69 protein-coding genes and 4 pseudogenes (1 of these 73 running past the window's edge) are annotated in these 57,671 nt (G+C 32.9%); 61 read left to right on the plus strand and 12 right to left on the minus strand.

Annotated elements, in window-relative coordinates; translation table 11 throughout:
• From RA0C_RS00005 to RA0C_RS00305, 60 genes and pseudogenes are all read left to right on the plus strand, one after another.
• A pseudogene (locus RA0C_RS00005) lies at positions 1–1,881 on the plus strand (multicopper oxidase domain-containing protein); the annotation flags it as partial.
• 347 nt (positions 1,882–2,228) lie between these two features.
• Complete coding sequence (locus RA0C_RS00010) at positions 2,229–2,570, plus strand: type II toxin-antitoxin system RelE/ParE family toxin (protein ID WP_013447208.1); 342 nt, start codon at positions 2,229–2,231, stop codon at positions 2,568–2,570.
• The gene (locus RA0C_RS00015; RefSeq protein WP_004917541.1) at positions 2,551–2,856 is read left to right on the plus strand and encodes a helix-turn-helix domain-containing protein; all 306 of its coding nucleotides are present in this window, start codon (positions 2,551–2,553) and stop codon (positions 2,854–2,856) included. Before RA0C_RS00010 ends, RA0C_RS00015 begins: the two co-directional genes overlap by 20 nt.
• A 183-nt stretch (positions 2,857–3,039) precedes the next feature.
• Complete coding sequence (locus RA0C_RS00025; RefSeq protein ID WP_004918542.1) at positions 3,040–3,837, plus strand: cation diffusion facilitator family transporter; 798 nt, start codon at positions 3,040–3,042, stop codon at positions 3,835–3,837.
• A gap of 180 nt (positions 3,838–4,017) precedes the next feature.
• Positions 4,018–5,052 carry a RelA/SpoT domain-containing protein gene (locus RA0C_RS00030; protein ID WP_013447209.1) on the plus strand — a complete coding sequence of 345 codons (1,035 nt, stop codon included), beginning with the start codon at positions 4,018–4,020 and terminating at the stop codon, positions 5,050–5,052.
• A 306-nt stretch (positions 5,053–5,358) separates the two neighbouring features.
• Positions 5,359–5,703, plus strand: a complete 345-nt coding sequence (locus RA0C_RS00035) for a type II toxin-antitoxin system RelE/ParE family toxin (RefSeq protein ID WP_004917621.1) — start codon at positions 5,359–5,361, stop codon at positions 5,701–5,703.
• A 1-nt stretch (position 5,704) separates the two neighbouring features.
• Positions 5,705–6,031, plus strand: a complete 327-nt coding sequence (locus RA0C_RS00040) for a helix-turn-helix domain-containing protein (RefSeq protein WP_004917623.1) — start codon at positions 5,705–5,707, stop codon at positions 6,029–6,031.
• A gap of 222 nt (positions 6,032–6,253) precedes the next feature.
• Entirely contained in the window at positions 6,254–6,886 is a 633-nt protein-coding gene (locus RA0C_RS00045) for a DUF4240 domain-containing protein (protein WP_013447210.1), read from the plus strand.
• A gap of 167 nt (positions 6,887–7,053) precedes the next feature.
• Positions 7,054–7,608 carry a DUF6985 domain-containing protein gene (locus RA0C_RS00050; RefSeq protein ID WP_004917629.1) on the plus strand — a complete coding sequence of 185 codons (555 nt, stop codon included), beginning with the start codon at positions 7,054–7,056 and terminating at the stop codon, positions 7,606–7,608.
• Between the two features lie 214 nt (positions 7,609–7,822).
• Positions 7,823–8,368 carry a hypothetical protein gene (locus RA0C_RS00055; protein ID WP_004917632.1) on the plus strand — a complete coding sequence of 182 codons (546 nt, stop codon included), beginning with the start codon at positions 7,823–7,825 and terminating at the stop codon, positions 8,366–8,368.
• A gap of 224 nt (positions 8,369–8,592) precedes the next feature.
• Positions 8,593–8,970, plus strand: coding sequence for a hypothetical protein (locus RA0C_RS00060; protein ID WP_013447211.1), 378 nt, complete (start codon positions 8,593–8,595; stop codon positions 8,968–8,970).
• A gap of 441 nt (positions 8,971–9,411) precedes the next feature.
• Entirely contained in the window at positions 9,412–9,861 is a 450-nt protein-coding gene (locus RA0C_RS00070) for a GyrI-like domain-containing protein (protein ID WP_013447212.1), read from the plus strand.
• A 360-nt stretch (positions 9,862–10,221) separates the two neighbouring features.
• Positions 10,222–10,398 (plus strand): hypothetical protein, encoded by a 177-nt coding sequence (locus RA0C_RS10400; protein ID WP_004920732.1) that lies wholly within the window; start codon positions 10,222–10,224, stop codon positions 10,396–10,398.
• A gap of 284 nt (positions 10,399–10,682) precedes the next feature.
• Complete coding sequence (locus RA0C_RS00075; RefSeq protein ID WP_013447213.1) at positions 10,683–11,060, plus strand: hypothetical protein; 378 nt, start codon at positions 10,683–10,685, stop codon at positions 11,058–11,060.
• Positions 11,061–11,489: 429 nt separating this feature from the next.
• Positions 11,490–12,416, plus strand: a complete 927-nt coding sequence (locus RA0C_RS00080) for a DNA adenine methylase (RefSeq protein ID WP_004920740.1) — start codon at positions 11,490–11,492, stop codon at positions 12,414–12,416.
• Positions 12,400–13,239, plus strand: coding sequence for a type II restriction endonuclease (locus RA0C_RS00085; protein ID WP_004920743.1), 840 nt, complete (start codon positions 12,400–12,402; stop codon positions 13,237–13,239). The genes RA0C_RS00080 and RA0C_RS00085 overlap by 17 nt, the downstream gene beginning before the upstream one ends.
• Entirely contained in the window at positions 13,240–14,139 is a 900-nt protein-coding gene (locus RA0C_RS00090) for a DNA-methyltransferase (RefSeq protein WP_004920747.1), read from the plus strand.
• A 156-nt stretch (positions 14,140–14,295) separates the two neighbouring features.
• Positions 14,296–15,126, plus strand: coding sequence for a GLPGLI family protein (locus RA0C_RS00095; protein WP_004920750.1), 831 nt, complete (start codon positions 14,296–14,298; stop codon positions 15,124–15,126).
• A 250-nt stretch (positions 15,127–15,376) separates the two neighbouring features.
• Positions 15,377–16,195 carry an alpha/beta hydrolase gene (locus tag RA0C_RS00100; protein WP_004918499.1) on the plus strand — a complete coding sequence of 273 codons (819 nt, stop codon included), beginning with the start codon at positions 15,377–15,379 and terminating at the stop codon, positions 16,193–16,195.
• 833 nt (positions 16,196–17,028) lie between these two features.
• A pseudogene (locus RA0C_RS10640) lies at positions 17,029–17,094 on the plus strand (hypothetical protein); the annotation flags it as partial.
• A 69-nt stretch (positions 17,095–17,163) separates the two neighbouring features.
• Entirely contained in the window at positions 17,164–17,646 is a 483-nt protein-coding gene (locus tag RA0C_RS00115) for a tetratricopeptide repeat protein (protein ID WP_004918516.1), read from the plus strand.
• 246 nt (positions 17,647–17,892) lie between these two features.
• Positions 17,893–18,576: a hypothetical protein gene (locus RA0C_RS00120; protein WP_004918518.1), complete on the plus strand. Its 684-nt coding sequence runs from the start codon at positions 17,893–17,895 to the stop codon at positions 18,574–18,576.
• A gap of 63 nt (positions 18,577–18,639) precedes the next feature.
• The gene (locus tag RA0C_RS00125; RefSeq protein WP_004918519.1) at positions 18,640–19,053 is read left to right on the plus strand and encodes a hypothetical protein; all 414 of its coding nucleotides are present in this window, start codon (positions 18,640–18,642) and stop codon (positions 19,051–19,053) included.
• A gap of 229 nt (positions 19,054–19,282) precedes the next feature.
• The gene (locus RA0C_RS00130) at positions 19,283–19,702 is read left to right on the plus strand and encodes a hypothetical protein (RefSeq protein WP_004918522.1); all 420 of its coding nucleotides are present in this window, start codon (positions 19,283–19,285) and stop codon (positions 19,700–19,702) included.
• An 833-nt stretch (positions 19,703–20,535) separates the two neighbouring features.
• Positions 20,536–21,411: a hypothetical protein gene (locus RA0C_RS00135; RefSeq protein WP_004920711.1), complete on the plus strand. Its 876-nt coding sequence runs from the start codon at positions 20,536–20,538 to the stop codon at positions 21,409–21,411.
• A 257-nt stretch (positions 21,412–21,668) separates the two neighbouring features.
• Positions 21,669–22,175, plus strand: a complete 507-nt coding sequence (locus RA0C_RS00145; protein WP_004920716.1) for an HXXEE domain-containing protein — start codon at positions 21,669–21,671, stop codon at positions 22,173–22,175.
• Between the two features lie 238 nt (positions 22,176–22,413).
• On the plus strand, positions 22,414–22,659 hold the full coding sequence (locus RA0C_RS00150) for a DUF6364 family protein (RefSeq protein WP_014615004.1): 246 nt from the start codon (positions 22,414–22,416) through the stop codon (positions 22,657–22,659).
• The gene (locus tag RA0C_RS00155) at positions 22,659–23,063 is read left to right on the plus strand and encodes a type II toxin-antitoxin system VapC family toxin (RefSeq protein ID WP_004920723.1); all 405 of its coding nucleotides are present in this window, start codon (positions 22,659–22,661) and stop codon (positions 23,061–23,063) included. The genes RA0C_RS00150 and RA0C_RS00155 overlap by 1 nt, the downstream gene beginning before the upstream one ends.
• 179 nt (positions 23,064–23,242) lie before the next feature.
• The gene (locus RA0C_RS00160) at positions 23,243–23,665 is read left to right on the plus strand and encodes a hypothetical protein (RefSeq protein ID WP_004920726.1); all 423 of its coding nucleotides are present in this window, start codon (positions 23,243–23,245) and stop codon (positions 23,663–23,665) included.
• A 199-nt stretch (positions 23,666–23,864) separates the two neighbouring features.
• Entirely contained in the window at positions 23,865–24,554 is a 690-nt protein-coding gene (locus RA0C_RS00165) for a hypothetical protein (RefSeq protein ID WP_015345544.1), read from the plus strand.
• A 295-nt stretch (positions 24,555–24,849) separates the two neighbouring features.
• Complete coding sequence (locus RA0C_RS10405) at positions 24,850–25,026, plus strand: hypothetical protein (protein ID WP_004920732.1); 177 nt, start codon at positions 24,850–24,852, stop codon at positions 25,024–25,026.
• 284 nt (positions 25,027–25,310) lie between these two features.
• The gene (locus RA0C_RS00170) at positions 25,311–25,688 is read left to right on the plus strand and encodes a hypothetical protein (protein WP_013447211.1); all 378 of its coding nucleotides are present in this window, start codon (positions 25,311–25,313) and stop codon (positions 25,686–25,688) included.
• Positions 25,689–26,073: 385 nt separating this feature from the next.
• The gene (locus RA0C_RS00175) at positions 26,074–26,328 is read left to right on the plus strand and encodes a type II toxin-antitoxin system Phd/YefM family antitoxin (protein WP_004917649.1); all 255 of its coding nucleotides are present in this window, start codon (positions 26,074–26,076) and stop codon (positions 26,326–26,328) included.
• On the plus strand, positions 26,328–26,585 hold the full coding sequence (locus RA0C_RS00180) for a Txe/YoeB family addiction module toxin (RefSeq protein WP_004917651.1): 258 nt from the start codon (positions 26,328–26,330) through the stop codon (positions 26,583–26,585). The genes RA0C_RS00175 and RA0C_RS00180 overlap by 1 nt, the downstream gene beginning before the upstream one ends.
• Before the next feature lie 271 nt (positions 26,586–26,856).
• On the plus strand, positions 26,857–27,111 hold the full coding sequence (locus tag RA0C_RS00185; RefSeq protein ID WP_004917653.1) for a DUF6364 family protein: 255 nt from the start codon (positions 26,857–26,859) through the stop codon (positions 27,109–27,111).
• Positions 27,101–27,532 (plus strand): type II toxin-antitoxin system VapC family toxin, encoded by a 432-nt coding sequence (locus RA0C_RS00190; protein WP_004917656.1) that lies wholly within the window; start codon positions 27,101–27,103, stop codon positions 27,530–27,532. The genes RA0C_RS00185 and RA0C_RS00190 overlap by 11 nt, the downstream gene beginning before the upstream one ends.
• Before the next feature lie 167 nt (positions 27,533–27,699).
• On the plus strand, positions 27,700–28,158 hold the full coding sequence (locus RA0C_RS00195) for a hypothetical protein (protein ID WP_004917658.1): 459 nt from the start codon (positions 27,700–27,702) through the stop codon (positions 28,156–28,158).
• A gap of 247 nt (positions 28,159–28,405) precedes the next feature.
• A complete protein-coding gene (locus RA0C_RS00200) occupies positions 28,406–29,173 on the plus strand; it encodes a hypothetical protein (protein ID WP_004917660.1) in 768 nt (255 codons plus the stop codon).
• A gap of 20 nt (positions 29,174–29,193) precedes the next feature.
• Positions 29,194–30,012: a restriction endonuclease gene (locus RA0C_RS00205; protein ID WP_004917662.1), complete on the plus strand. Its 819-nt coding sequence runs from the start codon at positions 29,194–29,196 to the stop codon at positions 30,010–30,012.
• A gap of 154 nt (positions 30,013–30,166) precedes the next feature.
• Positions 30,167–30,727, plus strand: a complete 561-nt coding sequence (locus RA0C_RS00210; RefSeq protein ID WP_004917665.1) for a hypothetical protein — start codon at positions 30,167–30,169, stop codon at positions 30,725–30,727.
• Positions 30,728–31,077: 350 nt separating this feature from the next.
• Entirely contained in the window at positions 31,078–32,043 is a 966-nt protein-coding gene (locus tag RA0C_RS00215) for a nucleotidyltransferase domain-containing protein (RefSeq protein ID WP_228481910.1), read from the plus strand.
• Positions 32,043–32,993, plus strand: a complete 951-nt coding sequence (cap12, locus tag RA0C_RS00220; protein WP_004917669.1) for a CBASS system CD-NTase-associated NAD(+) hydrolase Cap12 — start codon at positions 32,043–32,045, stop codon at positions 32,991–32,993. Before RA0C_RS00215 ends, cap12 begins: the two co-directional genes overlap by 1 nt.
• Positions 32,994–33,312: 319 nt before the next feature.
• The gene (locus tag RA0C_RS00225; protein ID WP_004917672.1) at positions 33,313–33,861 is read left to right on the plus strand and encodes a hypothetical protein; all 549 of its coding nucleotides are present in this window, start codon (positions 33,313–33,315) and stop codon (positions 33,859–33,861) included.
• A 238-nt stretch (positions 33,862–34,099) separates the two neighbouring features.
• Positions 34,100–34,453 carry a DUF4377 domain-containing protein gene (locus RA0C_RS00230; RefSeq protein ID WP_004917674.1) on the plus strand — a complete coding sequence of 118 codons (354 nt, stop codon included), beginning with the start codon at positions 34,100–34,102 and terminating at the stop codon, positions 34,451–34,453.
• Positions 34,454–34,488: 35 nt separating this feature from the next.
• Positions 34,489–34,728 (plus strand): hypothetical protein, encoded by a 240-nt coding sequence (locus RA0C_RS00235; RefSeq protein ID WP_004917677.1) that lies wholly within the window; start codon positions 34,489–34,491, stop codon positions 34,726–34,728.
• Positions 34,729–35,167: 439 nt separating this feature from the next.
• Positions 35,168–35,440, plus strand: coding sequence for a hypothetical protein (locus RA0C_RS00240; protein ID WP_004917678.1), 273 nt, complete (start codon positions 35,168–35,170; stop codon positions 35,438–35,440).
• Between the two features lie 173 nt (positions 35,441–35,613).
• The gene (locus RA0C_RS00245; RefSeq protein ID WP_004917680.1) at positions 35,614–36,240 is read left to right on the plus strand and encodes a hypothetical protein; all 627 of its coding nucleotides are present in this window, start codon (positions 35,614–35,616) and stop codon (positions 36,238–36,240) included.
• A gap of 298 nt (positions 36,241–36,538) precedes the next feature.
• On the plus strand, positions 36,539–36,946 hold the full coding sequence (locus tag RA0C_RS00250) for a hypothetical protein (RefSeq protein ID WP_004917684.1): 408 nt from the start codon (positions 36,539–36,541) through the stop codon (positions 36,944–36,946).
• Between the two features lie 3 nt (positions 36,947–36,949).
• The gene (locus tag RA0C_RS00255; RefSeq protein WP_004917687.1) at positions 36,950–37,543 is read left to right on the plus strand and encodes a DUF6037 family protein; all 594 of its coding nucleotides are present in this window, start codon (positions 36,950–36,952) and stop codon (positions 37,541–37,543) included.
• Positions 37,544–37,702: 159 nt separating this feature from the next.
• The gene (locus tag RA0C_RS00260) at positions 37,703–39,091 is read left to right on the plus strand and encodes an McrB family protein (protein ID WP_004917689.1); all 1,389 of its coding nucleotides are present in this window, start codon (positions 37,703–37,705) and stop codon (positions 39,089–39,091) included.
• On the plus strand, positions 39,088–40,461 hold the full coding sequence (locus tag RA0C_RS00265) for an McrC family protein (RefSeq protein WP_004917690.1): 1,374 nt from the start codon (positions 39,088–39,090) through the stop codon (positions 40,459–40,461). The genes RA0C_RS00260 and RA0C_RS00265 overlap by 4 nt, the downstream gene beginning before the upstream one ends.
• A 121-nt stretch (positions 40,462–40,582) precedes the next feature.
• Positions 40,583–40,924 (plus strand): annotated as a pseudogene (locus RA0C_RS00270) (GLPGLI family protein); the annotation flags it as partial.
• A 47-nt stretch (positions 40,925–40,971) separates the two neighbouring features.
• Positions 40,972–41,079 (plus strand): annotated as a pseudogene (locus tag RA0C_RS10495) (VOC family protein); the annotation flags it as partial.
• Between the two features lie 181 nt (positions 41,080–41,260).
• The gene (locus RA0C_RS00275; protein WP_004917694.1) at positions 41,261–41,719 is read left to right on the plus strand and encodes a hypothetical protein; all 459 of its coding nucleotides are present in this window, start codon (positions 41,261–41,263) and stop codon (positions 41,717–41,719) included.
• Positions 41,720–41,778: 59 nt separating this feature from the next.
• On the plus strand, positions 41,779–42,327 hold the full coding sequence (locus RA0C_RS00280; RefSeq protein WP_004917696.1) for a hypothetical protein: 549 nt from the start codon (positions 41,779–41,781) through the stop codon (positions 42,325–42,327).
• Between the two features lie 24 nt (positions 42,328–42,351).
• Positions 42,352–43,050 (plus strand): hypothetical protein, encoded by a 699-nt coding sequence (locus RA0C_RS00285; RefSeq protein ID WP_004917698.1) that lies wholly within the window; start codon positions 42,352–42,354, stop codon positions 43,048–43,050.
• 49 nt (positions 43,051–43,099) lie between these two features.
• Complete coding sequence (locus RA0C_RS00290) at positions 43,100–43,906, plus strand: hypothetical protein (RefSeq protein WP_004917700.1); 807 nt, start codon at positions 43,100–43,102, stop codon at positions 43,904–43,906.
• A gap of 16 nt (positions 43,907–43,922) precedes the next feature.
• On the plus strand, positions 43,923–44,309 hold the full coding sequence (locus tag RA0C_RS00295; RefSeq protein WP_004917702.1) for a hypothetical protein: 387 nt from the start codon (positions 43,923–43,925) through the stop codon (positions 44,307–44,309).
• Positions 44,310–44,405: 96 nt separating this feature from the next.
• Positions 44,406–45,044 (plus strand): hypothetical protein, encoded by a 639-nt coding sequence (locus tag RA0C_RS00300; protein WP_004917704.1) that lies wholly within the window; start codon positions 44,406–44,408, stop codon positions 45,042–45,044.
• Between the two features lie 26 nt (positions 45,045–45,070).
• Entirely contained in the window at positions 45,071–45,775 is a 705-nt protein-coding gene (locus tag RA0C_RS00305; RefSeq protein ID WP_004917706.1) for a M949_RS01915 family surface polysaccharide biosynthesis protein, read from the plus strand.
• A 69-nt stretch (positions 45,776–45,844) separates the two neighbouring features.
• On the opposite strand, the gene clpP is transcribed toward RA0C_RS00305, so the two are convergent.
• The 10 genes from clpP to yidD all read right to left on the minus strand — a co-directional run bounded on the left by clpP (position 45,845) and on the right by yidD (position 55,424).
• Positions 45,845–46,519, minus strand: coding sequence for an ATP-dependent Clp endopeptidase proteolytic subunit ClpP (gene clpP / locus RA0C_RS00310; RefSeq protein ID WP_004917707.1), 675 nt, complete (start codon positions 46,517–46,519; stop codon positions 45,845–45,847).
• A gap of 79 nt (positions 46,520–46,598) precedes the next feature.
• Positions 46,599–48,521 carry a DNA primase gene (gene dnaG, locus RA0C_RS00315; protein ID WP_013447217.1) on the minus strand — a complete coding sequence of 641 codons (1,923 nt, stop codon included), beginning with the start codon at positions 48,519–48,521 and terminating at the stop codon, positions 46,599–46,601.
• Positions 48,522–48,536: 15 nt separating this feature from the next.
• Positions 48,537–49,214, minus strand: coding sequence for a DedA family protein (locus tag RA0C_RS00320; protein WP_004917711.1), 678 nt, complete (start codon positions 49,212–49,214; stop codon positions 48,537–48,539).
• A gap of 77 nt (positions 49,215–49,291) precedes the next feature.
• Positions 49,292–50,404, minus strand: a complete 1,113-nt coding sequence (prfB, locus tag RA0C_RS00325) for a peptide chain release factor 2 (protein WP_037249374.1) — start codon at positions 50,402–50,404, stop codon at positions 49,292–49,294.
• A 72-nt stretch (positions 50,405–50,476) separates the two neighbouring features.
• A complete protein-coding gene (locus RA0C_RS00330; RefSeq protein WP_013447218.1) occupies positions 50,477–51,814 on the minus strand; it encodes an MATE family efflux transporter in 1,338 nt (445 codons plus the stop codon).
• Positions 51,815–51,844: 30 nt separating this feature from the next.
• Positions 51,845–53,029, minus strand: a complete 1,185-nt coding sequence (locus tag RA0C_RS00335) for a sigma-54-dependent transcriptional regulator (RefSeq protein WP_013447219.1) — start codon at positions 53,027–53,029, stop codon at positions 51,845–51,847.
• Between the two features lie 36 nt (positions 53,030–53,065).
• Entirely contained in the window at positions 53,066–53,722 is a 657-nt protein-coding gene (locus tag RA0C_RS00340) for a YggS family pyridoxal phosphate-dependent enzyme (RefSeq protein WP_004917720.1), read from the minus strand.
• Between the two features lie 76 nt (positions 53,723–53,798).
• Positions 53,799–54,170 carry a large conductance mechanosensitive channel protein MscL gene (mscL, locus tag RA0C_RS00345; protein WP_004917723.1) on the minus strand — a complete coding sequence of 124 codons (372 nt, stop codon included), beginning with the start codon at positions 54,168–54,170 and terminating at the stop codon, positions 53,799–53,801.
• Positions 54,171–54,310: 140 nt separating this feature from the next.
• Entirely contained in the window at positions 54,311–55,162 is an 852-nt protein-coding gene (gene lgt / locus RA0C_RS00350; RefSeq protein WP_004917725.1) for a prolipoprotein diacylglyceryl transferase, read from the minus strand.
• Positions 55,163–55,169: 7 nt separating this feature from the next.
• The gene (yidD, locus tag RA0C_RS00355; RefSeq protein WP_013447220.1) at positions 55,170–55,424 is read right to left on the minus strand and encodes a membrane protein insertion efficiency factor YidD; all 255 of its coding nucleotides are present in this window, start codon (positions 55,422–55,424) and stop codon (positions 55,170–55,172) included.
• Positions 55,425–55,503: 79 nt separating this feature from the next.
• Here yidD and RA0C_RS00360 point away from each other — a divergent pair, with 79 nt between their 5' ends.
• Complete coding sequence (locus tag RA0C_RS00360; protein WP_004917728.1) at positions 55,504–56,781, plus strand: replication-associated recombination protein A; 1,278 nt, start codon at positions 55,504–55,506, stop codon at positions 56,779–56,781.
• Here the strand turns inward: RA0C_RS00360 and RA0C_RS00365 are convergent.
• Together RA0C_RS00365 and RA0C_RS00370 are read right to left on the minus strand one after the other, a co-directional pair.
• Entirely contained in the window at positions 56,778–57,389 is a 612-nt protein-coding gene (locus RA0C_RS00365; protein ID WP_004917730.1) for an L-threonylcarbamoyladenylate synthase, read from the minus strand. The genes RA0C_RS00360 and RA0C_RS00365 overlap by 4 nt on opposite strands.
• Positions 57,373–57,671, minus strand: partial view of a lysophospholipid acyltransferase family protein gene (locus RA0C_RS00370; protein ID WP_004917734.1) — the final stretch only. It continues 508 nt past the right edge of the window; only the last 299 of its 807 coding nucleotides appear in the window; its start codon lies beyond the right edge, outside the window; the stop codon is at positions 57,373–57,375. Before RA0C_RS00370 ends, RA0C_RS00365 begins: the two co-directional genes overlap by 17 nt.

Raw genomic sequence — 57,671 nt, forward strand, 5'->3', positions numbered from 1 at the left:
CCAATTATTCAAAACGGTACACATTGGTATCACAGCCACAGCGGACTGCAAGAACAAATCGGAATGTATGGCTCAATGGTTTTGCTCAAAAGAGCAGACGACCCAACTTTCAGAAAAGGCATTGATGATTTGCCTTCTGTGCCTATTATTTTGAGCGAATGGACAGACTATAATCCTGATAATGTACACCGAATGTTGCACAATGCTAATGATTGGTTCGCCATTAAAAAAAACACTGTGCAGAGTTATGCAGAAGCCAAAAAAGCAGGACATTTCAAAACCAAATTGACCAACGAATGGAAACGAATGTTGGCAATGGACGTGAGTGATGTATATTATGACAAATTCTTGATTAACGGAACATCTGAAAGCCAACTCGCTCAATTCAAAGCAGGCGACAAAGTAAGGTTGCGAATATCAAACGGTGGTGCATCTTCCTATTTTTGGCTCACGTATGCAGGTGGAAAAATGACTGTCGTTGCCAATGATGGCAATGATGTTGAGCCTGTTGTGGTGGATAGACTAATTATAGGAGTTTCAGAAACCTATGATGTCATCGTTACCATTCCGGCAGAAAATACTTCCTATGAATTTTTGGCAACACCCGAAGACCGAACTAAATCAGCATCTATTTACATAGGTTCAGGTATTAAGCAGTTGGCAAGTCCATTGCCTAAACTGAAATACTTTGAAGGTATGAAGATGATGAACGATATGATGAAAATGGATGGCACAATGAACGATATGGGTATGGATATGTCATTGCAACAAATGGATATGAATACGGTAATGTACCCTGAGATTACAGGAGAAAATAAACCCAAAAAATCCGAACATTCAGACCATAGCAATCATACAATGCCCAGTAATGACATTGTTACCTTAAACTACGCAATGCTGAAATCACCTACCAAAACCACTTTGCCAAAAGATGCACCTATCAGAGAATTAAGGTTTGAATTAACAGGCAATATGAACCGCTATGTGTGGAGTATGGACAACCGAGTGCTTGCTGAAACTGATAAAATTCTAATCAAAAAAGGAGAAATTGTAAGAATAACACTCTACAACAACTCGATGATGCGACACCCGATGCACTTGCACGGACACGATTTTAGGGTTATAAACGGGCAAGGCGATTATGCACCGCTTAAAAATGTTTTGGACATAATGCCTATGGAAACCAATGTGATTGAGTTTGAAGCCAATTTAGAAGGCGATTGGTTTTTTCATTGTCATATTCTCTACCATATGATGGCAGGGATGAACCGAGTTTTTAGTACAGAAAACCAAGCACCCAATCCATTGTTGCCTGACAAAAAATGGGCTTACAAAAAACTACAAAGAGAAAGCAACGAACTACATTTTATGTTTCAAAACGACTTTGCAACAAATGGAAATGATGGTATGACAATGTTACAAAATACCCGATGGAGTTTTGGCACTGAATGGCGTTTGGGATATAGCGACAAACACGGATACGAAACAGAAACACACATAGGGCGATACATAGGCAGAAACCAATGGCTAATGCCCTTTATTGGCTTTGATTGGCGATACAGAAAGCACGAAACACCAGAAAAAAATCTTTTTGGGCAGACTAATACCAAAGACAATCGGACACAGTTTAGTTTAGGGGTTGCATATACTCTGCCAATGCTTATAATTTTACAAACAGAAGTCTATCACGATGGAAACGTAAGAGTACAATTAAGACGTGAAGACATTCCACTTTCAAAAAGGTTTAGAGCTGCATTTATGGTAAATACAGACAGAGAATATATGCTTGGACTGAATTATATCGCAAGTAAAAACTTAGGTTTCAGAACGCATTACGACAGTGATATGGGTTTTGGAGTAGGACTGACATTTAATTATTAAAACCAACCCACAAGCCATACACATTGCCAAGTCGCACGAGCCGATACGCAAACCAAAACTTGGCAAAGAGTATGGCTTCCCAACAGTAACAGAATTGACCGACTATATAACGGACAAAAAAGAACAACGAAGGCACAACATCGGTTTTGCGTAATGGCGGGTTCAGTGCAAAATTGTAATTTTGTGCATCTAATTAGCATTTTGGTAGGCTGACAGTGAAGTGCATCTAAGTCTGCCACTACGCAAAGCCGCAAACCGTTGGCGGTCATTCTAAAAAACGTCACTGCCTAACAGAAAATTTCAATAAAAAATTTGCATATTGTTATCTGAATAGTTAACTTTGTGGTGTGGAAACTATAAGACAAGTTATTGCATATAAAAAATACTTTTTGGACTTCTACCAAGCCCAAACAGATGAAGTACAAAGAAAGATTGAATGGACTTTGAACTTGTTGCGGACAATTGACCGAGTTCCTAAAAAGTATTTTGACCATATAACTGGAACTGACGGACTTTTTGAAGTTCGGGTTGAACTTGGTGGAAACATTTTTAGAATTTTCGCTTTTTTCGATAAAGGAAATTTAGTTGTTTTAGGGAATGGTTTTCAAAAAAAATCTCAAAAAACACCAAAAAATGAAATAGAAAAGGCAATAAAAATAAAAGCAGAATATGAAAACGAAAGAAAATAACATTACAACGCTTGACGAAATCCTTGACAATAAATACGGAAAACGAGGTGCAAAAGAAAGAGAACAGTGGGAACAAGAATTTGAAAGTTTCCAACTTGGTGTTTTGCTGGAGGAAGCAAGACGCAAACTTGGTATGACACAAGAAGAACTTGCTGAAAAGTGCGGAACAAATAAGTCTTACATTTCACGTATAGAAAATAATGCAAGTGACATTCGACTTTCAACTTTGATGAAAATTATTCAAACGGGATTAGGCGGACATTTAAAACTTACTTTACAGCTCTAACAAAAAGAACGAACCGCCAACAAGGTATTGCCGCAAGCGGGGGATATTTGCATTTTAGAAAAATTTGTTTACCTTTGAGGTGTGGTATTTCAGTTGAAGTTGGGTGCTGAGAAGTCCCCGCCTTCGGCAATACCCGGACCGTTAGCAGTAATGGTAGGACGACCCAACCGATAACAATAGACAATGCAGAAAACGACATTTAAAATATCAAAAATGGACTGCCCATCCGAAGAACAAATGATACGGATGAAACTTGCCGACTTGACAAACATCAACTCGTTGGACTTTGATATACCGAACAGACAACTGACCGTTTTTCACACTGACAATCACGACCAAATTTTTCAACGACTTGACAACTTAAAGTTTGACACTTCTCTTATTGACAGCGTTTCGGCAGACAATTACATTTCAACAACCGACAACACAGACCGAGAAAAAAAATTACTTTGGCAAGTTTTAGCCATCAACTTTTTCTTTTTTGCACTTGAACTTGCGACAGGTTTTATTTCTAACTCAATGGGACTTGTAGCCGACAGTTTGGATATGCTTGCCGACAGTATTGTTTACGGACTTGCACTTTTTGCAGTTGGTGGGACAATGACACGAAAAAAGAACATTGCAAAATCGGCAGGTTATTTTCAGTTGACACTTGCGGTTTTTGGTTTTATAGAAGTTATCAGACGATTTGTTGGAACGGAAACAATTCCAGTATTTCAGACAATGATAATTATTTCAATTCTTGCTCTTATTGGAAACGGACTGTGTTTGTATTTACTGCAAAAAAGTAAAAGCAAAGAAGCACATATGCAAGCAAGTATGATTTTCACATCTAATGACGTAATTGTAAACCTTGGAGTAATTGTAGCAGGCGGACTTGTTTACTTGACAAACTCAAAATATCCTGACCTTATCGTTGGGACAATTGTATTTTTCATCGTTGGACAAGGAGCATTTAAAATCTTGAAACTATCAAAATGACGACTGAAAGACTGAAAGAAGAACCACTACTGCTAACAGCGGTTTGGCAAAAGGCGGGGTTTCGTGCTTCGTAGAGCCATTTGTGCAAGGTTCAACATTTGTGCTTCGTATGAAATTTAGTGCTAAAAGTCCCGCCCTTCGCCAAGCCGCAAACCGTTATGCGACATTTTATAGAAAAATATGCGATATAGTAGAAAACAAATAACTAAAGCAGGAGAAAAACTTATATCTTCAAAGTCAGATAGTGAAATTAATGAAGCATTAAGTATGATTAACAGTTGGAGAACAACTCATTTGCATCCACTTGTTGTATTAAAAAACAGTTTAATACGTCTTTTGTCAAAAAATAATATTGAACCAAAATTAATTTCACAAAGACTTAAAAGATTAACATCAATAGTTTATAAGCTTGACCTAAACCCAAGTATGGGCTTAGGTGGAATGCAAGATATTGGAGGCTATCGTGCTGTTTTGAAAGATGTTAGAGACTTGAAAAAATTGAACGAAGCGTTGAAAAATCAAAGAAGTAATCATAAACTTGAAAAAATTGTGGATTATGTTAATGAGCCCAAACATACAGGTTATAGAAGTATTCATTACATTTATAAATATTCGTCAACAAAAGAAGATTATGACGGATTGAAAATTGAATTACAAATTAGAACGAAACTGCAACACAATTGGGCAACCGCTGTTGAAACAGCGGGGATAATAACTAAAACATCTTTAAAATCAAATCAAGGTCCAGATGAATGGCTAGACTTTTTTAAAGTGGTAAGTTCGCTATTCGCAATTAAGGAGAAACTTCCAGTTATGGAAGAGCATAAAAATCTATCGATGGAAGATTTGATGATTAAATGTTACAATTACTGCAATGAATTAAATATTTTAACAAAATTGAAAGCGATAAGAGTTTCTACAAATAGAATTGAGTCAGATAATTTTCCAGGGGATTACTATTTGCTTAACATCAACCTTGTCCAAATGTCAGTAAATATTCAAATCTTCAATAAGAATCAATTTGAATATGCAACAAAAGAATATTTAAGACTTGAAACTAGTATTAAAGAGAGCGAAAATGCTGTTGTATTAGTTTCGGCTTCCTCTTTAAAAACTCTAAAAAAAGCATATCCTAGCTACTTTCTTGACACTTCTGAATTTATCCAAGCAATTGAAAAAATGAATACAAATTGTAAGGAAAAAAAATATGTTTAACAAAAACGTCGCATAACATAGTATTTGCAAAAGGCGGGGTTAAGTGCAGGGTTGAAAATTTAGTAATATTTATCCGCTTCTGCTTTTCCGTATTACTTTTTTTGAGTAAATTAGCATGACGGAAAAAGCATCCGCTTCGGTTGAACTGAATTGAACTTAAAGTTCATTTCAGCTCCGCCCTTCGCAAATACTTTTCCCGTTGTGCGTCAGCTTATTCGAACATTGTGCATAAAACAAACTGAAAAATTAAGTTGTGATATTTGGAAACTTTTGTATCTTTGTTGAAAATTTACATAAAACAACTAAATGCAATTTTTTGAAACACGATTTTTAGAAGAAGCTGACAAGTTTATTTCTGAACTTGATGAAAAAACTGCTAGAAAACTGTTTTATAACATTGATTTAGCCCAACAAACAAACGACCCAAGACTTTTCAAAAAACTTAAAAATGACATTTGGGAGTTTAGAACACTTTATGCAGGACTTCAAATTCGACTTCTTGCATTTTGGGACAAAACAGACGGAAAAGAAACTTTAGTACTTGCAACGCACGGGTTTATAAAGAAAGTTAACAAAGTCCCAACAAAAGAAATTGACAAAGCGGTCAAAATTAGAGAAAAATATTTTAGTAATAAACAAAATAGCAAATAAAATGGCAAATAACGAAATTAAATCATACTCACTTGCCGAAATGAAAGATAAATATATCGGTAAAGTTGGAACAAAAGAACGTGACGAGTACGAATATGAACTACGAATGGATGTTTTAGGTAAAATGATTAAAACGGCTCGACAAGAACGAAATTTGACACAAGAACAATTAGGACAAATTGTTGGCGTTCAAAAATCTCAAATTTCCAAATTAGAAAGTAGTGCAAACAGTGCGACAATTGACACGATAATTAAAGTGTTTAAAGCATTGAAAGCCGAAATTAACTTTAATGTGAAACTTGAAGAACAACATATAAAACTAGTCTAAAACAAAGCCGAACGCACAACAAGGTATTGCCGCAAGCGGGGTTAATTGCTTTTTTAGAAACTTTTGTTTACTTTTGAAGTATGGTATTTTAGTTGAAGTTAGGTGCTAATAAGCCCCGCCTTCGGCAATACCCTGACCGTTAGCAGAAATTTTATGAAAACAGTCCTCTCAACAATGTTTTACTTAACAATTTTATCTTGTAATAATTCAAATAGCAATAATATGGTTTTTTTTGATAAATTTTTTGGAAAGAAAGAACAATCGGAACAAACTTCAAAACCTAATTCTAACTCTTTAAAAATTGAAAAAACAGCTGAAATGCTGGATGAAGATTTATACTGGAAAATTATTGATAATTCATTAAAAAATTCAGAAAATCAAGATGAACAAGAAAAGTTTCTAATTTCGGAAATTAGCAAATTAACCCCTAAGCAAATGATTGGATTTCGTTTAAGAACCGACAAACTTCTCTACGATACGTATAATTCTGAAATGTGGTGTGCTAGTTATTTAATGAATGGAGGAAGTTCCGATGACGGATTTGAGTATTTTAGAAATTGGGTAATTTCGAGAGGTAAAGATGTTTATTACAAAGCAAAAGAAAATCCTGATACTCTAATTTCTCAAAAAGATTTCGGAGAAGAAGGTTTTTATGAATTTGAACTTTTTTGGTATGTAGCTTTAGAAGCATTCCGACAACGAACAGGACAAGATTTATATGATTTTATTGACGAAGATAATTTTACTACGAAAGAAGGAAATTATCCTGAATTTGAATTTACTTGGAAAGAAGAAAATCCTGAAAGTATGAAAAAAATATGTCCTAAAATTTACGAAGAATTTACGAATAAATAAAAACTTCTGCTAACAAGGGTTTTGCGTCAGGCGGGCTAAAGTGCAAAATTCAGGTTTTGTACTTCTATGAAAATTTGTATATTAGCCGAACATCTTGGCTTCGAAAGCCCGCCCGAACGCAAAGCCCCCGACCGTTAGCGGTCAGCTTAAAAAAGGACACGAACAAAATGAACAAAGAAATTATATCGAAAATTATTGGACGACTTAGACAAGATGAAAGTTTTCCTGATTGGTGGAAAAGTGAAGAGGTAGCAATTCCATTTTTCGACAACGACAAGTTGACGATAACCTTTATGGATTTTGAACCCGAACACGACAAGACATTTATTGACGAAGCAGACCAAGCTTTGACAAATTTTTTGAAGCTAAACGCAAACGACCGAAATTTGATTTCTGAATTGGCTTATAAAAACTGTATGGATTTTTTGGACGCAGTTGAATATGACGAAGCAGACGAACCATTAAGACAGATAAAAAACAAGAACGAAATTTGGAAATTCATACAGCCGACAGAAATTTATGTAACAAGACGACCTTACAAGGAGCAAGATATTTATGTTCAAATTGCTTGTGAGTGCGATTGGGAACAAGAACACGGACTTCAATTAGTATTTAGACAAGGGAAAAAACTCACGAGAATTAGTGACCAAGACGGACATTTAACAGAAGCTGATGCTTACGACAAACCAGACGAGGAAGATGAATTACTATCAAGATTTTAATGACTGAGAACAAGAAAGCCGAACCGCTAACAAGGTATTGCCAAAAGCGGGGCTGAACGGCTTCGATTGGAAATTTGTGCAAGGTTCAACATTCGTTCTTCGATTGAACTTTTATGCTAAAAATCCCCGCCTTCGGCAATACCCGAGCCGTTGTACGACATTTTAAAAAAGGTTGTCAAAAAACTAAACTAATTATAATTAAAAAAGAAAATTTATGAAAAAAACATTATTCCTAAGTGTTTTAAGTTTACTCACAATTTCTTGTTCAGATAATTTATCTGAATCTAAAGTTAAGAGTCTTGTAAATGAATGTTTGGAAAAAGATCCTATTTATGGAAAAGGAGTTATTAGAAGTGGAAAGGTTTCTTATATGTCTGAAGAAGATATAAATCAATATCAAGAATTACAAAAAAAAGGGTTGTTAACAATTGAAAGTAAGGAAGAAAAAAGTGGTTGGTTTACAAATAAATTTCAATTAGTTGCTTTGACTGACAAATCTAAGTCTTATGTAATTGAAAGTAAAGATATATCTGAAAACACTAAAGTCAATTATGTGAAGTTATATACAAATAAGTTAGATAAAGTTGGTTCAATTCAAGAAATTCCTTCAATGAACATTGCTGAAGTAAGTGTTACCTATAAAAAAGAAGATAAGACACCATTTTATGATGTGTTAGAAAAGGACAAAACAGATTTTAATACGAAAAAGATAGCACTGAAAAAAACTGAGAATAACGGTTGGATTTATTGTGAAAAATAAAAAAAACGTCGTACAACATAGTATTTGCAAAAGGCGGAGTTGAGGGAATGATAGAAAGTTCAGTAATATTTCAATCGCAAAATGCTTTTCAATTCAACTATTTTGATTAATTTAGTTTCATTGAAAAAGCATTTGCTACGGTTGGACTGAATTGAACTTAAGGTTCATTTCAGTTCCGCCCTTCGCAAATACTTTTCCCGTTGTAACCAATTTAGGAAAACCTTGTGGGAAAAATAACGGAAAAAGAAAATGAAGATTTAAAAGCTGATTTTGTATTACTAATGCACCCACGTTCCAAGTGGTTGTTTTGGAAATACTTTCGGAAATATCGAATAGAAGGCTCTTTATGGAATAGCTCTGAATTTATTGTTTACAAGGGAATAGAGGTTGAATTTATGTTTTATTCACGAGAAAATGAATTATTATTTCAAGAAACCTATGAATTAGACCGCTGGTTACCTCCTCGAACTAAACGAGAATTGATAATAGATTTACCTGAATTAGTGAAGAAAACAGAACGGAAATTTAACCATTTTGATTACCGAATTACTAAGTGGATAGAAGTATCAGGAGTAGGAGGACATAATACCGTTAAACCTTAACTCCATCAAATTCTGGTGTCTAAACCTCATAAATAATTGATTTTCATATTTTTACAACACGACACAGAATAACCTAATTATTGCATTAAGTATTAAAAATCAAAATGTTACAATGTTTAAACTGTCTGAACAATCGGATTTAGGGTTAAGTATAAAGATAAAGAAATAAAAACTGGTTACAACAAGGTATTGCCGCAAGCGGGGGTAATTGTTTTTTTAGAAAATTTTGTTTATCTTTGAGGTGTGGTATTTTAGTTGAAGTTAAGTGCAAAGAAGCCCCGCCTTCGGCAATACCCTGACCGTTAGCGGCAATCGTATCAAAACGCACGGCTGAAAAGAAATTTTTTGAATATGAGCATTAACAAAGCCCAAATTCTAAAAAACATTCGAATTACAGTGCATTAACACATACAGAATAACAACAGTTGATAAAACAATAAAATGAAAAACGGATTTAAAGTAATTGGAATTTCCACTCGGACAACAAACAAAGACAACAAATCAAAGGAAGATTTGGGAAAACTTTGGGGGCAATTCTATGCGGAAAACATTTTTGAGAAGATACCGAATAAAGTATCAGATGAAATATTTTCAATTTATACTGATTACAAAAGCAACTACACCGAGGAATATACTACGATTATAGGTGTTCCTGTTTCAACACTAAATGAAATCCCTAACGGATTAGTCGGTCGGGAATTTGAAGCCGAGAATTTTCAAAAATTCGTAGCAAAAGGCGAAATGCCGAACGCTGTTATCAATACTTGGATAGACATTTGGAATAGAGACGAAGAACTCAATAGAAAATATACGTATGACTTTGAAGTATATGGGGAAAACAGCCAAAAAGGTCAAGATTCGGAAGTGGAGATTTATATCGCAACAAAATAAGGAAAAACACCTGCCGCTAACATAGTATTTGCAAAAGGCGGGGTTAAGTGCAGGGTTGAAAATTTGGTAATATTTAGTCGCTCCTGCTTTTCCGTATTACTTTTTTCTTAAATTAGCAATACGGAAAAAGCATCCGCTTCGGTTGTGCTGAATTGAACTTATCGTCCAATTCAAACCCGCCCTTCGGCAATACCCTGACCGTTACCAGCTATACACTCCAAACATTTCGCTAAGGACTTGAAACGATTAAAAAACGCTCTAAATTGTGAATAATAAGAAACTGAACTTAGACCCAGCCGAGCAGTGCGTGTTAGGGGGTCTAAATTCATTTTCTACAACGGACGACTTAAAAGCATATTTTTGAATGAGCCGACTCCTAAAAAATGTTGGAGAGTACAGCTGATAACTTTTAACGCTCGACAGAATGTTGGACTTTTAAAACCTAAAAAAGAGGAAAAATCCCAAAGGAAAGGAACTCAAACTGACGAAAAGCGGAAAAACGAATGGATTTCGGAACTGAAAACAGAAAAAGAATAACTAAAAAACTGTGGAACTGACTAAAGGCTGAAAAACTAAACGGTCAAATTGTGGACTTGAACGCTGAAAACGTGAAAAATGTGCGGACTGAAAACTATGCGGAAAAGACACCACGCTGAAAAAAATAGTACAGCTGGTAACAAGGTATTGCCGCAAGCGGGGGATATTTGCATTTTAGAAACTTTTGTTTATCTTTGAAGTATGGTATTTTAGTTGAAGTTAGGTGCTGAGAAGCCCCGCCTTCGGCAATACCCCGACCGTTGTAATCAATTTAGGAAAACCTTGTGGGAAAAATAACGGAAAAAATAAATGAAGATTTAAAAGCTGATTTTGTGTTACTAATGCACCCACGTTCTAAGTGGTTGTTTTGGAAATACTTTCGGAAATATCGAATAGAAGGCTCTTTGTGGAATATCTCTGAATTTATTGTTTACAAAGGAATAGAGGTCGAATTTATGTTTTATTCACGAGAAAACGAATTATTATTTCAAGAAACCTATGAATTAGACCGCTGGTTACCTCCTCGAACTAAACGAGAATTGATAATAGATTTACCTGAATTAGTGAAGAAAACAGAACGGAAATTTAACCATTTTGATTACCGAATTACTAAATGGATAGAAGTATCAGGAGTGGGAGGACATAATACCGTTAAACCCTAACTCTGTCAAATTTTTCTGTTTGAATCATATAAGTTATTGATTTTCATATTTTTACAACACAGTGCAGAATAACCTAATTATTGCATTAAGTATTAAAAATCAAAATGTTACAATGGTTAAATTGTCTGAACAATCGGATTTAGGGTTAAGTATAAAGATAAAGAAATAAAGAAATAAAACTGGTTACAACAAGGTATTGCCGCAAGCGGGGTTAATTGTTTTTTTAGAAAATTTTGTTTATCTTTGAAGAGTGGTATTTTAGTTGAAGTTAGGTGCTAATAAGTCCCGCCTTCGGCAATACCCGGACCGTTAGCCGACACCCCACGAGCGATCGTGCAAAAATCGACATTCCGACAAATTTCAGCTTTGGAGTAACTTCAAACAAAAATTAAAATTGTATATTTGGAACGTATTTTGAATAAAAATGAAATGACTAAATATAAAATAGCAAAACCGTTTTTGAAATGGGCAGGTGGAAAAACACAACTCATTTCTGATATTGAACGAACTCTACCAACAAACATAACGCAGAAGAATTTCACATATATTGAGCCATTTGTGGGTAGTGGGGCAGTACTTTTTTGGGTACTCAACAACTTTGCAAACCTAAAAAAAGCTGTAATTAACGACATCAACGAAGATTTAATTAACACTTACAAAACCATTGCGGACAGACCAAAAGAGTTGATTTCAATTTTGCAAATAATGCAAAATGAATTTCACGCTCTGGAAGGAAACGAAGAAAAGAAGAAACTCTATTACTACCAGAAAAGAGAATTATACAATTCAAGAAAAGAAGAACAAAGCGGACAAGCCGCCCTGTTTATTTTTCTCAATCGTACTTGTTTTAATGGTTTGTATCGAGTGAATAGAAAAAATGAATATAATGTTCCGATGGGAGGTTATAAAAAACCAACTATTTGCGACAAAGAAAATATTTTAGCAGTTAGCAACGCATTGCAAAAAGTAGAAATTTTGTGTGGCGATTTTGAGCAAACGCTTGATTTTGCAGAGCAAAATACGCTTTTCTATTTTGATCCACCATACAAACCATTAAGCGAAACATCGAGTTTCAACTCTTATGCAAAAGATGAATTTAACGACAGCGAACAAATCAGATTAAGAGATTTCTGCAACAAACTTGATATTTTAAATCATATATGGATTTTAAGTAATTCTGATGTGAAAGGAAAAGATGAAAATGATAATTTCTTTGACGATTTATATTCTGATTTCAACATTCAAAGAGTTGATGCAAGAAGAAGTATAAATGCAAATCCAGAAAAAAGAGGAAAACTAACAGAGTTATTAATTACAAATCAAGTAAACAACGAAGAATATGTCAGAGCAATTTAAAATCTTTTTATCGCAACTTTCAGAAACTAACGCAACGCTTGATTATTTCGCAGATTTTAAGAAAATAAGGAACAATGTAAACAAAATTGCAATCAAACTTAACCAATTGAATTATTTAATTGGCAAAGAAAATTTGAAAGAAGCGGTAATAGAACTTTATGAAGAAAATTCAAAAGTTTTTGAAGTATTGGACATCTTGATTGCTATTCGCAAAAACAAAAACGCTAAAACATTCAACAACAAAGGCGAAATAGTATTGTTAGACACTTATTTCACCTCGCCTGAACTGATTTTGGAATACATTGAAGAAACGGGATTGGCAGAAGTTTTTAGAAACAAAGATGTTACTAATTTAGTTGACTATGTTTTTGGAATAGAGGTTGGTTTAGATACAAATGCACGAAAAAACAGAGGGGGTGACAATATGTCAAAAGCTGTTTCACTCATTTTTGACAAAGCAGGAGTTTTCTACAAAAAGGAAGTAAATAATACAATCTTTCCAGAAATCATAAGTTTAGGTGCAGATGTAAAACGTTTTGATTTTGTCATTAAAACCAAAAAGAAAACTTATTTAATTGAAACTAATTATTACAATAGTGGAGGTTCAAAATTAAATGAAACAGCAAGATCTTATTCTGATGTTGCTCCTAAAATTAACCTATATGAAGGTTACGAATTTGTTTGGATAACTGATGGACAAGGTTGGTTTTCTGCAAAAAACAAATTAGAAGAAGCATATAACATAATTCCAAGTTTGTACAATTTGATAACACTTGAGGATTTTATCAAGAAAATACAAGAAGAAACTGTAATAGAATTTTAAATGATAGTACCTTATTTCAAATCTGATGACAAAAACTTTTATCTTCTTCACGGAGATACAATGGAACTTTTGCCAAAATTTGAACATAAGTTTGATATGGTTTTTGCCGACCCTCCTTACTTTTTATCTAACAATGGGCTTTCAATCCAAAACGGAAAAATTGTAAGTGTAAACAAAGGGAAATGGGATAAATCTGAAGGTTTTGAATTTATCAACGACTTTAACAGAAAGTGGCTTTCATTGGTTCGCGAAAAGATGAAAGGTGATGCTACAATTTGGATTAGTGGAACAATGCACAATATTTTTTCAGTCGGGCAAATCTTGACAGAGTTAGGCTTTAAAATTTTAAACATTGTAACTTGGGAAAAGACAAATCCACCACCAAATTTTTCGTGCAGATACTTTACTTATTCAACCGAACAAATCATTTGGGCAAGAAAAACTGAAAAAGTCCCCCATTATTTCAACTACAAGTTAATGAAGCAACTAAATGGCAATAGACAAATGAAAGACGTTTGGAAGTTACCAGCAATTGCACCTTGGGAAAAATCGTGTGGAAAACATCCAACACAAAAACCTTTATCAGTTTTGACAAGACTTATTTTGGCTTCGACAAAACCAAACGCTTGGATTTTAGACCCACTTGCAGGAAGCTCAACGACAGGAATTGCCGCAAATTTAGCTAACAGACGATTTTTAGGAATTGACCAAGAAGAAGAATTTTTGACAATCAGCAAGAACAGAAAATTGGAAATTGAAAATCCAAAAATATCTGTAACATACCGACAAAAAATGGGAGGTTTCAACGACGAAAAAGAACTTGAATTATTTCTTGTCGAAGAACCAAGAACAGAATATAAAAATGAATTAAAACTCGAAAACAAAAGGGCGATCGGCTAACATCGTATTGGCAAAATGGCGGGTTAAGTCCTAATATAAAAGCAAGTAGTTCTATTTAACATTAATGCTAAATTCAATATTTTGTGTTTTGATTTACGCTACTTCGCCAATACGTAAACCGTTATCTGCAACCATTCAAAAAAAACGCAAAAAACTATGAAAAGAATATTTTTGATAATTTTCTCTTTGATTTTATGTGATTTATATTTTTCACAGGATTATAAAATAATATATGAGTTTAAGTGGAAATCGGATAAATCGGACAGCAATTACAATTTAGAATTAATGGCTTTAACTACAAATTCAAAACTTTCCCAGTTTGAGGCTCTGTATAAATTTAAATATGACTCCTTAAAAACGGATTTAAGAAACAAGGGTATTAGAAGTGTCCCAAGCCCAAGACATGAATGGAAATTCCAACAGTTGATAGAAAAGAATTTACAGAGTGGAAACATATTGGTAGAGCAGGATATTTTTGATAAAACTTATATCACTAAATACACCTGTAAACCTGAATGGAAAATTTTAAAGGACAAAAGAGAGGTTTTTGGCTACAACTCCCGTAGTGCAGAAACAAATTTTGGTGGAAGGAAATGGATAGCTTGGTTTACTGACGAAATTCCAATTACTGACGGTCCATATAAATTTTATGGACTTCCTGGATTAATTTTAAAAATAAGCGATTCTGAAGAAAACTTTATTTTTGAAGCTAAGGCATTGACACGGGAAAAAAGTGACATATCAAAACGCAACAGAGAATCAGCCATTGTAAAACTAACTCCAAAGCAATGGGAATCTTTTTGGGAGAAATTTCAGAAAGACCCTTCGAATATTTTTGCAAACCTAAATGAACAAGGTGCGACTTACAGTTATGTTTATAACGGCAAAGATGTGAATACAAAGGAAGCTCGTGAATCTTTCAATAAAGTAGAAAAAGAAAAAATTAATTTCTTTAAAAACCCCATAGATTTAAAAAATTGTGAATAATGCCTGCAGATAACATAGTATTTGCAAAAGGCGGGGAGGAGTAATGAATTGAAAAGTAGAAATATTTATCCGCATCTGCTTTTCCGTATTACTTTTTTTCTTAGTTTAGCAATACGGAAAAAGCATCTGCTTCGGTTTGGTTGAAATTGAACGATTGGTTTAATTTAGCCCGCCCTTCGCAAATACTTTTCCCGTTGTGCGTCAGCTTAAAACGACAGCGTAAATAACAAATAGACAAAAAACAGAAAATATGAAATTTATTTATTATAACTTACTTTTTATACTTGTAACATTAACAAGTTGCTCAAATGCATCACAACCAAACGACCCTATTCCAGAACACGAAACTTTTAAAATTCAATCTAAACAAGTTGGAGAAGAAAGAGTAATCAATGTTTGGACACCAGAAAATTATAGAGCAAGTAAAGACTCTTTGCCTGTAATGTATATGGCAGATGGTGGAATAAAAGAAGACTTTCCTCACATTGCAAATACTTTGGCTAAACTAATTAAAGAAAAGAAAATAAAACCTTTAATACTTGTCGGAATTGAAAACACTCAACGAAGAAGAGATTTGACAGGCTTTACAGAAGTAACGAAAGACAAAGAAATTGCACCAGTTGTTGGTGGTTCAGAAAAATTTAGAGCATTTATCAAAGACGAACTTTTCCCTGAAATTAACAAAAGATACAGAACAACGACTGAAAAAAGTATAATTGGGGAATCTGCATCAGGACTTTTTGTAATGGAAACATTTTTCCTAACACCTGAAATGTTTGACAATTATATCGCTTTTGACCCTTCACTTTGGTGGAATAATCATTATTTGGTAAGAACAGCAAAAGAACATTTAGCGAAATTTCCAATATCAGAAAAACGGATTTGGTTTGCAGGTTCAGACGCAGAAGACGTTTCGCCTTTTACAAAAGAATTAGCTGACATTTTTAAAACAGAGAACAAAGAAAATATTAAATGGAAATTTTCAGACGAACCAAAAGAAAAACATACGACAATTTTCAGAGCAACGAAGGAAAAAGCAATTATTTGGACACTAAACAAAACTGAATAAAAAGCCGAACGCACAACAGCAGTTTGGCAAAATGGCGGGTTCAGTGCTAAAATGAACATTTGGTTTTCAAATGAACATTAGTGCTAAATTGAAAGTAAGTGCTTCAAAATCCGCCACTTCGCCAAGCTGCGAACCGTTGCACGCAACACTACTGAAACTCACGCTACAGAAATAAAACTAAATTTTTGCGATATAAAAGAAACTGAATCCAAACCGAACGAGGATAATGTAGAGAGGTTTGAATTCATTTTCTGTTTTTTGTATTACGGAATAGAATTGACTTTTACTCGTAGTGAATTTTCAATAGCGTTGCGTACAACAGAACATTCGCTGAATTGATTTTATAGTCGTAGTGAATATGATTCTTGTAAAAAACTGGATTGAAAATAGGGGAGAATTGAATTTGAAAAAATAGAATTGATTTTAGGAAACTGAAATTGACTGAAAATGCTTGAAAAGTTGAATTTTAAACTATGCGAATATACCAAATTGTGAATATCAAATAGAAATGGAAATGAAAGTTCTGCGTGCAACACGGGTTTTGCAAAAAAGCGGGAGTGGTTTTGTTTGGACATAATGTAATTTTTATTACCTTTGTGTTGTTGGGAGAAGGTAAGTGTTTTTTTAGCCCGCTTCTTCGCAAAGCCCCACCATTATGTGCAATGTCATAAAAAAAACCGTATAAAATGAATAAAATAATAACAATTTTATCATTTCTAACTTTTTTGTTCTGCTTTTCACAAAATTCTGAAGAATTAAACAAAAAAGGAATTGAACTTCTCATCCAAAAAAAATATGAACAAGCAATTCCACTTTTATGAAAATCTGCTGAACTGGGAAACGCAGAAGCTCAATATAATCTAGGTTATTGCTATGAATTTGGAGTTGGAGTTGCAAAAGATGAAAAAATAGCAACTTCTTGGTATCAAAAATCTGCTGACCAAAACTATAATGACGGGCTTTATGCAATGATGATGGCTTATTCTGATGGGAAAGGTGTCGAGCCAAATTATGATAAAGCATTTGAGTATGCAATGAAATGTGCAAAAAACGATGATGCAACTTGTATGTTTAATGTTGTAACAGCATATAAAGATGGAATTGGAACGCCAAAAAACAAGCAAAAAATGTTAGAATGGGCAATGAAATTGGCGAAACTTAAAAACCCTGAGAATCTAAATTTGAGTGGAAGAATAACTTCGGCAAGACTTAATCTTGCTTATATGTTCAGAGATGGAATTGATGTAGAGAAAGATATTTTTAAAAGTTATATATGGTTTCTAATATACAATGAAAACAAAAGAGATTTTTCAGTTTTTCAACAAGATGATGTTGTGAAAGAAATTCAAGAGATAGAAAAGAATTTAACAAAAAAACAAAAAATTGAAGCTATTTTAGAAGCAGAGAAAATACTTGAACGAAAATTAGTGAATTTAAAAAAAACTATATAAGTCTGAAATCTAAAAGACACTGCACATAACATAGTATTTGCGCAAGGCGGGGATAAGGTGTTGAAAATGAAAAGCAGAAATATTTAGCCGCAGATGCTTTTCAATTCAACTATTTTGAGTAATTTAGTTTCATTGAAAAAGCATCTGCTACGGTTGGTCTAAATTGAACTTTTCAGCCCAATTTAGCCCGTCTTTCGCAAATACTTTTTCCGTTAGCTGTAATTTTAAAACATACCGCACTAAATAATGACAAGTTCAGAAAAATATGTTTCAGAGTTATGTGAAAAATCTTTTTTGCCATTTTGGAGTTATCCAAATCCGATAGGAAAAAACAATAAAGAACTTTGTGATGTTTTAATTGTATGTGGCGACATTATAATAATAATTTCAGTTAAAGATATTAAAATGTCCAAGCATAATGATGATAGTGTTGTTTATGAAAGATGGGTTAGGAAAGCAATTGATGATTCCGTCAAACAAATTTATGGAGCGGAAAAACACATTTTAAATTCTGACGAAATTACTCTAAAAGACTATTGCACGAAGATACCTTTACCAAAAAAAGAAAATAGAAAAATTTACAGAATTGCAATTGCATTTGGAAGCAGTCCAAATTTCCCTTTACCAATGGGTGATTTTGGAAAAGGATATGTTTCGGTTTTTGATGAAAAATCAACAAATATTATTTTAAATGAATTAGATACTATCATTGATTTTACAAAATATCTTGATGCTAAAGAGTTACTCCAAAAGAAGGCAACTATTATCGCTGCATACGAAACCGATTTCTTAGCTTTTTATTTAAGAACTGGACTTGATTTTGATGATTCAACCGATTCAATAATTTTGGATAGTAATCTTTGGGAGTCATATCAATCAAGTGCAGAATATGAATCTTGGAAAAATGAAAGTGCTGTAAGTTATGTTTGAGATATTTTTATCAAAATTCTGTTTACAAATCAATTTAAAGATAAAATAAATAATAAAAAATTTTTGGAATATGAAGAGGCATTAAGAATAATAAATTTAGAAGATAGAATTTCAAGAATAGGATTAGGCCTAAATTTAGAACATGCAATTAAGGATAAGGTTCAAGCTCGTATGATTCAGGCAAACAGTGATAAAGATTATACTTATGTTTTTATGCCATTATCTGAAAAAAACTGGAACATTAAAAAAGACGAATTGCTTTTGAGATGTGATGTTGCAAGATACTTGAATCCACATATTCAAAAAGTTATTGGTATTTCTGTAGGAAAGGAATTAATAAACAATCAACAGATTCCAATTTTTGATATTTGCTATATTAATGTTCCTGAAATAACTCCTGATTTTGAAAAACACGTAAAAAAAGTTCAAAAAGAACTTGGGTATTTTACAAACCCGAGGATCTCAAAAATGAAATAAGAAACTACAGCTAACATAGTATTTGCGCAAGGCGGGGAGAGGCGTTGAATTGAAAAAGCCGAAATATTTAGTCGCAAATGCTTTTTAATTCAACTATTTTAAGTAATTTAGTTTCATTGAAAAAGCATCAGCTTCGGTTTGGTTGAAATTGAACTATTGGTTCAATTTAGTCCGCCCTTCGCAAATACTTTTCCCGTTACCTGCAATTTCACTCAAAAACTATTTAAAAATGAAAAAAGCATTTTATTTATCGAGTATCATCTTTATGATTACAAGTTGTTCATCATTTTCAAAATCATCCAAAGAAACTAAATTTGGGAACGAGAGAGGCTATCAAAGCGTTTACAATCGGGCAGTTAATTTCAAATCGTTAACTTTTGGAGACTTCAAATTCGCATTGCGAAACAAGGAATATAAAAAACTTCGTACGAATAATACAGAGTTTAAAAACATATTGTTCTATGGAAGGACTGACGAACCTGCGTATGAATATTTTGTTTTACTTAACCCAAAAGAAAAAAAAATTGACACTTCAAAATATTTTGTAAAGGATACGATTATAAAAAATAACAATTTCATTCTTCTAATTTCTAATTACGCACCAAAAAGCGATATAAAATTTATAAGCGAAAACATCTTTGAATATTGAAAATAAAAGAAACTGCAGGTAACATAGTATTTGCAAAAGGCGGGGTTAAATGCAGGGCTGAAAGATTTGTAATATTTATCCGCTTCTGCTTTTCAATTCAACTATTTTTATTAATTTAGTTTCATTGAAAAAGCATCTGCTACGGTTGGTCGAAATTGAACTATTCGTTCAATTTAGCCCGCCCTTCGCAAATACTTTTTCCGTTACCAGCTATACACTCCAAGCATTTCGCTAAGGACTTGAAACGATTTAAAAAACGCTCTAAATTGTGAATAATAAGAAACTGAATTCAGACCCAGCCGAGCAGTACGTGTTAAAGGGTCTAAATTCATTTTCTACAACGGACGACTTAAAAGCATATTTTGAATGAGCCGACTCCTAAAAAATGTTGGAGAGTACAGCTGATAACTTTTAACGCTCGACAGAATGTTGGACTTTTAAAACCTAAAAAAAGAGGAAAAATCCAAAAGGAAATAACCTCAAACTGACGAAAAGCGAAAAAACGAATGGATTTCGAAACTGAAAACGAGTAACCTAAAAACTACGGAACTGACTAAAGGCAGAAAAACTAAACGGTCAAATTGTGGACTTGAACGCTGAAAATGTGAAAAACGTGCGGACTGAAAACTATGCGGAAAAGACACCACGCTGAAAAAGATAGTACAGCTGGTAACAAGGTATTGCCGCAAGCGGGGTTAATTGTTTTTTTAGAAAAATTTGTTTATCTTTGAGGTGTGGTATTTTTAGTTGAAGTTAGGTGCTAATAAGCCCCGCCTTCGGCAATACCATGACCGTTAGCTGCAATCTTTTCGCATAACTCACAGATATTTGAAATGGGAACTAAGATAACATACAAAAGTCTTGGACATGATCCAAACGAAGATTATAGATGGGTAACTAAAAGCTTAAAAAAAGAAGGAAAAGTAGCTAATTCTGAAAAAGAACTTAAAAAATTTCTAAAAGATCCTAAAAATCATATTATTCAAATTGGAAAAAAGGATTTGTATGCAGTAAACAAACTTAAATTAAAGAATAAAATGTTCTTACTGCCAGAAGGAAATCCCGTAACATACTATTATTCTATTGCATATGATATTTTAAATCAAATAGAAGAAGCCAAAATGTTACTTTTAGACAGTTTAGAAAAAAATCAAAGTAAATATAAATGGCATCCTGCAGTTGCTTTTAGTTTTGTTTTCAAAGTTGGAGCTAATGCAATCATATTTTCTTTCCTAGCATTAGAAGCATTTATGAATCAATGTCTGCCAGATTATGCAAAAATAGAATTTGATGGAAAATTAGTCGATAAAAATATAATTCAGAAATATTCTTCTTTTGAAACTAAATTTAAAACCATTATTCCTCAAGTTACAAAAAAAGATTTTCTAACTGAGCACCCAAGAAAAGCAGAAGTGATTGTGAAAATTAAAAAACTTCGAGACGAATTGACTCATTTAAAAGAAATGAGAAAAGACGGATTTGTTGCTTATGAAGATATATATAACCAAATTTTAAATGTAGATTTAAAAAAAATCGTTAACACAGTAAAATTTTACATTAATTATCATAGTCCGAAAACAATTCAGAATTATAGACGAAATAAGAAAACTACACAACAAGAGAATCAAAAGAAATTAAAAGTAATATCGCAAACTTTTGGTGAAGACGAAAATGGAAAATATTTAAAATATTATTATGAAGACATTTAACATAAGACTACAGCTAACATAGTATTTGCAAAAGGCGGGGAGAAGTGTTGAATTGAAAAGCGTAAATATTTATCCGCAAATGCTTTTCAATTCAACTATTTTTAATAATTTAGTTTCATTGAAAAAGCATCTGCTTTGGTTGGTTGAAATTGAACTATTGGTTCAATTTAGTCCGACCTTCGCAAATACTTTTTCCGTTGGCGGTCATTGTAGAGTGACACATAAAAAATGCGACTATGAAATGACAAATAAATGAAATGACAAATAACTTAGACAACTTAATTTCCATTTTACCATTCGCTTTTCTAATCCACAATATTGAAGAAATATTTGGAATGGAAAGATGGACGAAATCGATTTCTAAATTCTATCCCCAACCTGTTACAACAAGACAATTTTCAATTGCGGCAGGACTTTTTACTTTTTTAGGATTTGTCCTTATATTGACAAAAAAATATTATCAGACAGAGCAGCAATATTTACTGACAATTACAGGATTTGCAGGGATGCTTTTGTTAAATGTATTTTTTCCTCACACAATTGCAACCATATACCTAAAAAAATATTCACCGGGATTAATCACTGGGCTTTTGCTTAACTTTCCGCTGACGACTTTTATTTTGTGGACAATTTATAACTCTAATAACCTTCCTGTTCGACAGATGGCTATCGCCATTATTCTTGGGAGTATTCTTGGGGTTTTGCTTGCTTTTATATTTCTAAAAATTGGTAAATTCGTGGACGACAAACTAAAAAAAGAATAAGAAAGGTTGTATTGAAATAAGAACAACGAACCGCCAACAAGGTATTGCCGCAAGCGGGGTTATTTCTTTTTTAGAAAATTTTGTTTATCTTTGAACTATGGTATATTGGTTAAAGTTGGGTGCTAAGAAGCCCCGCCTTCGGCAATACCCGAACCGTTATACGACACCACTTAAAAAAATCAGCATAAATTTTGAAATAACGTAAATGATTTGTATTTTTACACGTAATTTGAATTTTATGAATACTAAACTAACTTTAAACTTAAATAAAAGCATAATTGAGAGTGCAAAAGATTATGCTAAGGAAAATAGAGTGAGTCTTTCAAAACTTATTGAAAATTATTTGAATGCATTGACTAAAAAGGAGTCCAAAAAAGTTGATGTAAGTCCTCTTGTGGAGAGTTTAACTGGAATAATTCCCCATAGCTCTGAAAATGAAACAAATGAGGATTACTATGAATATTTAAGAGAAAAATATTCATAATGGAAAGAGTTTTTGTTGACACAAATATCGTTTTAGACTTGCTTGAAAAAAGAGAAAATTTTTATCAAGAAGCACAAGAATTGTTTACAATGGGAGACCAAAATAAAGTAAAGCTATTTATCTCTGCGCTAACAATTGCAAATGTTCATTATCTACTTTTCAAACATTTAAAAATGGAAGCCAGAAAAGCTATTTCAAAATTTAAAGTTCTTGTAGAAGTTTTGCCAATTGATGATAAAATAGTGGAACTTTCACTTGCTTCAGATTTTACTGACTTTGAAGATGCGATTCAATATTATACAGCAATTGAACACGGAATGGAAGTAATAATTTCAAGAAACAAAAAAGATTTTAAAAATATAAGTTTGCCTGTCTTAACCGCAAATGAATATTTAAAACGTTAAATTGTGGCGTCGTATAACAAGGGTTTTGCGTCAGGCGGGCTGAAGTACAAAATTCAACGGCAGTTTTTCAATTAAACATTAGTAATAATATTGGCTTTTGTGCTTCGATTTCCCGCCCGAACGCAAAGCCGTCGGGATGTTATCTGTAAGTTTAACAAAATATCGCTAAAAAAGCAAAAATGAGAAAAACCTTAATAACCTTAATTTTATGTTTTGCTATTTTTTCTTGTAATAAGAATGATTACATTTTAGAAAGTAAAATTAGTGCTGAAATTATTCAAAAAAAAGAATTGAATCTTTCAAATTATAATGATTTTGAATGGGATTCGTTGATAATCATTAGCCCCTATTCAAGTCTTGAAAAAATTGCAACTGAAAACAAACTTAACTTAGAGAATGTTAGCGAATCAATAGAGTCTTTGGATGACATAAATTTAATAATATTCTTAAAAGATAGAAAGGCTGTAAAAACTTGTGAATTGAAACGCATGTATGGGGATTTTAGTGGAATCTATGGACAAATTATTCCTAAAAATAAAGCAAATTTTTATATGACTGGAGATATTTTTCCTAAAAATCCTGCTAAACTTCACTTGAAGTAAAGAAAACCTACAGATAACATAGTATTTGCAAAAGGCGGGGTTAATGAAGGGTTGAAAATTTGGTAATATTTATCCGCAAATGCTTTTCAATTCAATTTTTTTATTTAATTTAGTTTCATTGAAAAAGCATTTGCTTCGGTTGCTCGAAATTGAACGAAAGGTTCAATTTAGCCCGCCCTTCGCAAATACTTTTTCCGTTGTGCGAAATATTGACAGACCTAACACAGAAGAAACTATGAGAGCAATTTTAACAATTTTTTTAACATTATTTTTAGGAGCAAAAGTTTTTGCGACAGCTCAATATCCTGACAAAATAATCTATAATGGAAAAGAATTTAAATTACATAGCAATCCGTTAGAAACTTATTTTGAAAAGAATCCCGACAAAAGACCAAAAGGCGGAATTATGTCAACAGCATTGTGGCGTGGTTATGTTGCGACCTTTGAAGTAAAGGACAACCAATTGTTTTTAAAGGACATTGAAATTCAATACCACGATACTACATCAAAAGAATCTTATCCATATAAATGGCGTAGTGTTATTAATGAAGTATTTCCTAACAACGAAAAGATAAAAATAGATTGGCTGACGGGACTACTGGTAATACCACACGGAAAACTTGTTAATTATGTTCATATGGGTTATGGCTCTACTTACAAAAACTACATTTTATTAGAAATTGACAAAGGGGACTTAAAAAAGGAAAAGTATTTTAAATACAAAGAGTACGAAATGTTTAAAGAAAGACAGTTTCAAGTTTTCAAGCAGACAGATGAATACAAAAAGATAAAGGCAGACTTGCAAAAAGACGGAAGCTCGGACGAATTTATTGACTCATTTTTACGAAGTTTTGTAACTGAGTACACTTCTAAAATATTGACAGAATGAGAAATACTACGCACAACAAGGTATTGCCGAAAGCGGGATTGATTTGCATTTCCAAAACTTTTGTCTACCTTTGAACTATGGTATTTTAGTTGAAGTTAGGTGCTAATAAGCCCCGCCTTCGGCAATACCCTGACCGTTACCAGCTATACACTCCAAACATTTCGCTAAGGACTTGAAACGATTAAAAAACGCTCTAAATTGTGAATAATAAGAAACTGAACTTAGACCCAGCCGAGCAGTGCGTGTTAGGGGGTCTAAATTCATTTTCTACAACGGACGACTTAAAAGCATATTTTTGAATGAGCCGACTCCTAAAAAATGTTGGAGAGTACAGCTGATAACTTTTAACGCTCGACAGAATGTTGGACTTTTAAAACCTAAAAAAGAGGAAAAATCCCAAAGGAAAGGAACTCAAACTGACGAAAAGCGGAAAAACGAATGGATTTCGGAACTGAAAACAGAAAAAGAATAACTAAAAAACTGTGGAACTGACTAAAGGCTGAAAAACTAAACGGTCAAATTGTGGACTTGAACGCTGAAAACGTGAAAAATGTGCGGACTGAAAACTATGCGGAAAAGACACCACGCTGAAAAAAATAGTACAGCTGGTAACAAGGTATTGCCGCAAGCGGGGGATATTTGCATTTTAGAAACTTTTGTTTATCTTTGAAGTATGGTATTTTAGTTGAAGTTAGGTGCTGAGAAGCCCCGCCTTCGGCAATACCCCGACCGTTGTAATCAATTTAGGAAAACCTTGTGGGAAAAATAACGGAAAAAGAAAATGAAGATTTAAAAGCTGATTTTGTATTACTAATGCACCCACGTTCCAAGTGGTTGTTTTGGAAATACTTTCGGAAATATCGAATAGAAGGCTCTTTATGGAATAGCTCTGAATTTATTGTTTACAAGGGAATAGAGGTTGAATTTATGTTTTATTCACGAGAAAATGAATTATTATTTCAAGAAACCTATGAATTAGACCGCTGGTTACCTCCTCGAACTAAACGAGAATTGATAATAGATTTACCTGAATTAGTGAAGAAAACAGAACGGAAATTTAACCATTTTGATTACCGAATTACTAAGTGGATAGAAGTATCAGGAGTAGGAGGACATAATACCGTTAAACCTTAACTCCATCAAATTCTGGTGTCTAAACCTCATAAATAATTGATTTTCATATTTTTACAACACGACACAGAATAACCTAATTATTGCATTAAGTATTAAAAATCAAAATGTTACAATGTTTAAACTGTCTGAACAATCGGATTTAGGGTTAAGTATAAAGATAAAGAAATAAAAACTGGTTACAACAAGGTATTGCCGCAAGCGGGGGTAATTGTTTTTTTAGAAAATTTTGTTTATCTTTGAGGTGTGGTATTTTAGTTGAAGTTAAGTGCAAAGAAGCCCCGCCTTCGGCAATACCCTGACCGTTGTCTGCAATAATTTACCAATTATTACGCTGAATCCAATTTTATTAAAAATTTGTACGTATATTTGTACAAAATATTAAATCATGTTTGTAGCAAGTGTATCAGATTTTAGGAAAGACATTAAAAGTTATTTCGACCGAGTGACGAAAAACTTTGAAACTTTAATCATCAATCGTGGAAAGGATTCAGGCATTGTCGTGATGTCTTTAGACGAGTATAATTCTTTAATGGCAACGAATCATGAACTCTCATCAAAGAAAAACGAAATGAGACTTGATACTGCTATTGAAAAACTTAAAAAAGGTTCTTCTTTTCAAAAAGAATTAATTGAAGAGTGATGAAATATGTTTTTGTAGACGAATCTTGGGAGGATTATTTATACTGGCAAAAAATTGATAAGAAGAAACTAAAGAGAATTAATGATCTACTCAAAGACATTTCAAGAAATCCATTTGAGGGCATTGGCAAGCCTGAACCTCTAAAGCATAAATATTCCGGTTTTTGGTCAAGAAGAATTGATGATGAGCATAGACTGATTTATAAATTTGAGGACGACCAAATATTAATAGCAAAGTGCAGATTTCATTATGATTGAGAATTACTGCATACAACATAGTATTTGCAAAAGGCGGGGTTAAGTGCAGAATTGAAAACTTGGGAATATTTATCCGCTTCTGCTTTTCCGTATTACTTTTTTGAGTAAATTAGCAATACGGAAAAAGCATTCGCTACGGTTGGTTGAAATTGAACTATTGGTTCAATTTAGTCCGCCCTTCGCAAATACTTTTTCCGTTAGCTCTCATTTTTCATAAACACGTGTTGATATTTTGAAATAAATACGTATATTTGCTAAAAAAGAAATTAAGATGAATACAAAATTAACTTTAACAATAGAGAAAGAGATTATTGAAATAGCAAAAGAATATGCAAAAGGTAAAGGACAAAGTCTTTCTGAGATGGTAGAAAATTACTTTAAGTTTGTAACTGTAAAAAGAGTTGATATGAAAGAAAAAGAACTTTCTCCCAAGGTAAAAAAACTTAGAGGAATTATAAAGACTGATAAAAACTTTGATTACAAGCAAATTCTAACAGAAGAACTTTCGAAAAAATATGGACTATAAACTTTTTGTAGACTCAGATGTAGTTATTGATTTCTTTACGGACAGAGAGCCTTATGTTAACCCTGCGAGTGAACTTTTTGAACTTAATGAACAAGGGAAAGTAAAACTGTTTTTGTCGGCTGTAAGCATCAATAATATTTACTATATAGTTAGAAAGTTTTTAGGTCATAAAAAGACGCTTGAAGTAGTTGAATTGTTAACAGAGATGACAGAGATTGTTGGGACAACGAAAAAGGAAATAATACAAGCGTTAAGTAATGACTTTACAGATTATGAGGATTCTATTCAATACTCTTCAGCCTTAACCATTAAAGATTTGGATGCAATTATCACGCGGAATGTAAAAGACTATAAAAATTCATCGATTGCTGTTATGACACCATTAAACTTTCTGAAAATGAAAGAAAAAAACGAGAGCTAACAAGGTATTGCTGCAAGCGGGGGATATTTGCATTTTAGAAAATTTTGTTTACCTTTGAAGTATGGTATTTTAGTTGAAGTTGGGTGCTAAGAAGCCCCGCCTTCGGCAATACCCTGACCGTTAGCGGTAATGTTAACAGAACCTTAAAATAAACTATTAAAAATAAAATGGAAAATTTACAAGAACGTATTTTAAAAATATTTAGCGAATTCAAAACGCCTGTAAATGGTATATTGATGCCACAAAGTATTGAAAGCAGAATAAGTAAATGGGATAGACGTTCTCAAGATGAAGCTTCAAACGCACTAAATGAATTAATTTCAAATGGATACGTTGGAACAAGCGGGCATTGGTTAACACTTACTCAAAAGGGATATGATTTTTTAAATCAAGGTTTGTCAATTGAAGACACAGAAAATGTCATATTAGAGTTTCTTAGAAAACGAAATTTAGGTGTTGGACACGTAATTATGGAAAATTGGTTTATTAGTTTACAAAATCAAATAGAAAGATTTCATTTTGATAACTTCAACGTAGCTTTAAACAATATATTAAATAAAGGATATATCGAACAAAGAGATAATGGAATATTTTTGACACAAAAAGGTTACGATAAGTTATATTAAAACACTACCGCTAACATCGGTTTTGCGAAATGGCGGGTTAAGAGAAATATTGAAAGTTTTTGCATTTTTATCCGCAACAGCTTTTTATATTTCCTTTTTTTTTTTTAGTTTAGTAAATATAAAAAGCTGTTGCTCAAGTTAGTGCAAAATTGAAAGTTTAGGCTTCCAAATCCGCCACTCTCGCAAAGCCGCGGCTCGGCTCGTTAGCGGTAATTATAACTGACGACACCCAACAAACAAACAGACAATGAACACAGAAAAAATATTTGACGAAAACGGACGTGGGTTTACTCGAGTTTTTTCCACTGACAAAGTTGAACTAGTTAACCCCGTAAAATATTACAAGACCTTTGAACTTGAGAAACGAGCCATTTCTTTACGGGACCTACTATATGCAAAATATCCCTTTTTAACTTCGCAATTGGACGACAATTTTTTTGTAAAAAAAGCAGAAGAAATGCTAGTTGGATTTTTTGAAAAATTTGAGCAGACAAAAGTTCACGATAACTTTATACAGCTACTAAAGACAACTCGAAAGAAAGACCAAGAAACTTTACTTAAGGGAATGACATTAAATCCAGACGAATTAATGTCACTTATTTTCAAGTCATATAACGACTTTGGTTTTTTATACAGCAAATATCTTTTTGAAAATTTACCTAATGGCCTGGAAGGCAAAAAACTACCCAAACTTTTTCATATTAAAGAAGATGGAACAATTCACAAAGTAGGTGAAACTGATTTGACAGATGGAGAACTAAAAAATGTGATTGAACACCGAAAGGTAATTGTTTCTCATTTCTTCGAGAAGGATGACTTTTGGCACTGCTTCTTTTTAACATACAACAGTATTGGTGGTAAAGAAAATTGGAAAAACGGACAAGCCCACTTTCATTACATCTCAAGTTCTTTTGGAATTTCAAAAGCTGACTTCATTGAAAGTGTGCGAACAGGTAAATATAAATCAACATCAATCCACATTGATTTGCTAGATTATGGCAATCAAACCGAATAATAAAATCAATACTCTTTAATATGGAATGGAAAGAATACGAAGAAATCACTAAGTACATATATGAAACACTTGGAGCAGCAAACGGTGTTAAAATTGAGTGCCACGGAAATAATTGCAAAGTAACAGGCAAGTCAACAGTTGTACATCAAATTGACGTATTGACAAGCCATTCTGACGGACTTCATTCTTATAAAACTGCTGTTGAATGCAAATATTGTGAGCAGACAATAAATAAAGACATCATAATGAAAGTTGCTGAAATTGTAGAAGATGCAGGACTGAATAAAGGTGTAATAGTGTCAAAAAATGGGTTTACTCCAGATGCAATATCATTTGCTAAATACAAAAACATTGGGCTCATTGAATTAAGAGAACCTAATGAAGATGATTGGAAAGGCAGAGTGAAAAACATACAGATAAATATGAATATGCTATTGCCTCAAATAAATGGATTAGAACTTTTAGTATCAAAGGAAACAAAATCTACTTTAAAGCCAGGGTCAATAAGGGTCGAATTTTTAGACATTAAAAAAACAGATGGAAGTGTTGAAAACATAGAAAAATACATTAATGAATTCAATAACGAACTGTGTAAAAAGGAAGAAAACGAAGTCTTAGAAAAAGTCTTCACCTTTGATACAGGTACCGTATTGATTTATAAACCTACGGGTGAAGAAACTGAAATTAGTGGAGTTAAGCTGAATGGAATACTAAGAATTGCAAAGGAAACAATAGAAATTAAAGGAGAAGACCATATCTATATGATTATGAAATCTATATTTGAAGACAAATCTTATACGATAACAAAAGACAAGAAAATAAATGAACGACAAAAATAACTACCGCTAACAGCAGTTTGGCAAAATGGCGGGTTCAGTACTTAATTGAACATTTGGTTTTCAAATGAACATTAGTGCTAAATTGAAAGTAAGTGCCTCAATACCCGTCACTTCGCCAGGATGCAAAACGTTATCTATAACCATACTAAACACAATGAAGAACTTAATCTCAATTTTAGTTATATTTTTGATAATATTAAATTCTTGCGCAGATAAAAATTCAGAGATGAAAATTGAATCAAGTACTGACAAATTTATCTTTTTTGAACCTGCTGATTTAGGAGCTTTTGGTTCAAAAACAAGACTAATTATTTATGTAAAATTTGATGAATGTGGAGAATGGGGAGGACACGAAGAAAACTTTGAAGTTTTCTCGAAACGAGATAAGCAATTTTATGTAAAATATAAAAGAACTAAAGTTGATTGCGATAAAGTTGGAGAGCTGTACGGGAAACCTGAATTCCAACAGCCTGATAAAGAATTGGAATTTAAACTAACAGAAAAAAACATTATTGCTATTAATAATTATTTATCCAAACTACTTAAAAGTAAAATTTCTGAACGTTTCCCAGGATACTCAGGTCGAAATTTTGGAGTAATGAAATCTGATTCAACGCTTATTATTGATGTATATGATAGAAGTGAAGAGAATTTAAAAAATTATAATACATTATTAAATTCTTTAAAAATCGAGGAAGTTAATTATGAATATTGATTGAAATGGCTACAGATAACATAGTATTTGCAAAAGGCGGGTTTAAGGTGTTGAATTGAAAAGCAGAAATATTTATCCGCATATGCTTTTCAATTCAACTTTTTTTAATAATTTAGTTTCATTGAAAAAGCATCTGCTATGGTTGGTCGAAATTGAACGAAAGGTTCAATTTAGTCCGACCTTCGCAAATACTTTTCCCGTTAGCAGAAATTTTACTCAAAACATCGAAAGTTAATATTAACCTATTTACTAAATTAAGTATGCCAAAAAATTACTCTTTATTAGTTGAGAGCCTCCAAAAGAGGTCTAATCCTGACAATATAATACTAGAAAAGTCTCTTTCTAATGAATTGTCGACTATTAGATATAATGATATTCTTCGTTATATAACTTTAGCAATGAATGGTGTGGAACAATCATATACAGAACGAAGTAAAGAAGCAGGGGAAAGAGTTAAAAATCACTTGAAAGAAACATTGAATGATGTTGTTTATAGATATCAAGGTTCTGTAATGACGAATACCCATATTAAAGGTAATAGTGATATTGATTTATTAGTAATTACAGATAAGTTTTACACTTTTGATAGAGCGGGAATAGAAAAAACTTTAAGTGATTTCAACCAAACTTATTATCTTAATCAGATTCAAATACAAAGACTCAAAAACGAATTATCAGGAGGAGGTTATAGTACAGCTTTAGAGGATTTAAGAACCAATCGATTAAAGTCTGAGAAGAAATTAAAAGATGTTTATGATATATGTGATATAACACACGCAAAAGCAATAAAAATTACAAACCAAAGCTTGAAGAGAGATGTAGATATTGTAATTGCTAATTGGTATGATAATGTTAATTCTGTAATTAATGGTAAAAATTCTGATTATAGGGGAATACAAGTTTATAACAAAGACACAAATTCAAAAGGAAAACAAGATTATCCATTCCTAAGTATTAAAAGAATTAATGAGCGTAGTTCTGACACTAACGGAAGATTAAAAAAGATGATAAGATTTTTAAAAAATGTAAAAGCAGATAGTGGAAAAGAAATTAATTTATCTAGTTTTGATTTTAACGCTATTTGTTATGATATAGATGTGAAAATATATAAAAATTTGAGCAAATATTTTTTAGTTCCAGTTATCTATAACCAATTACTCAGATTAGTAACTAACGAAACTTTGGCGAATAATCTAAAGTCCGTAGATGAGCACGAATATATTTTCAGAGATAAACCAGAAAAATACAAGTCATTAGGACTACTATTAGAAGAAGTTACAGTTATTTACTTAGATTTAAAACCCCAGCTATTATAATGAGAAAGAAAAGAATTTTTATAGGTTCGTCTAGCGAAGAACTTGATTTGGCTAGTGCTGCCAAGAGCATTCTTGAGCTTGAAAAAGAGTTTGAAGTAACTATCTGGAATGAGGATGTATGGGAGAAAGCCGTTTTTAGATTAAATAATAGTTATTTAAATGATTTAATTAGAGCAACTTTACAGTTTGATTTTGGAATCTTAATAGGAACAAAGGATGATAAAGTCGTTTATAGAGGAAATGAAGAGCTACAACCTAGAGATAATATTTTGTTTGAACTTGGATTATTTATTGGAAGATTAGGTTTAAATAATTGTGCTTTCTTAATAGATAAAGACATAAAGCTATTGTCTGATATTAAAGGTATTTCTTTAGCAAGATTTAATCGTGGTGATTCATCATCTTTTACTAAAGCAATAACACAAGTAAAAGATTTATTTAAAAATCAGGTTGATTCAGGAATTAATTTCTTTCCATCTTCCACTTTGGCTGCAGTATATTATGAAAATTTTGTAAAACCTACTTGTCTACATATAATTCAAAATGGTGGTATACAAGATGATGACGGAACAAAATATGAAAATTCTACTATTAAGATCATTATACCTCAGAAGCTTACGACTGATGTTAATAGCCAATTTCAAACATTAAAGAAAAGTTTTCAAACAAAAAAACTAACTTTTGACTATTTAGGAAGACCACGAAATATAGATGTGGAAACTTTAATTCAAGATGGAAAATTATATGTTATTGATTTTCCAACTGTTTTATCTGGGATAAATTATGCTATTTCAAATCTTCTGCCGAATGATTTCAACTCAATGTCAGATGATTATGAATTAATTTTGAATAGAGAGTTTGATAGATTTATTTATACATTGAATAAACTCGCACTTAGAGATGGATACAACAATTTAATTACTGTAATAAATGAAAAAGACATTAAATAAAACTTCTGCTAACAAGGGTTTGGCGCAATGGTGGGTAAAGTGCTGATTTGAACTTTGAGTAATTCTATTCCGCCTACGCCATTTTTATTTGCTTTTTTTAATATATTAGCAAATAAAAAATGGCTTCGGCTACTTTGGGTGATAGTTTAAAGGTTGAATCCTTCAAATTCCGCCACTGACGCCAAGCCCCAAACCGTTAGCAGAAATTTTAAACAAAACTCGTCATAAAATGAAAAATCTGATAGTATTATTATTTCTAACTTTCTTTTCAAGCTTGACCTTTGGGTAATTTAAAAGTGTTCAAGACAGTTTAGACTATATGGAACACTATGGAAAATATTTTGACTGTAAATATGAGAAAGGAAATGTTTTAATTGTGAGGAAAAAAGGGAAGACAATTGATCCAATGAAAAGTTGGAGCCCAACAAAAGAAGGATTTGTGTTGAGAATAGAAGGTGCATATGATTTAGAATTCTCTAACGGAAAAAGATATAGGACTGGTATTATAAAAAATATTACAAAAGACTCTATTTTTCTCACAACGACTTTAAATGAAAACTCTGCAAAATTTGAAGGTGTAGAATTTGAAATCCATAAATATGCTTTAAAGGATATAAAAATTGCAAGATTTATTAATGATAGAAGTCTTGGAATATATTCAAAGAAAAAAATAGATAACAATGATTATGAAGTTTTTGCTCAAGAAGTTGATAAAGCGAAACTTTGTCCTGCAGTACTGACATTTCCGAAAAGAAACAATGAAGTTAAAGTCTGCCCATATTACCTAACTGCCCAAGGTTACGATATACTTTACGAAACAAATGGCTTTATAGATTATATGCAATATCCTGTAAAGTGGGGAGATTAAACAACTTCTGCTAACATAGTATTTGCAAAAGGCGGGGAGGAGTAATGAATTGAAAAGTAGAAATATTTATGCGCTTCTGCTTTTCCGTATTACTTTTTTTCTTAATTTAGCAATACGGAAAAAGCATCCGCTTCGGTTGGTCGAAATTGAACGAAAGGTTCAATTTAGTCCGCCCTTCGCAAATACTTTTTCCGTTGTACGACATTTAACATGAACTCACCTCTAAAAAATATTAAAAATGAAAAAACTTTTAAAATTATTATTTTTTGTGCTAATCACTATGTCGACGGTAGGGTGCCTGAGGGAAAGCGAAGAAAAGGATAAAATTTCCATTGTTACTGCGACGGTACACCATCAGTATGCTGACTTAAAAATCCCTCCGTTTTTTGATACAGTTGTAAAAGGACTGAAAATAAAAGAATCAAACTTTACCGAATGGATTGTAATTACAGGTATTGAAGGATTTACATACGAAGAGGGTTTTGAATATGAGCTTAAACTTCAAAAAACTTATTTGTCCAACCCTCCTCAAGATTCTCCAAGTAATATAACATATAAACTTATTGAAATTTTATTGAAGAAGCAAAAATAACATCGTACAACGGCAACATTTAAGATACTGACTAAATGAAATTTATCGATATTTATAAAAGAATTTTACCATTGTGGGGAACTGAAATACATTTTCAAGACGCAAATTTAGTGGGTAATAATGGCATGCACTCAATTCAATTCTATAAAAAATGGAATGAAGTGGAAAACAACGTATCTGAAGACGATAAATTTGGAGATTTAATGGTTTGGACAATGTTTCAAATTTTCCATAAAACCACTATTAATAAAATTAAGCAAAATATTTCACATTAAATCCAATTGAGGTTGATAAAAGCGTAATCGAGCAAAAATATTTTTATTAATCTTAATTTTTCTAATAACAATATCAAATGGTCAGAAATTAGGAATAGTTGCAAAATATGATTCAGAATTAAAACATATACATCTAAAAGGTGGATACAACTATGACGTATTAAATATTGAAAATCTACATTATGATATTAAACCATTTATCGATTCTCTTATAATTGATAATAATTTAATTAATAATGAAATTAATGACTTTGATTTTTCAATTTTATATGATTATGTTCCTGAACAGCCTAATAAGAAAATTAAGGAATATTTAAAAAATTATTGTCTAAGTAAAGATCTTAATGCCTTATTTATAATTCGCTCTAATAATTTATTTAATTCCTTAAATCCTCTCAAAACAACATACAAGTATAATTTTGACTATGGAATTTTAACTATGAACGGAAAGAAAAAACAATATGTATATTATAATAATATCGATTTTCTATACTATGTTTTAGAAGATAATAGATTAACATATCCTGTTATGAAGAGAGATTTGCGTCTATCTTTTCCGCTTATACCTAAAAAATCTTCAGAAACTGTCTATGATGAAAATGATTTGACATTAAATGATTCAAAAAATATTAAAGTGGACTTTTTGAATGAATTAAAGAAAAGAATTAAAGCAAATTTTGATCATATTATAATGAAAATTAGTGAAAAATAAGCACTACAGCTAACAAGGTATTGCTGCAAGCGGGGGTTAATTGCTTTTTTAGAAAATTTTGTTTACTTTTGAAGTATGGTATTTTAGTTGAAGTTAGGTGCTAAGCGGCCCCGCCTTCGGCAATACCTTGACCGTTAGCTGCAACCTTGGACAACGATACACAAATGAACAATATGCTTGAAACACCACCGACAGTAAGACTACCACGACCTGATGAACTTCCGAACAATCCAGAAGTATTTGAGAGATTGAAAGAACTTGAAAACGCAAATATTGTTGAAGGCTATAAACTTAGCATTAACACAGCTCATGATTTGCCTTTTAAATTTTATGTTGAAATCAATATTGATAATTCACGACTTTGGGACTTATTTAAAGCGCTAACAAATCAGTTGCCGGACAATCTAAGTTGCATTTACAATCTGTATGGAGAAGAAGCAATATTTAGTGTTTATAAAGACAAGAATATAATTCTAAAACAACTTGAGTGTTATAAAACCGAATTGACGCAAGACTGTAATTTAGAGTTTGGGCTTATATATCAAGCGGATGACAAACTGGAAGAAGTTTTTGTTTCTGACTCTAAGTTTTTAAAGGTTTGGGGAAACAACGAAATTTCATTTAGACAATTAATGAACGACTTTAGATTAAACGAAATATCAGACCTTAATTTCATTGACGAATTTCCTAAAGTAGTTGAATCTTTGACAATGTTTAATAAAAAAGCAAAAAGGACTGAAGCAATAATTGAAGAACTGGATGAATTTTTTAACCCGAAGAAAACAGACTGGAAATTATGATAGAAAGAGAGCGACAGACAAGAAAGGCAGCAGCTAACAAAGTATTGCCGCAAGCGGGGCTGATTTGCTTTTCCGAAACTTTTGTTTATCTTTGAAGTATGGTATTTTAGTTGAAGTTAGGTGCTAAGAAGTCCCCGCCTTCGGCAATACCCAACCGATGTAGCGAAATCCGCTTCGCTCCTTTCGCTACATCGGTTCGGCGGTTTTGCAAAATTCCCTCTCGGAAGTAGAGCTTCCAGAGGAAACTTCGCAAAACCGCCGAGCCGTTAGGCAATATCTTAAGCAACATTATAGAAATATGAAATTAATTGTACTTGAAAGAGATTCAAACACAGGAAAAACAACCACTATCGGTTTGTTATATGAAAAATTACTGAACAATGGTGGAGCATCAACAAATAAGCAACCTCTTGGAGGAGGCCCAAATGACTTTTCTGACATTGTAATCAACTATAAAAGTCTGAAAATAGCGATTTTTACAATGGGAGATTACTCAACTGCAATATCAAAAGCAATTGTTCATTATGACAATCTTGGTTGTGATTTTTTCATATGCTCACTTAGTAAAGGAAAATATAAAGTTAGAGCTAACAATCAAATAAATAATTATCCAAATATTAAAATTCAAAAAACGATTTCATCACAGAGTATTTCAGAGATTCAGGCAAATGATAATGATGCGTATCAAATCTTTTCAATGATATAAAAAATGTTTTTGTCAAACTTAAAAGAGTTATATAAAAGACTAAAAGAACAAGACGAAACCTATTATCTATTTCACTTCACAAAAAATAGCGTTCGTTTTGAGGTCTTATTTGATATTTTTCATTTGCCTTTTCAATTACATTTCTTACAAAAAGAGAGTGATTTTTCTTTTTGTATAATTGTTAGAAAAGGTTTTATTATCAATGATTTTCTAGATAGACAAACCTACAAAAATCTATGTAAAATCTTAAATTTAAAGTTTGATAAAGACAATCCATTCAGTACAAAGTTATTTTTCGAAGAATTTAATTTAAAAATTCCTAGCTATCAAGTCAAAGAAAAAAAAGAAAGAGAACTATTAGTTTTTTATCAAAATGATATTGAGGAATCAGAAAAACTATACTTTGATGGTGTTATCGAATGGAATAAAATTAAGAATGGAAAGGGGGTTACTATCAAAAATCTTGAAAAAACCAGAATTCTTTACCCAGAACTATACCATTGGTGTAAAAGAGAAAATATAAGTTTAAGATATACTCATATTAAGAAAGACAAAGAGAACTTGTTAATAGATAGAATAAAGAAAGACATCGCCTAACAGGGTATTGCCGCAAGCGGGGATGTAGTTGCATTTTAGAAAAATTTGTTTATCTTCGAAGTATGGTATTTCAGTTGAAGTTAGGTGCTAAAAAGCCCCGCCTTCGGCAAATACCTGGGCCGTTACCGGGCATTGTAAAACGATATTCAAACAACGAAAATGAGGATAGAAAACATTAGACAATTCATAAAAGAAAAAGCTGAACAATTCGGTGCCAAGACAGACAACGAATTCAATAAGCCTTATATTGAACGAAATAACACCGGACAAGAAGCACTCAAAGACAACGGAGCTTATTTTGGATTTATTCACCCAGAAGAGGAAGCGTCAGGTCCTTTCCACGACTTTTCATTGACCATTTTTCCAAACAACCAAAACAAACCCTGGTTGGTATGTCTTGGAATTGGTTCTAGTGGTTTCAAGAATGACTACGAACTCGCAACCTATCCTGGACTTAGAAGATTATTTTCGAAACTGACTGACGAAAGAGGATTTTGCAAATCAGACTTTTCTGACATAGAAACAAGCTTGCCAAAATCAATCACTGGTAGCCTGGACTTGCAGCACATAAAGAATACGATAAAAACTTACACTAAAGTTTTACCGACTTGCCAAATCGTTGACGACCCAGAAAGTGAAGAAGGAAAACAAATTATTGCAGCCTTTGTCGCAGGTTATGCAAAACTTAGAGACTGGCCTTCCAACAAAGACCATAGAAAAGCAGTTTCAGAAGCTTTAGAACCATTCTTAAAGACTGAAACTACTGATGAAACGGAAGAAGTGAAAAATCTTTTAAACGAAAGAAAGTACATAGTCCTTCAAGGTCCGCCAGGAACTGGTAAAACAAGAACGGCAAAAAGTGTTGCAGACAAAATAGGTGCAAAAACATTCTTCACTCAATTTCACGCAGAAATAAGTTTCTCAGATTTTATTTTTGGAATTAGGCCCGACACAGAAAATCAAGAACTACGATACAGAGAAAATTTTGGGAGCTTCTCAGAGGCCTTAAAATATGCCGTTGGCCATATAAATGAAAAAGTTATCTTAATCATTGACGAAATAAACAGGGCTAATCTTTCCAATGTATTAGGGCCTATTTTTTATCTATTTGAGCATAAGATGGATATTTCAAATGTTGAAATTGAGATTGCCCCAAATTTCAAAGTAACGAAACTGCCCGAAAACTTTTCAGTGATTGCTACAATGAACACTGCCGACAGGAGCTTGGCAGTTGTTGACTTTGCACTAAGAAGACGCTTTGCTTGGTACACCCTTAAACCAAAAGCAATAAAGTCGAAACAGTTCTTTAAAGAGGACTTTAGCAGAATTCAAGAAATATTTGACTGGTATGCATCAAGCATCGAACTAAACCTGCAACCGGGACAAGGCTATTTCATTGCGGACACCGAAGAGGAAATGAAAAATCGTATTCGTTATGAAATATTTCCTTTGATTAAAGAATATCTGCAAGAGGGACTTTTAAGAAATGCTAAAGAAGAGTTTAATAATTATTTCTCAACTAGAATAAATCTTTCTCTTTTCGAATGAAAAAGCCATTGGATGTTTTTTGCGAAATTCCTTGCCTGACTGAACAATCAAAACAGTTGGGTGGAGTTGCTTTGCAAAAAAAATGGTTCAAGTCAGCAGATAAAAGAATTATCGGTCAATACCTCCAGAAATTCATTGATTACAATTCTGAGCAATTTAAATTTCTTGGTGTTCAACCATATATCATTGGTTCAGACCAAAGTACTGCACTTGCATTTCGTTCATCTGGTTTTATTGGCTCTATTCCTTTGAGGGCTTCTGACACCGGAAAGCAAATCGGTGATTTTGTAGTTATGCCTCGATTTACCGGGCGTGATAGATTTGAGGACTATATTGAAATTCTAAACCTACTAGGTACTGAAATTAGTCCTGATGTAATTGATAGTTTACCATTGGCATCAGGTAAGAATTTCAGGCCACCATTGTATTTGGAGGCTGTAAAATTTATATCAGCTCTTGAAAAATTGACAATGAGACCATGGAGAAAGTTTGACAATATTGAAAAAGTATCAAGTCAACCGTCTGGTCAAATCAATTGGACAAAATATATAAACAACGAATTCAAAGTAGAAAACAGGTTAAAATTTCCGGCTAGAACAAATGTATTGAATGAATTTCATTCAGAATATTCGGAAGTTAGATATGTCTTTGACATTTGTAAAAGTGAATTACTTTCTGCCAATACACCGCAGAGAATTAAGAATGCTTTGCAAACCAAATTGAGTTTCCTTGAAGAACGATTATATCATCATAAACCAAAAGCGACTAATAAAATCACAATCCGATTTTCCGATAGTCCAACTGTGAAAGCCTGCAAAGAACAAGCTAATAGAATTTTAAGCTTTAACCTTGTAGATAGCACAGCTTGGCGGGTAGACTTTTCAGATGTATTTGAAAAATTTATTCAACATATTTTTAAAGAAGCTGCAAAAGAAACAGGCGGACGGCTTTATTCAAACTTTAAGTTTCATTCAAGAACTTCAAAACATTACTCTTGGGAATTAAAGCATATCGAGCCGGACGCAATCTTTCAAAAAGAAAATATTTTGGTTTTTATTGACGCCAAATACAAATCTAATTTATACAACAAGTTTGACCAAAGTGAAGTCCTTAAAGAAGACCACCGACACGACTTACATCAAATAATGGCATACTCATCATTCAGTAAGGCAGATTATAAATTTGGTTTCCTTTGTTATCCATCGGACCAAATCGAATTAAAAAGCATTCAGTATAAAAACGGTATTAACGAAGCGACAAGTACGATATTGATTTTGGGAGTACCATTAAGAAAGGACGGAATTAACGAGACAAAAAGAGTATTGACAAATGAGCTTAACGAAATTGAAAGAAGAACAACGTCCCGGTAACACGGGTTTTGTGTCAGGCGGTGTGACGTGCAAACTTGGAGCTTTGTGCTCCGAAACCCACCCTTCGCAAATACTTTTTCCGTTGTATGCAACATTAGATTGAACTACAATCCTAAATCTTATGAAAATATTACAATTTTTCTTAATTTTACTCACTGCAAATTTATTTTCGCAAAATTATCGATTTATCTATGAATATAAATTTGCACCAGACAAGACAAAAAAGGACTCTCTTATAAATAATTACATGTATTTAGAATCTGACGGAACGCAATCTAATTTTATAAGCGAAACAAAATTTAAAATTGATTCGATAAAAAATTCTAGTAACAACATGGGCGAAATCATGAAAGCGGGTAGAATGGACAAAAATTTACATTATAACATTACTAAAGATTACAAAAAAAATGACATAGTTTATCATACGAAATTTACAACAATCAATTTTAGAATTCCCGAAAATGAACGACCAAATTGGAAAATTTTTAATGAACTTTTGAAAGTTAGTAATTATCAATGCCGATGGCAGATACTTTTTGGGGAGCTTATTTTGGTATGTTTACAGATAAGTTTGGTATTAACTGGATGATAAATTTTGAATCTCAGAACAATCAATAAATTTGTAAAAGAAATGTTGCCAAAAGTTTTTCTATCTTTTGGCAATTTTTTTTAATATATATAGTGTTTTTACTATTCATTTTTATGAATTTATTTAACTTAGTAGCGTTGAAATTTGATATGCTGCTTTTTAGATAAAGCTAAAATGTTGAAAATTATATTTTTAATAAAATTAAAGTAGATGAATTTTTCTAAAATATTTTATGGGTTTGTTTTTGGTGTAGCATCATTATTAGTAAATGCCCAAGATATAAAAGAAAAAATAGCTATTGAAGGAGGTTATACCTATTTTAATAGAAGTTTTGCTGATGTTGGAGTAAAGTTTGCATTCGACAAAGAATTTATAGTATTAGGTGGAAATGCATTAGTAGGTGCTGCTGATGGTAAACTTTTAGTCATACCCGAGATTAATGCAACGAAATATTTTGAATTCAAGAAAAATGATTTACCATTCGCTTTTGTAAGGTTTAATGTTTCTCCAAAAACAGTTTCTCCTCAAGTTGGATTTAGCTATTTCTTCATAGAGTTTGGTGTGGGATATGGTTTTAGTTTTGATAAGTCTATCCACTACAGAACAGAAGGATTTAGAACACAACTGAATATCAATATTCCTTTAAAATTTAACATGAGAATAATGTAGAATTAAAAGTTTACGAAGTGAGTAAACAAAAAAATATCAACTAAACTTAAAATTTTAAAATGAAAAAAATAATCATTACTGCCATTTCGTTGTTTTTTATCTTGGAATCCTGCAATGAGAAAAAAGAAGTAACAAATAGTACCGAAATAAAATCAGTTAAAACTGCTGATACATTAGTGAAAACCGAGAAAACTGAAGAGACTATAATACTCTCTACAAAACACAATCCTAACTTTATTTTATGTGATTTGGATGGTGATGACTCATCAGATAGAGTAGAAATAGTTTTGAATACGAAGAATGAAAAGTATGGTTTGAAAATTACCTTTGGAAACGGTAAAACAGAGTATCTAGGCTTAGGAAAAGAGGTTTTGGGACAAGGTTTTGACGATATGAGCTGGATAGGCATTTTTGAAAAAGCTCCTAAAGGGGAGGTTTATTTTAATAATGTAAATGATGAGGGAGATATTATAAGTGAAGAAGAAGTGAAAGAAAGTGATAAAATTAGATTACCTAATGATGGTATTTTCATCCATGCGGAGGAGTCTTGTGGAGGAGGAGTAATCTATCTAAATAAGGGTAAATTTGAATGGATACAGCAAGAGTAAAACCTCTATATAAACTTAATTATTATGAAAAAAACAATATTAGCCCTGTTTTTGACTTTTAGTTTTTCCAGTGCATTCGCTCAGTTTGCTGTCGTGAATGATAAAGACGGTTGGGTAAATATAAGAAATAGAGAGCAAAAGGGTAAAATTATAGATACTTTACCCAATGGACACCTGATCTATTGGTATGGTCCCAGTGAACCTAATGAGAAGAATTGGGGTTTTGTTCAATATGTTAAAAATGGAAAAGACCTTGAAGGGGACATTTACAAAGATCGCTATAAGTGGATTTCAGACTTTTCACCATTGAAAATTTCAAAGAAAACAGCTAACTCTGTAACTCTAAAGCAAGAAGCTATTACTGTAACTGTTACGAAGTCCCACTTTGATAAGAAGAAACATAAATTTACCTATTTTAAGGATAACCCCACCATTATATCTCATATTGATGGTAAGGCTCCTTGGGGGACAGACGGCAACCTACCGAAGGCACAATATGAAAAAATTAGCGTCCGTATTGGGGATAAAACGCTTATCTTACCAAAGGCAGCTTTAGAAAACGTGTATGACCCTTATCTGGACGGGGTAGAAGCTAATTATGATAAACAGAATGATACCCTGTATATTCAAGCAATAAATGGGGATGGTGCGGGCACCTGTCTTATCATTTGGAAAATTGAAAAAGGAGTTTATAAAGACAGACTAATTGTTAATGGTTTTTAAATGAAATAGTTGTAATCTATTTTTATTGTGGTAATAGTATAATTAGCAAATGGAACAAAAATTCGATATTGACAAAATTGTAAACTATTTGGATAAGTATAAATCCGACTTGCCAAAGTTATACACTTGGGATGCAAAAATAGAAAGACTTGCAGAGCTTGAAGTATTAACACAAAAACAAATTGAAGAAATAAATAAAAAGAAACCCTACGAAAAAGCACTTCATCTCAAAAAAATTGTTGGGCAAAACCTGAAAGAAACATATATAAACGACAAAACTCTATTTTATGAAATTTGTTTATGGATAATTAGAGATTGGGGTGGAATTTTTACAGCGAATGATAATGAAACAATAAAACTTATTGAGAGTTTTTTAAATAAAGAAGTTATTGAATTTCAAAGAATTGCTAGCATTTCAAAAGTTAGTTCATACTTGTATCCTGAAAAGAACATAATTTATGACTCACGAGTTGCATATTCATTGAATTGGATAATTCTCTCAGAAAATGCAGGACAAAAGTACTTTCCAATTCCCAAAGGTAGGAATTCTAAAATGATAGCATTTGACCTTAATGTTCTAATACGATTAAAAAATATATCAATTTATCAACCAAATGAAATATCAGATTTAGATAAGAAATTTTTTATTAAAAATTTAGATAAACAACTTTTTATAGACAAGAAGATTGCATATTCAGAACTTAATAAACTTATAAAGGATATAAGCGAAAAATTATGGAAAGATGACATTGAAAAACAACATAATTTGTATTATACTGAAATGTTATTATTTGCTATTGCCGATAGAGAAGTATTCTTGGACATTACAAAAAAATGGATTGAATTAACAAAATAAAGTAATCATTCAATAAATGACAAAAAAAATTAGCCAAAAATTATTTCAAAATTTATATGATAATAAGACAATTCTTCTTCCCAAGATGGGACCATTTTGTTTTTGTGAATTTTTGAAATCCGACTTTAAAGACAACAAATTAATAATTTATTTAAAAGTTCTTGAACCTGTTTTTAGATTAAAACCAAGATATATAACATGGTTTGAAAAAGCAATGAGTGAAAGTTCTATTGAAATTCAATATAATTTTTTGTACGAAAATATTATATCATTAAAAATAGAGCAACAATATATTACAAGTGTTTATGGTTCAAGTATTTGGGCAAACCATGGGATAGTGAAAAAAGTTTATGAACTAAAAGCACAAGGTTTAGATGAAGAAATTTACGAAATCTTGAGCTAAAAAATATATGAGAACAAAATGATAAAGTCAACAAGTTATTTGTTCGGTTGGTTTGAATTGGACTTTATTATGTGATATTTTATCTAAACAAACGATATGAAAGGAAAAATTATAATATCAATTCTATTGTTACTTTTTATTTCTTGTCAGAATTCTAAATTCGTTAACGAAGGTAAACCTACTTCGGTTAAAGAAATTGGATTTTCCGAAAAGGGGACGGAAATGCAAACGGTTATCATCAATATTATTAAAGCCTATCAGAATAAAGATGAAAAGGCTTTAAATAAACTTATCCCTAAAAAGTTTGGGATCACCTTTCTGTATCGTATGGGGGCTCAGGATCATATTGCGAATGTTAAAAAAATTTCTTTTGCTAAGCCCGTTCCCAGCTATTTGCCTTTTGACCCTAATATCATAACTGACTATAAAATTACCCAAGAAAAACTACCGATATTTAGTTGTGAAACCGAAAGCTGGAATAAACCTGCGGGAATTTATATCGACCTTAATCAAAAAGAATCGTTATTTTCTGAAATTGCAAAGTTTGAAAATGCTAACTTTGACGAGAACCCCTGGTCCGATAGTGAGGTTAAAAAATTGGAAATCATAGAGAGAAACAGTCATAAAGTCATTGTAATTGGGCAAAACCAAAAGGAGTTTATTTTCTATATTGGCTATTTCGATAATATATGGTATTTAACGGCGATCGACCGATTTGAGGTTTGTTCTGCTTAAAATCAACATAATAAATTGAAGGTAAAATGAATTATTTTAAATTGTTAATCGCTCTTGCATTATTATCGTGTAATACGAAAGAGAGTAAAATAGAAGAAAAGCAAATACCAACAGAAGGGATCTCGGAAAAATTAGAAAAGAAGGAAAACTTTGAAATTTCGTACGAAAAACTTTCAGATAAAGTGATTCCTCAGGGGCTTTCTTTTGAGGGAAAGGTAAAAGAGGTCGTTAGAGTAGAGGATTTACAGGGAGAGCATATAATCCTATTAACAGAAACAGGGATTGTTCCAAGCAAAAAGGTGATCAACGCAGACTATGAAAAAGATGCAAAAACTTTCGTGTATGATTATCTTTATGATAAAAATGAAAATAAATATAAATTAAACTGGAAAATACAAGATTTTATTTTGAATTGTGAGTTTGATTTATCTATGAATTTCGTTAAAGATACTTTTAAAATCACGGATTTAAACAACAACGGTATCGCCGAAATTTGGACGATGTATTCCATGTTGTGTACTTCGGACATTAGTCCAGATGTGATGAAAATCATCATGTACGAAGGCAAACAGAAATATGCTTTAAGAGGACACGCTACTCTAATAGCGGGCGAAGACAAACTTGAGGAAGGCGAGTATCAATTCGACGAAAACTTATCAAAAGCCTCAAAAGAAATAAAAGAATTTGCTCTAAAAATGTGGCGAAATAATAATATACAGAAATTAAACTAAAAAGAGGTACTGAGTGAAAAATACAATAAAACCCTAGAAATTTCTAGGGTTTTTATTTTATCATTCTATTTATTTTCTAGCTAGAACTTCGTCTATCATTCCGAATTCTTTAGCTTCTTCGGAGGTCATCCAGTAATCTCTATCAGAAGATTTTTCAACCCATTCATAAGATTGTCCAGAATGTTCAGAGATAATATCATAAAGTTCCTTCTTTAGCTTCAGCATTTCTCTAAGATTGATTTCCATATCGCTAGCCACACCTTGAGCTCCTCCACTAGGTTGGTGTATCATCACTCTAGAATGTTTAAGAGCAGAGCGTTTACCCTTTTCACCCGCTACAAGAAGTACAGCTCCCATAGAAGCAGCCATACCTGTACAGATAGTAGCTACATCAGGCTTAATGATTTGCATCGTATCATAAATTCCTAGCCCTGCATATACACTTCCGCCAGGAGAGTTAATGTAAATCTGAATATCTTTAGTAGGGTCTGCACTCTCTAAAAATAAAAGTTGAGCCGTTACAATATTTGCCACTTGGTCGTCTATCCCAGTACCTAAAAAGATGATTCTATCCATCATCAATCTAGAAAAAACGTCCATTTGTGCTACATTCATACGGCGTTCCTCCATAATGTATGGTGTAAGGTTGGTTGGGTTAAAAGTCCCCATATATTGGTCGGTAGCTAATCCATTATTTCCTAGGTGCTTTACCGAAAAATCTCTAAATTCCTTTTTAATATCCATATTGTGTTATATTTTATTTTCAAATTCAAATACCAATACTGTACCCGAAGTTTTTTAAGCAGTAAAAATAGTCATTATGTCATAAAACACGAAACAATTTTTGGTCTATGGTGTTTTTTAGCATCGTTAGTTTGATTATTTTTTGATAAATCTCTGTTTTATCTTCAGCTTCGGTATTTTTCAAATCCTCTATCATTTTCATAATATACTCTCGCTTATAGCGATAGATGGTATCAGCAACCAATTTATTGATAGATTTTTCTTTTGGTAGAAGGTAAATGTTATGTTTTTTCCAATCACTTAGCTGATAAGGCTCTACTAAAGCATTGGCTACTTTATTGGTAATTTCTTCATTCATTAAAGTAATGAAAAAACGCTCTGACCTCAGTTCATTGGTTTGGATACCTTGTTTTATTTCGTTGATGATTTTCTTGTTGGTTTCAGATTGTATTTCACAATTATCCTCTTCCATTCGGCATATTACTTCTTCAATAACGGTAGTTTGGTAAACTTTATCTTCGGCATCTTTCATTTCAATAATATAATCTCCATACTTTAACATCAGTTCTACCATTTGCTCTTCCAAATAGAGTAGGGCGGTGTTGGCTTTAGTAAAGTCCGAAGTAATCACCTCCAGCTTAGGTTGTGGCTGAGGTGTGGCTTTTTTAGGCGTTAAATGTTGTTGTTCTTTAACCTGTTGTTGTATGCCTAGCTCGTTAAATAAACTCTGTTCCGAAAGCCCAAACTTGTTAGAAATTTCTTTAAGGTAAATCTCCTGCTTTAAAACATTCCCGACAAATGCCACCGATTTTACAATATCTCTAATGGCTTCGGATTTTTTTATAGGGTCGTGTTCTACATCTTTGAGTAGAATTTCAGCTTTAAAATTGATGAAATCTTGGGCGTTGTTTTGTATAAAATCTTCTACAAATTCCTTTGGGTGTTTCCTAGAAAATGAATCAGGGTCGTCCCCATCAGGGAAAAGTAAGATTCTAATATTCATTCCTTCGGAAAGGAGCATATCTATACTTCTAAAGCTGGCTTTAATCCCTGCAGCATCTCCATCAAAGAGTATAGTTACATTTTCTGTAAGTCTTTTAATGAGTTTAATTTGCTCTGTGGTAAGTGCCGTTCCAGAACTCGCTACTACATGCTCTATCCCTGCTTGATGCAGTGCTACCACGTCCATATAGCCCTCTACTAGTAAACATAAATTTTGTTTAGAAATGGCTTGTTTACTTTGGTTAAGCCCATAGAGAACATTAGATTTATGATAAATTTCTGTTTCAGGAGAATTGAGATACTTGGCAGTTTTAACATTAGATTTTAAAATCCTTGCTCCAAACCCCAAAACTCTTCCAGAAAAACTATGGATAGGAAATATAACCCTTTCTCTAAAACGGTCTAAGCCATCAGGAGCATAATCTGTAAAGATGGATAGTCCTGATTTTTCTAAAATCTCTTTGGTATAACCTTTAGAAATAGCATATTCTGTGAAGGCATTTTTTTGAATAGGAGAGTAGCCTAGCTGGAATTTTTTTATAATATCCTCTCGTAACTCTCTTTCTTTGAAATAAGATAGACCGATACTTTTACCTTCTTCGGTTTCCCAAATTTGTTTTTGATAGTAGTGGTTGGCTACTTCGTGTATTTTATAGAGTAAATCTTTTTCGGTTTGGGCTGTTTTTTCTTCTTCGGTGAGCTCTCTTTGGTGTTCTTCTATTTCGATGCCGTATTTTTTTGCGGCAAATCTGAGGGCTTCGGGATAGCTGAAATTCTCTATCTCCATTAAAAAAGAAATGGCAGTACCTCCTTTTCCAGAGGAAAAATCCTTCCAAATTTGCTTGGAAGGAGACACAATAAAACTAGGTGTTTTTTCATCTACAAAAGGGCTGAGTCCTTTATAATTAGACCCAGCTCTTTTGAGTTGAACATATTCACCCACAATTTCTTCCACTCGTATGGCGGAAAAAATTTTGTCTATCGTCTCTTTAGTTATCAAATTTTTATGATAAAATTAGATGCTGTTTTGCTTCTTATCTTTTCCGAAAAACATTTTAATAATTACAGGTGCTGTTGTAATGACTACAATAAACAGTATTATTATTTCCAAATGTCTTTTTAAATCGATACCAAACTGCTCCAAAAATAGTTTATCCAAATAGTGTCCTGCAAAAATAAGTGAAAATGACCACGCAATAGCTCCTACAATATTATAAAGCATAAATTTACCTTTCTCCATTCCTACAATACCAGCTACAATAGGTGCAAAGGTTCTCACGATGGGTAAAAATCTAGCCGCTATAATGGCTATTCTACCGTGTTCCTCATAGAAATCATGAGCCTTAAAAAGATATTTTTTCTTGAAAAGGAAAGAGTCTGGTCTTTCATATAAAGCAGGTCCACTTTTTTTACCAAACCAATAGCCCACCATATTTCCTAAAATAGCAGCAATAGCAATAGCACTAGCTAATATAACGGTGCTTAAGAAATCACTTTCAATGATACCAAAAGTTTCCGTAATCATAGGAACGGCATAGATGCCAGAGATGAAAAGTAAACTATCTCCTGGTAAGAAAAACCCTACAAAAAGTCCTGTTTCTGCAAATATGATAAATAACACTAACCAAAATCCTCCCATTTTGATATAAAATTCAGGATTTAGGAGGTCTTTCCAACTTTCAAAATGATCCATACTTATTTTTTACTTGATGCACAAAAATACTTAATTAAATTCTTTTTAGTCCTATCTATAAAGAGATTTAACAAATTTTATAATTCTAAATCGTTATCTGTAACGGCTGTACCGTCTGCCATAAGGTAGGCTTTTAGAAAAGGTGTGATTTCTCCATTCATTACAGCATCTACATCGGAAGTCTCATGCCCTGACCTTACATCTTTTACCAATTTATAGGGGTGCATGACATAGTTTCTGATTTGGCTGCCCCATTCTATTTTCATTTTATTGGCTTCTATTTCGTTTCTAGCCCTCATTCGCTCTTCAAGTTCTATCTCATAAAGCCTAGATTTAAGAAGTTGTAGAGCCTTTTCTTTGTTTTGTAGTTGAGACCTGCTTTCGGAGTTTTCTATAATGATTCCTGTTGGAGCGTGTCTTAGTCGTACAGCAGTTTCTACTTTGTTTACATTTTGTCCACCTGCACCAGAAGCTCGCATGGTTTCAAAACTAATATCGGCAGGGTTGATGTTGATTTCTATTGAATCGTCTACTAGTGGATAAACGTAAACCGATGCAAAGCTAGTGTGTCTTTTAGCATTGCTATCAAATGGAGAAATTCTCACCAAACGATGTACTCCATTTTCTCCTTTAAGATATCCAAAGGCATATTCTCCTTCTATTTCTAAGGTTACGGTTTTTACACCAGCTACATCACCTTCTTGGAAATTGAGTTCTTTTACTTTATATCCGTTTTTATCTGCCCACATCAGATACATTCTCATTAGCATACTCGCCCAATCGCAAGATTCTGTACCACCAGCTCCAGCAGTAATTTGAAGTACGGCAGAAAGTTCATCGCCTTCGTTAGAAAGCATATTTTTAAACTCTAAATTTTCTACTTTTTCTAGTAGAGTAGGGTAGGCGGTTTCTAGTTCTTGTGCACTGTCGGGGTCTTCTTTAGCGAACTCAATTAAAACTTGTAAATCTTCCAATCCTGTATGGATTTCTTCGTAATCTTCCACCCATTTTTTTTTAGACCTAAGTTGTTTCAAAAAAACTTCTGCTTCCTTTGGATTATCCCAAAATTCTGGAGCAGCAGTTTTTTCGTCATCATTGGTAATTTCTAACTTTTTTTTATCAATTTGAAGATATTTGTGAAGGTCTGATACTCTTTGACTGATATTTTTTGCTTGATCTAATGTAACCACTTTTACAAAAATTTCCACAAAAATAACGAAATTCCGCTAAACGAAAATAGAACGTTTTAATTGAGGATAAAATCAAACCGTTGTAAGAAATCGTCTCACCAGAAGCGTGGCGGAAATTGTTAAGCCAATTCCTAGGGCTATCCACATTCCAAAAGCTCCCATGTTTAGATTGATACATAAATAATATCCCAATGGTAAGGTAATCAGCCAATAGGCTATGAATGTAATAAAACTAGGAATTTTAACATCTTGTAATCCTCTCAAAAGCCCCAACGCTGTAACCTGAATACCATCTGAAAGCTGAAAAAGAGCGGCAATAATCATCAGTTGAGAAGCTAAAACTAATACCTCCACATCTTCTTTTTTAGTAAAGAAAGTAGGAAGAACTTCTCTACCAAGTATGAAAACCATACCGCAAATCAGCATAAATAGGAAAACTATTTTCAGGTTGTTAATGCCCACTTTTCTTACTTCGATAAAGTTTTTTTCTCCTACTTTATTACCTATCATAATGGTGGAAGCTACACTAAACCCTATACAAAGATTAAAGGTGAAGGAAGCCATACTCAACGCAATCTGATGAGCAGCAATATCTCTAGCACTTACTTTACCACAAATAAAAGCAGCCGCAGCAAATGCAGTTACCTCAAAAAACATTTGTAAAGACATCGGAAATCCTAACCTAAGGAGTTTGGTAAACATTTGTTTCTTAAGTAAACTTAGCTTTAAACTAAAGTCATCCATATATCGGCGAGTCACTTTCTCTTTTCTCATTACGAAAAATAGAAAAAACACCATGAATATTCTCGCAATAAGTGTGGCGTATGCAGAACCAGCAACTCCAAAACTAGGGATAATCCAAAATCCTTTTATCAAAATATAATTTAAAATAATATTGATAATATTAGCAATAATAGTTGCTTTAGTAACCCCGATAGTAAATGAAAGACCTTCTGAAACCTCTCGCATAGTTTGAAATATCATAAAAGGGAAAATACTTACTACAACTATTTTAAGGTAGGTTTCCGCATCTGGCATTATGTGAGGAGGCTGGTCAAGATGATACATCAATGGACTAATACCAAAAATCAGAAGAATGAGAAGAATCCCAATACTAACATTTACAATAAGTCCGTGGCTAAAAACTTGGTTAATCTGTTGATGGTCTTCTCTAGTTTGAGCTTCTGAAACCAAAGGTGGAATAGCCAAAGAAAATCCCAAAGCCACTACAAAAATGGAAAAAAATATACCGTTTGCCAAAGAAACCGAAGCCAGTGCATCGGCTCCTAGTAAGTTTCCTACAATAATATTATCAAATAAATTAACGGAAACTTGCCCTACCTGTGTTAGCATCACGGGTAAAGCAAGCTCCATAAGTCGTTTAGTATAAGCTGTATCTAAGAAAGACATAATATCATGATAAATTTATAAGAATTTCCTTTACTTTTTAACAAAGTTGGAAATATCATTCTCACTTACAGGGTTTTCGCCTAATATAATTAGCCTTTCCACGACATTTCTTAATTCACGAATGTTCCCCGTCCAATCATAATTTTGAAGAGCTTTTAGAGCTTCCTTACTAAATTCTTTTACAGGGCTACCATTCTCAGAAGCTATATTTTGTGCAAAATGTTCCACTAGTAGAGGTATATCTTCTTTTCTATCATTAAGAGCAGGAACTTGTATTTCTATTACCGAAAGTCGGTGGTATAAATCTTCTCTAAACCTTCCTTCTTCTATTTCTTTTTGTAGGTTTTTATTGGTTGCTGCTAGAACTCTTACATCTATTTTTATTTCTTTGTCACTTCCGACAGGAGATACTTTATGTTCTTGTAAGGCTCTGAGCACTTTGGCTTGTGCCACCAAGCTCATATCACCTATTTCGTCTAAAAATATCGTCCCTCCATTAGCTTGTTCAAATTTACCAGACTTATCCTTAACAGCACCTGTAAAAGAACCTTTCATATGTCCAAACAATTCGCTTTCTATCAATTCCGAAGGTATGGCAGCACAGTTTACTTCTACCATAGGACCTTTGGAGCGTTCGCTTTGAGAATGTAAAGCGTGAGCCACTAGTTCCTTTCCAGCACCATTAGGTCCAGTAATGAGAACTCTAGCATCAGACGGAGCCACTTTGTCTATCATATTTTGGATTTTCTTAAGGGCTTCCGAGCTACCAATCATTTGGTATTTTTTATTTACTTTTTTCTTAAGCTGAGTATTCTCCTTCTTTAAGATTTGGTTAGAAGTTTTGAGTTCCTTTCGCTCTAAAGTATTTCTCACACTCGTGATAAGTCTGTTGAGGTCTATAGGCTTCTCTATAAAGTCATAAGCACCTTGTTTAAGACATTGTACCGCTGTATTGATGTCTCCGTGGGCAGAAATCATCACAAAAGCAGTATCTGGTTTTATTTCCAATGCTTTTTGTAAAAGTTCTGTACCAGAGACTTTTGGCATTTTTATATCGGATATTACTAGAGAAAAATCATCTTTTTCTATTAGTTTATAAGCTTCTAGTCCATCATCAGCTACTAAAATTTCATAATCTTTAATTTCCTCAGAAAGAATATTTTTAAGCAAGCCTGAAATGGCTTTTTCGTCTTCTACAATTAATATTTTTTGCATAGAACAAAGATAGTTATATTTAAATTAAATTCTAAATTATTGATAGTTTCTCGCACCAAATATGGCAGACCCAACTCTAATAGAATTAGCTCCGCATTCTATGGCTAGAGGAAAATCACCACTCATACCCATAGATAGAGTATTTAATTGATGAGAATCTGAAAGATAATCATATAGCTGTTTCAGAAAAGAAAATTCTCTTCTGATTTGGGTTTCATCATCGGTAAAAGTCGCCATTCCCATTAATCCTTGCAATTTGATATTAGGAAATTCGCCTTGTTTTATTTTAACACATAACTCTTTTACTTCATTCACTTCTAGACCTGTTTTGGTATCTTCTTCTGCAATTTTTACTTGAAGTAAAATATTGATGAGTCTCTTATGTTTTCCTGCTTGTTTATCTATTTCCTGTAATAGCTTTTCCGAATCCACACTTTGTATAGTGTGTATAAAAGGAGCAATATATTTAACCTTATTGGTTTGTAGATGCCCTATAAGATGCCACTGTATATCACTTGGCAACTCAGTATGTTTGGCAACCAACTCCTGTACTTTGTTTTCTCCAAATACTTTATGTCCTAAATTGTAAACTTTTTGTATATCTTCAACTGGATAAGTTTTAGAAACGGCTACAAGATTTACAGTTTTAGGAATTTGTGATATGAGTTTACTGTAATTAGCTTCTACTGACATAATAATAGTACTATAATAATCTTTGAGCAAAAATAAAAAAAACCGCCATATGGCGGTTGCAAAAATATTGTTGGAATTATTTTTTTAGTAAATCTCTTATTTCTGCTAAAAGCTCTTCTTGTGTAGGTCCTGCTGGAGCTTCTTCTACTTTTTCTTCTTTCTTCATTTTGTTAATACCTTTAATCATTACAAACAAAACAAAAGCTATACATAAGAAACTGATAACAGCAGAAAGGAAACTTCCATATTTAATGCCGTTCCAAGACAATTGAGCTATATTTTCTGCTCCAAGTTTTTCTAACGCTGGACTAAGTAGTGCAGGGGTAACGACATCCTCCACGAAGGAGTTTACAATCTTCCCGAAAGCTCCTCCTATAATTACACCGACTGCTAAGTCAATAACATTGCCTCTAAGAGCAAATTCTTTAAATTCTTTAATAAATCCCATAATATTGTATTTTTATTTAATACAAATATATTAAAAAATGTTAATTATATCGTAAAATATGACGACGTAGTTATAGATACTTTTATTTTTATTTTTATTAAAGAGTGTAATATGTTAATAATTAGTTATATAGATTACTACTATTTACTGACTTTAAATCGCTTTGATATAAACATAATAGCTACTCCAGCTATCATAAATGGGATAGATAAAACTTGACCTGTGTTAAGTCCTGCAAACTGAATAAACTCGTCACCTTGTGGTTCTTTCCAAAATTCTACAGTAAATCTTATTGCCCACAATAGAGCCAAAAATAAACCGAATAACCACCCTTGTTGATATTTCTTTTGGGTTTTAAAATATAAGAAAATGAGCAACATAAATAGACATAGGTAGCCAAAAGATTCGAATAATTGTGTAGGGTATCTAGGGACAATTGCACCGTATTCCATACTTTGTTGAGGGAATAATACGGCAAAAGAAGAGCCTTCTGGAGCTGGTTTTCCTATAATTTCTGAGTTGAAAAAGTTTCCTATCCTAATAAAAACACCAGCTAAGGCAATTACAATACCTAGCCTATCATATACCCAAAACGGATTTTTTTTGATGATTTTTAAACTGTAGTAGAGGGTGGTAAGTATGAGTGCAATGGCAGCTCCGTGACTTGCAAGTCCAGAAAAGCCTGTAAAGGCAAAGCTAGGCTGTGTACGAATAGGCAGAAAAACTGACCAAAAATCTTCCTTAAAAAGTTCAGGTTGATAAAAAATAACATGTCCTAACCTCGCTCCAAAGATGGTACCGACTAAAGTCCATGTGAATAGAGGTTCTAAATATTTTTCATCTACACCGTCTATTTTGAAAAACTTTTTCATAATCAAAAAGCCTAAGCCGAATGCTAAAACAAACATTAGACTGTAATAGTGAATAGTAAAAAAATTGCCTAATTCTATCCCTTTAGATGGGTCCCATGTGGTGTATAAAAATTGTGTCATTATGCTTTTAGTTTATTTTGTGTTTCTTTTCAGGTACAGGGTCATAGCCACTTCCTCCCCATGGGTGGCATCGTCCAATTCTTTTTATGCCTAGCCAAAATCCACTTAAAAATCCGTGTTTTCTCAAGGCTTGTAGCATATAATGTGAACAGGTGGGCTGATAACGGCAATTATTTCCCAGCCAAGGAGAAATGGCACTTTGGTAAAACTTGATGAGAATTACCAAAGGGAAAATCAATATGTTATTAAAATTTACTTTCAAAACATTGCAAAAATAGACTAAAAAAATGAAAATTAGTTTAATTTTGTTTCTAGTTTAAATAATTTTAATATCTCATACTTTGAATTCAAATATCCCTTTAGCAGAGAAATTACGCCCTAAAACCTTAGATGAAATGCTTGGGCAAGAACATCTTACAGGTAAAGACGGAACGATAAGAAAAATGTTGGATACTGACCGACTTAATTCTCTGATTTTATGGGGACCTCCAGGAACGGGTAAAACTACCTTAGCAGAAATTCTTTCGGAGCAATCGGGACGAAAATTTTTTAAACTTTCTGCGGTTTCTAGTGGGGTAAAAGAGGTAAGAGAAGTGATAGATGATGCCAAAAAGCAACATTTGTTTTCTGGTAAATCTCCTATTTTGTTTATAGATGAAATTCATAGATTTAACAAATCACAACAGGATTCTTTGCTTCACGCTGTGGAAAAAGGCTGGGTGATTCTGATAGGAGCAACTACCGAAAATCCTAGTTTTGAGGTCGTTTCGGCATTATTGTCTCGTTCTCAAGTTTATATTTTGAAACCATTGAGTTACGAAAAATTGGAAGAACTGGCTACTATTGCGGTCGCTCGTTTTAATCAAGATGAAAATACAGATTTTACTATTGAAAACAATCAAGGGTTTATACAATATTCGGGAGGCGATGCTAGAAAGCTCATTAACTCAGTAGAGTGGGTGCTTAATCAGTATAAAGGCTCTGGGCAAAACCAGTTATCTAGTGAGACTATTCTGAAAGTTTTACAAGAAACTATACCTGTTTATGATAAAAATGGAGAGCAGCATTATGATGTAATTTCAGCTTTTATAAAATCCATTAGAGGGAGCGATGTTAATGCTGCTTTGTATTGGTTAGGGAGAATGCTCGTGGGGGGCGAAGATATTAAGTTTATTGCAAGGCGACTTTTGATATTGGCGGCAGAAGATATAGGCTTGGCTAATCCTAACGCTCTTACAATGGCTAACAGTTGTTTTCAGTCGGTTAATGTTATAGGTTATCCAGAATCTCGTATTATCCTTAGCGAATGTGTGATTTATTTAGCGGCCTCACCTAAGAGTAATTCAGCGTATCAAGCTATCAATGAGGCGTTGGCGTTGGCGAAAAAAACAGCTCATTTGCCTGTGCCGTTGCACCTAAGAAATGCACCTACAAAACTGATGAAAGAAATGGACTATGGTAAAGATTACCGCTACGCTCACGCCTACGAGGGAAGTTTTGTATCACAAGAATTTTTTCCTGAAGAATTATCTGGAGTTTCTTTTTATCGTTCAGGAGATAATGCCACCGAAAGAAAAATAAAAGAACAAATTTCTAAAAAGTGGGGCGATAAATACTAGAGTTCTCCCTTACCTTGTCTAATGATTTCTGCAACACCAGAAGTTAAATCTACAATGGTAGAAGCCACATTATCACCATAGCCTGAATCAATGACAATATCCACCAAGTGGTCATACTTTTCAGCGATAAGTTCTGGATCTGTGGAATATTCTATAATTTCATCGTCGTCTTTTATAGAAGTTGAAGCGATAGGACGGCCTAATTTTTCTACAATAAGTTGCGGAATAGGGTGGTCTGGCACTCTAATACCTACGGTTTTATGACCTTTATAAGCAAGAGGTAAATTCTTATTAGCTTCTAGAATAAAGGTAAACGCTCCAGGAATATGACTTTTTAATAATCTAAAAACAGAATTGTCAATAGGTTTAGTGAAAGATGAAAGATGACTTAAATCGTTACAAATAATAGAAAAGTGAGCTTTCTCTAGTTTTATTTTCTTTAGAGCAGCGAGTTTCTCCATTGCTTTGATGTTATTGATATCGCACCCCAAGGCGTAAACCGTGTCGGACGGATAGATGATAAGCCCTCCGTTGTCTAAGGTTTTAATGACCTCTTTTATAAGGTTTTCTTGAGGGTTTTGGGAGTAGATTTTAATGACCTTCGCCATGGTTGTCTTCTTTTTTTCGTTTTAGTTCCTCGTCGTATTCGTGGAGAATATTATGCTCTGGAGTTTGCTCTATGGCTTCCATTATTTTTTGTAAAATCTCTTGTGCAGACTCGTTTTCATAATCAATGTCAAGAGCAGGTTTAAATTCCATAGTTGGTTCTACGCCTGTTACTTTAATTTTAAGTCCTTTTTTGTCAAAAGCCCTTCTAAATCCATTGATTTTGATAGGTATCACGATAGGACGTTGCTGTTTTACTAGCTTAGCGGTTCCTTTTCTTCCCT

The organism is Riemerella anatipestifer ATCC 11845 = DSM 15868, from assembly GCF_000252855.1.
Classification (GTDB): domain Bacteria; phylum Bacteroidota; class Bacteroidia; order Flavobacteriales; family Weeksellaceae; genus Riemerella; species Riemerella anatipestifera.

Bases quoted from the DNA above. Each gene is read 5' to 3' on its own strand.
- RA0C_RS00320 (WP_004917711.1), bottom strand. From the start codon at position 49,214: ATGGATCATTTTGAAAGTTGGAAAGACCTCCTAAATCCTGAATTTTAT.
- RA0C_RS00195 (WP_004917658.1), top strand. From the start codon at position 27,700: ATGGAAAATTTACAAGAACGTATTTTAAAAATATTTAGCGAATTCAAA.
- RA0C_RS00280 (WP_004917696.1), top strand. From the start codon at position 41,779: ATGAAAAAAATAATCATTACTGCCATTTCGTTGTTTTTTATCTTGGAA.
- RA0C_RS00040 (WP_004917623.1), top strand. From the start codon at position 5,705: ATGGCAAATAACGAAATTAAATCATACTCACTTGCCGAAATGAAAGAT.
- RA0C_RS00335 (WP_013447219.1), bottom strand. From the start codon at position 53,029: ATGCAAAAAATATTAATTGTAGAAGACGAAAAAGCCATTTCAGGCTTG.
- RA0C_RS00295 (WP_004917702.1), top strand. From the start codon at position 43,923: ATGACAAAAAAAATTAGCCAAAAATTATTTCAAAATTTATATGATAAT.
- RA0C_RS00085 (WP_004920743.1), top strand. From the start codon at position 12,400: ATGTCAGAGCAATTTAAAATCTTTTTATCGCAACTTTCAGAAACTAAC.
- RA0C_RS00305 (WP_004917706.1), top strand. From the start codon at position 45,071: ATGAATTATTTTAAATTGTTAATCGCTCTTGCATTATTATCGTGTAAT.
- RA0C_RS00100 (WP_004918499.1), top strand. From the start codon at position 15,377: ATGAAATTTATTTATTATAACTTACTTTTTATACTTGTAACATTAACA.
- lgt (WP_004917725.1), bottom strand. From the start codon at position 55,162: ATGACACAATTTTTATACACCACATGGGACCCATCTAAAGGGATAGAA.
- RA0C_RS00255 (WP_004917687.1), top strand. From the start codon at position 36,950: ATGTTTTTGTCAAACTTAAAAGAGTTATATAAAAGACTAAAAGAACAA.
- RA0C_RS00265 (WP_004917690.1), top strand. From the start codon at position 39,088: ATGAAAAAGCCATTGGATGTTTTTTGCGAAATTCCTTGCCTGACTGAA.
- RA0C_RS00080 (WP_004920740.1), top strand. From the start codon at position 11,490: ATGACTAAATATAAAATAGCAAAACCGTTTTTGAAATGGGCAGGTGGA.
- RA0C_RS00095 (WP_004920750.1), top strand. From the start codon at position 14,296: ATGAAAAGAATATTTTTGATAATTTTCTCTTTGATTTTATGTGATTTA.
- RA0C_RS00035 (WP_004917621.1), top strand. From the start codon at position 5,359: ATGCAATTTTTTGAAACACGATTTTTAGAAGAAGCTGACAAGTTTATT.
- cap12 (WP_004917669.1), top strand. From the start codon at position 32,043: ATGAGAAAGAAAAGAATTTTTATAGGTTCGTCTAGCGAAGAACTTGAT.
- RA0C_RS00290 (WP_004917700.1), top strand. From the start codon at position 43,100: ATGGAACAAAAATTCGATATTGACAAAATTGTAAACTATTTGGATAAG.
- RA0C_RS00285 (WP_004917698.1), top strand. From the start codon at position 42,352: ATGAAAAAAACAATATTAGCCCTGTTTTTGACTTTTAGTTTTTCCAGT.
- RA0C_RS00055 (WP_004917632.1), top strand. From the start codon at position 7,823: ATGAAAAAAACATTATTCCTAAGTGTTTTAAGTTTACTCACAATTTCT.
- RA0C_RS00185 (WP_004917653.1), top strand. From the start codon at position 26,857: ATGAATACAAAATTAACTTTAACAATAGAGAAAGAGATTATTGAAATA.
- RA0C_RS00115 (WP_004918516.1), top strand. From the start codon at position 17,164: ATGATGATGGCTTATTCTGATGGGAAAGGTGTCGAGCCAAATTATGAT.
- RA0C_RS00330 (WP_013447218.1), bottom strand. From the start codon at position 51,814: ATGTCTTTCTTAGATACAGCTTATACTAAACGACTTATGGAGCTTGCT.
- RA0C_RS00235 (WP_004917677.1), top strand. From the start codon at position 34,489: ATGAAATTTATCGATATTTATAAAAGAATTTTACCATTGTGGGGAACT.
- RA0C_RS00200 (WP_004917660.1), top strand. From the start codon at position 28,406: ATGAACACAGAAAAAATATTTGACGAAAACGGACGTGGGTTTACTCGA.
- RA0C_RS00190 (WP_004917656.1), top strand. From the start codon at position 27,101: ATGGACTATAAACTTTTTGTAGACTCAGATGTAGTTATTGATTTCTTT.
- RA0C_RS00180 (WP_004917651.1), top strand. From the start codon at position 26,328: ATGAAATATGTTTTTGTAGACGAATCTTGGGAGGATTATTTATACTGG.
- RA0C_RS00120 (WP_004918518.1), top strand. From the start codon at position 17,893: ATGACAAGTTCAGAAAAATATGTTTCAGAGTTATGTGAAAAATCTTTT.
- RA0C_RS00050 (WP_004917629.1), top strand. From the start codon at position 7,054: ATGAACAAAGAAATTATATCGAAAATTATTGGACGACTTAGACAAGAT.
- RA0C_RS00130 (WP_004918522.1), top strand. From the start codon at position 19,283: ATGAAAAAAGCATTTTATTTATCGAGTATCATCTTTATGATTACAAGT.
- RA0C_RS00175 (WP_004917649.1), top strand. From the start codon at position 26,074: ATGTTTGTAGCAAGTGTATCAGATTTTAGGAAAGACATTAAAAGTTAT.
- mscL (WP_004917723.1), bottom strand. From the start codon at position 54,170: ATGGGATTTATTAAAGAATTTAAAGAATTTGCTCTTAGAGGCAATGTT.
- clpP (WP_004917707.1), bottom strand. From the start codon at position 46,519: ATGGATATTAAAAAGGAATTTAGAGATTTTTCGGTAAAGCACCTAGGA.
- RA0C_RS00015 (WP_004917541.1), top strand. From the start codon at position 2,551: ATGAAAACGAAAGAAAATAACATTACAACGCTTGACGAAATCCTTGAC.
- RA0C_RS00205 (WP_004917662.1), top strand. From the start codon at position 29,194: ATGGAATGGAAAGAATACGAAGAAATCACTAAGTACATATATGAAACA.
- RA0C_RS00300 (WP_004917704.1), top strand. From the start codon at position 44,406: ATGAAAGGAAAAATTATAATATCAATTCTATTGTTACTTTTTATTTCT.
- RA0C_RS00025 (WP_004918542.1), top strand. From the start codon at position 3,040: ATGCAGAAAACGACATTTAAAATATCAAAAATGGACTGCCCATCCGAA.
- RA0C_RS00155 (WP_004920723.1), top strand. From the start codon at position 22,659: ATGGAAAGAGTTTTTGTTGACACAAATATCGTTTTAGACTTGCTTGAA.
- RA0C_RS00070 (WP_013447212.1), top strand. From the start codon at position 9,412: ATGAAAAACGGATTTAAAGTAATTGGAATTTCCACTCGGACAACAAAC.
- RA0C_RS00230 (WP_004917674.1), top strand. From the start codon at position 34,100: ATGAAAAAACTTTTAAAATTATTATTTTTTGTGCTAATCACTATGTCG.
- RA0C_RS00275 (WP_004917694.1), top strand. From the start codon at position 41,261: ATGAATTTTTCTAAAATATTTTATGGGTTTGTTTTTGGTGTAGCATCA.
- RA0C_RS00365 (WP_004917730.1), bottom strand. From the start codon at position 57,389: ATGGCGAAGGTCATTAAAATCTACTCCCAAAACCCTCAAGAAAACCTT.
- RA0C_RS00260 (WP_004917689.1), top strand. From the start codon at position 37,703: ATGAGGATAGAAAACATTAGACAATTCATAAAAGAAAAAGCTGAACAA.
- RA0C_RS00090 (WP_004920747.1), top strand. From the start codon at position 13,240: ATGATAGTACCTTATTTCAAATCTGATGACAAAAACTTTTATCTTCTT.
- RA0C_RS00225 (WP_004917672.1), top strand. From the start codon at position 33,313: ATGGAACACTATGGAAAATATTTTGACTGTAAATATGAGAAAGGAAAT.
- RA0C_RS00145 (WP_004920716.1), top strand. From the start codon at position 21,669: ATGACAAATAACTTAGACAACTTAATTTCCATTTTACCATTCGCTTTT.
- RA0C_RS00160 (WP_004920726.1), top strand. From the start codon at position 23,243: ATGAGAAAAACCTTAATAACCTTAATTTTATGTTTTGCTATTTTTTCT.
- RA0C_RS00150 (WP_014615004.1), top strand. From the start codon at position 22,414: ATGAATACTAAACTAACTTTAAACTTAAATAAAAGCATAATTGAGAGT.
- RA0C_RS00135 (WP_004920711.1), top strand. From the start codon at position 20,536: ATGGGAACTAAGATAACATACAAAAGTCTTGGACATGATCCAAACGAA.
- RA0C_RS00045 (WP_013447210.1), top strand. From the start codon at position 6,254: ATGGTTTTTTTTGATAAATTTTTTGGAAAGAAAGAACAATCGGAACAA.
- RA0C_RS00240 (WP_004917678.1), top strand. From the start codon at position 35,168: ATGAACGGAAAGAAAAAACAATATGTATATTATAATAATATCGATTTT.
- RA0C_RS00245 (WP_004917680.1), top strand. From the start codon at position 35,614: ATGCTTGAAACACCACCGACAGTAAGACTACCACGACCTGATGAACTT.
- RA0C_RS00340 (WP_004917720.1), bottom strand. From the start codon at position 53,722: ATGTCAGTAGAAGCTAATTACAGTAAACTCATATCACAAATTCCTAAA.
- RA0C_RS00030 (WP_013447209.1), top strand. From the start codon at position 4,018: ATGCGATATAGTAGAAAACAAATAACTAAAGCAGGAGAAAAACTTATA.
- RA0C_RS00250 (WP_004917684.1), top strand. From the start codon at position 36,539: ATGAAATTAATTGTACTTGAAAGAGATTCAAACACAGGAAAAACAACC.
- RA0C_RS00210 (WP_004917665.1), top strand. From the start codon at position 30,167: ATGAAGAACTTAATCTCAATTTTAGTTATATTTTTGATAATATTAAAT.